At 68.4% G+C, this 57473-nt stretch carries 49 protein-coding genes and 1 pseudogene (1 of these 50 running past the window's edge); 26 read left to right on the top strand and 24 right to left on the bottom strand.

What is annotated here, in order from left to right; translation table 11 throughout:
• From otsA to G582_RS0104960, 6 genes are all read right to left on the bottom strand, one after another.
• On the bottom strand, positions 1-167 hold the beginning of the coding sequence (gene otsA / locus G582_RS0104985; RefSeq protein ID WP_028838891.1) for an alpha,alpha-trehalose-phosphate synthase (UDP-forming). The gene continues 1210 nt to the left of window position 1, outside the view; 167 of the gene's 1377 nt are visible here — the first part of the coding sequence; the start codon lies at positions 165-167; the stop codon falls past the left edge of the window.
• Positions 164-1960 (bottom strand): glycoside hydrolase family 15 protein, encoded by a 1797-nt coding sequence (locus G582_RS0104980; protein WP_028838890.1) that lies wholly within the window; start codon positions 1958-1960, stop codon positions 164-166. The genes otsA and G582_RS0104980 overlap by 4 nt, the downstream gene beginning before the upstream one ends.
• Positions 1957-2715: a trehalose-phosphatase gene (gene otsB, locus G582_RS0104975; protein WP_028838889.1), complete on the bottom strand. Its 759-nt coding sequence runs from the start codon at positions 2713-2715 to the stop codon at positions 1957-1959. Before otsB ends, G582_RS0104980 begins: the two co-directional genes overlap by 4 nt.
• Positions 2716-2842: 127 nt before the next feature.
• On the bottom strand, positions 2843-3982 hold the full coding sequence (locus G582_RS0104970; RefSeq protein WP_051246739.1) for a DUF3182 family protein: 1140 nt from the start codon (positions 3980-3982) through the stop codon (positions 2843-2845).
• A 241-nt stretch (positions 3983-4223) separates the two neighbouring features.
• Positions 4224-4985 carry a flagellar brake protein gene (locus G582_RS17150; RefSeq protein WP_051246736.1) on the bottom strand — a complete coding sequence of 254 codons (762 nt, stop codon included), beginning with the start codon at positions 4983-4985 and terminating at the stop codon, positions 4224-4226.
• A 46-nt stretch (positions 4986-5031) separates the two neighbouring features.
• Positions 5032-6357: a dicarboxylate/amino acid:cation symporter gene (locus G582_RS0104960; RefSeq protein WP_028838887.1), complete on the bottom strand. Its 1326-nt coding sequence runs from the start codon at positions 6355-6357 to the stop codon at positions 5032-5034.
• A gap of 104 nt (positions 6358-6461) precedes the next feature.
• Between G582_RS0104960 and G582_RS0104955 the strand changes: the two genes are divergently transcribed.
• On the top strand, positions 6462-8174 hold the full coding sequence (locus G582_RS0104955) for an alkaline phosphatase (protein ID WP_038052981.1): 1713 nt from the start codon (positions 6462-6464) through the stop codon (positions 8172-8174).
• A gap of 53 nt (positions 8175-8227) precedes the next feature.
• Here the strand turns inward: G582_RS0104955 and G582_RS0104950 are convergent, their stop codons facing one another.
• Positions 8228-8677, bottom strand: a complete 450-nt coding sequence (locus G582_RS0104950) for a CopD family protein (protein ID WP_038052978.1) — start codon at positions 8675-8677, stop codon at positions 8228-8230.
• A gap of 117 nt (positions 8678-8794) precedes the next feature.
• On the opposite strand from G582_RS0104950, the gene G582_RS0104945 reads away from it, so the two are divergent.
• The 4 genes from G582_RS0104945 to G582_RS0104930 all read left to right on the top strand — a co-directional run bounded on the left by G582_RS0104945 (position 8795) and on the right by G582_RS0104930 (position 12130).
• Positions 8795-9388: a class I SAM-dependent methyltransferase gene (locus G582_RS0104945; RefSeq protein ID WP_028838884.1), complete on the top strand. Its 594-nt coding sequence runs from the start codon at positions 8795-8797 to the stop codon at positions 9386-9388.
• 87 nt (positions 9389-9475) lie between these two features.
• Entirely contained in the window at positions 9476-10789 is a 1314-nt protein-coding gene (locus G582_RS17845; protein WP_211219302.1) for a polyhydroxyalkanoate depolymerase, read from the top strand.
• Positions 10790-10849: 60 nt separating this feature from the next.
• Positions 10850-11767, top strand: coding sequence for a peptidylprolyl isomerase (locus tag G582_RS17840; RefSeq protein ID WP_028838883.1), 918 nt, complete (start codon positions 10850-10852; stop codon positions 11765-11767).
• A gap of 69 nt (positions 11768-11836) precedes the next feature.
• Positions 11837-12130: a hypothetical protein gene (locus G582_RS0104930; RefSeq protein ID WP_028838882.1), complete on the top strand. Its 294-nt coding sequence runs from the start codon at positions 11837-11839 to the stop codon at positions 12128-12130.
• A 90-nt stretch (positions 12131-12220) separates the two neighbouring features.
• Here the strand turns inward: G582_RS0104930 and G582_RS0104925 are convergent, their stop codons facing one another.
• The 3 genes from G582_RS0104925 to G582_RS0104915 all read right to left on the bottom strand — a co-directional run bounded on the left by G582_RS0104925 (position 12221) and on the right by G582_RS0104915 (position 17266).
• Complete coding sequence (locus G582_RS0104925) at positions 12221-14746, bottom strand: TonB-dependent receptor (protein ID WP_051246733.1); 2526 nt, start codon at positions 14744-14746, stop codon at positions 12221-12223.
• An 81-nt stretch (positions 14747-14827) separates the two neighbouring features.
• Positions 14828-16873: a tetratricopeptide repeat-containing sulfotransferase family protein gene (locus tag G582_RS0104920; RefSeq protein WP_343122282.1), complete on the bottom strand. Its 2046-nt coding sequence runs from the start codon at positions 16871-16873 to the stop codon at positions 14828-14830.
• A 39-nt stretch (positions 16874-16912) separates the two neighbouring features.
• Entirely contained in the window at positions 16913-17266 is a 354-nt protein-coding gene (locus G582_RS0104915; RefSeq protein ID WP_028838879.1) for a GFA family protein, read from the bottom strand.
• 95 nt (positions 17267-17361) lie between these two features.
• Here G582_RS0104915 and G582_RS0104910 point away from each other — a divergent pair, with 95 nt between their 5' ends.
• The 3 genes from G582_RS0104910 to G582_RS15565 all read left to right on the top strand — a co-directional run bounded on the left by G582_RS0104910 (position 17362) and on the right by G582_RS15565 (position 21128).
• Positions 17362-19560: a M1 family metallopeptidase gene (locus G582_RS0104910; RefSeq protein ID WP_051246730.1), complete on the top strand. Its 2199-nt coding sequence runs from the start codon at positions 17362-17364 to the stop codon at positions 19558-19560.
• Positions 19561-19568: 8 nt separating this feature from the next.
• Entirely contained in the window at positions 19569-20459 is an 891-nt protein-coding gene (locus G582_RS0104905) for a hypothetical protein (protein ID WP_028838877.1), read from the top strand.
• A 165-nt stretch (positions 20460-20624) separates the two neighbouring features.
• Positions 20625-21128, top strand: a complete 504-nt coding sequence (locus G582_RS15565; RefSeq protein WP_051246727.1) for a response regulator — start codon at positions 20625-20627, stop codon at positions 21126-21128.
• Positions 21129-21201: 73 nt separating this feature from the next.
• On the opposite strand, the gene G582_RS0104895 is transcribed toward G582_RS15565, so the two are convergent.
• Entirely contained in the window at positions 21202-21909 is a 708-nt protein-coding gene (locus G582_RS0104895) for a glycine zipper 2TM domain-containing protein (protein WP_028838876.1), read from the bottom strand.
• Between the two features lie 269 nt (positions 21910-22178).
• On the opposite strand from G582_RS0104895, the gene fusA reads away from it, so the two are divergent.
• Both fusA and G582_RS17145 read left to right on the top strand, forming a co-directional pair.
• The gene (gene fusA, locus G582_RS0104885; RefSeq protein WP_028838875.1) at positions 22179-24227 is read left to right on the top strand and encodes an elongation factor G; all 2049 of its coding nucleotides are present in this window, start codon (positions 22179-22181) and stop codon (positions 24225-24227) included.
• Positions 24228-24293: 66 nt separating this feature from the next.
• On the top strand, positions 24294-24905 hold the full coding sequence (locus tag G582_RS17145; protein ID WP_051246724.1) for a hypothetical protein: 612 nt from the start codon (positions 24294-24296) through the stop codon (positions 24903-24905).
• A 68-nt stretch (positions 24906-24973) separates the two neighbouring features.
• On the opposite strand, the gene G582_RS0104875 is transcribed toward G582_RS17145, so the two are convergent.
• Both G582_RS0104875 and G582_RS0104870 read right to left on the bottom strand, forming a co-directional pair.
• Complete coding sequence (locus G582_RS0104875) at positions 24974-25438, bottom strand: SET domain-containing protein (RefSeq protein ID WP_028838874.1); 465 nt, start codon at positions 25436-25438, stop codon at positions 24974-24976.
• 111 nt (positions 25439-25549) lie between these two features.
• Entirely contained in the window at positions 25550-25801 is a 252-nt protein-coding gene (locus tag G582_RS0104870; protein ID WP_028838873.1) for a hypothetical protein, read from the bottom strand.
• A gap of 181 nt (positions 25802-25982) precedes the next feature.
• On the opposite strand from G582_RS0104870, the gene G582_RS0104865 reads away from it, so the two are divergent.
• From G582_RS0104865 to G582_RS0104830, 8 genes are all read left to right on the top strand, one after another.
• The gene (locus G582_RS0104865; RefSeq protein ID WP_028838872.1) at positions 25983-26936 is read left to right on the top strand and encodes an alpha/beta hydrolase; all 954 of its coding nucleotides are present in this window, start codon (positions 25983-25985) and stop codon (positions 26934-26936) included.
• Between the two features lie 65 nt (positions 26937-27001).
• A complete protein-coding gene (locus tag G582_RS0104860; RefSeq protein ID WP_028838871.1) occupies positions 27002-27451 on the top strand; it encodes an SUF system Fe-S cluster assembly regulator in 450 nt (149 codons plus the stop codon).
• 10 nt (positions 27452-27461) lie between these two features.
• Positions 27462-28907 carry a Fe-S cluster assembly protein SufB gene (sufB, locus tag G582_RS0104855; protein ID WP_028838870.1) on the top strand — a complete coding sequence of 482 codons (1446 nt, stop codon included), beginning with the start codon at positions 27462-27464 and terminating at the stop codon, positions 28905-28907.
• Positions 28904-29107: a hypothetical protein gene (locus G582_RS0104850; RefSeq protein WP_028838869.1), complete on the top strand. Its 204-nt coding sequence runs from the start codon at positions 28904-28906 to the stop codon at positions 29105-29107. Before sufB ends, G582_RS0104850 begins: the two co-directional genes overlap by 4 nt.
• Positions 29091-29594: a hypothetical protein gene (locus G582_RS15555; RefSeq protein WP_038052975.1), complete on the top strand. Its 504-nt coding sequence runs from the start codon at positions 29091-29093 to the stop codon at positions 29592-29594. Before G582_RS0104850 ends, G582_RS15555 begins: the two co-directional genes overlap by 17 nt.
• Positions 29578-30339, top strand: coding sequence for a Fe-S cluster assembly ATPase SufC (gene sufC, locus G582_RS0104840; RefSeq protein WP_028838868.1), 762 nt, complete (start codon positions 29578-29580; stop codon positions 30337-30339). Before G582_RS15555 ends, sufC begins: the two co-directional genes overlap by 17 nt.
• Positions 30339-31598: a Fe-S cluster assembly protein SufD gene (gene sufD, locus G582_RS0104835; RefSeq protein WP_028838867.1), complete on the top strand. Its 1260-nt coding sequence runs from the start codon at positions 30339-30341 to the stop codon at positions 31596-31598. The genes sufC and sufD overlap by 1 nt, the downstream gene beginning before the upstream one ends.
• Positions 31599-31672: 74 nt before the next feature.
• Positions 31673-32911 (top strand): cysteine desulfurase, encoded by a 1239-nt coding sequence (locus G582_RS0104830; protein WP_028838866.1) that lies wholly within the window; start codon positions 31673-31675, stop codon positions 32909-32911.
• Positions 32912-32971: 60 nt separating this feature from the next.
• Here the strand turns inward: G582_RS0104830 and G582_RS0104825 are convergent, their stop codons facing one another.
• From G582_RS0104825 to G582_RS0104800, 6 genes are all read right to left on the bottom strand, one after another.
• Entirely contained in the window at positions 32972-33400 is a 429-nt protein-coding gene (locus tag G582_RS0104825) for a hypothetical protein (RefSeq protein WP_028838865.1), read from the bottom strand.
• A 9-nt stretch (positions 33401-33409) separates the two neighbouring features.
• The gene (locus G582_RS0104820) at positions 33410-34594 is read right to left on the bottom strand and encodes a hypothetical protein (protein WP_028838864.1); all 1185 of its coding nucleotides are present in this window, start codon (positions 34592-34594) and stop codon (positions 33410-33412) included.
• A 348-nt stretch (positions 34595-34942) separates the two neighbouring features.
• Positions 34943-36589 (bottom strand): phosphoethanolamine transferase, encoded by a 1647-nt coding sequence (locus G582_RS0104815; RefSeq protein ID WP_248642683.1) that lies wholly within the window; start codon positions 36587-36589, stop codon positions 34943-34945.
• 138 nt (positions 36590-36727) lie between these two features.
• Complete coding sequence (locus G582_RS0104810) at positions 36728-38809, bottom strand: M13 family metallopeptidase (protein WP_028838862.1); 2082 nt, start codon at positions 38807-38809, stop codon at positions 36728-36730.
• A gap of 144 nt (positions 38810-38953) precedes the next feature.
• A complete protein-coding gene (locus G582_RS15550; protein WP_051246720.1) occupies positions 38954-40345 on the bottom strand; it encodes a M16 family metallopeptidase in 1392 nt (463 codons plus the stop codon).
• On the bottom strand, positions 40342-41724 hold the full coding sequence (locus G582_RS0104800) for a M16 family metallopeptidase (protein WP_051246717.1): 1383 nt from the start codon (positions 41722-41724) through the stop codon (positions 40342-40344). Before G582_RS0104800 ends, G582_RS15550 begins: the two co-directional genes overlap by 4 nt.
• 116 nt (positions 41725-41840) lie before the next feature.
• On the opposite strand from G582_RS0104800, the gene G582_RS0104795 reads away from it, so the two are divergent.
• Positions 41841-43214 carry an MBL fold metallo-hydrolase gene (locus G582_RS0104795; protein WP_028838860.1) on the top strand — a complete coding sequence of 458 codons (1374 nt, stop codon included), beginning with the start codon at positions 41841-41843 and terminating at the stop codon, positions 43212-43214.
• Positions 43215-43241: 27 nt separating this feature from the next.
• Here the strand turns inward: G582_RS0104795 and G582_RS0104790 are convergent, their stop codons facing one another.
• Together G582_RS0104790 and rimO are read right to left on the bottom strand one after the other, a co-directional pair.
• Complete coding sequence (locus tag G582_RS0104790; protein ID WP_028838859.1) at positions 43242-43661, bottom strand: low affinity iron permease family protein; 420 nt, start codon at positions 43659-43661, stop codon at positions 43242-43244.
• Between the two features lie 40 nt (positions 43662-43701).
• Entirely contained in the window at positions 43702-45045 is a 1344-nt protein-coding gene (gene rimO, locus G582_RS0104785; RefSeq protein ID WP_028838858.1) for a 30S ribosomal protein S12 methylthiotransferase RimO, read from the bottom strand.
• 117 nt (positions 45046-45162) lie between these two features.
• On the opposite strand from rimO, the gene G582_RS0104780 reads away from it, so the two are divergent.
• Complete coding sequence (locus G582_RS0104780) at positions 45163-45831, top strand: dienelactone hydrolase family protein (protein WP_028838857.1); 669 nt, start codon at positions 45163-45165, stop codon at positions 45829-45831.
• 12 nt (positions 45832-45843) lie between these two features.
• The gene (locus tag G582_RS0104775; RefSeq protein ID WP_028838856.1) at positions 45844-46272 is read left to right on the top strand and encodes an HIT family protein; all 429 of its coding nucleotides are present in this window, start codon (positions 45844-45846) and stop codon (positions 46270-46272) included.
• A gap of 40 nt (positions 46273-46312) precedes the next feature.
• On the opposite strand, the gene dcd is transcribed toward G582_RS0104775, so the two are convergent.
• Both dcd and apbC read right to left on the bottom strand, forming a co-directional pair.
• Positions 46313-46888, bottom strand: a complete 576-nt coding sequence (dcd, locus tag G582_RS0104770; RefSeq protein WP_028838855.1) for a dCTP deaminase — start codon at positions 46886-46888, stop codon at positions 46313-46315.
• Positions 46889-47002: 114 nt separating this feature from the next.
• Positions 47003-47848: an iron-sulfur cluster carrier protein ApbC gene (apbC, locus tag G582_RS0104765; protein ID WP_028838854.1), complete on the bottom strand. Its 846-nt coding sequence runs from the start codon at positions 47846-47848 to the stop codon at positions 47003-47005.
• Positions 47849-48131: 283 nt separating this feature from the next.
• Here apbC and G582_RS17140 point away from each other — a divergent pair, with 283 nt between their 5' ends.
• The 5 genes from G582_RS17140 (at position 48132) to G582_RS15540 (ending at position 57079) form a co-directional block, all read left to right on the top strand.
• Entirely contained in the window at positions 48132-49259 is a 1128-nt protein-coding gene (locus tag G582_RS17140) for a TonB-dependent receptor plug domain-containing protein (protein ID WP_169380565.1), read from the top strand.
• 21 nt (positions 49260-49280) lie between these two features.
• Complete coding sequence (locus G582_RS17135) at positions 49281-50897, top strand: TonB-dependent receptor domain-containing protein (protein ID WP_051246713.1); 1617 nt, start codon at positions 49281-49283, stop codon at positions 50895-50897.
• A 429-nt stretch (positions 50898-51326) separates the two neighbouring features.
• The gene (locus tag G582_RS0104755) at positions 51327-54173 is read left to right on the top strand and encodes a TonB-dependent receptor domain-containing protein (protein WP_083960962.1); all 2847 of its coding nucleotides are present in this window, start codon (positions 51327-51329) and stop codon (positions 54171-54173) included.
• A 6-nt stretch (positions 54174-54179) separates the two neighbouring features.
• Positions 54180-56255, top strand: coding sequence for a S9 family peptidase (locus G582_RS0104750; protein ID WP_248642682.1), 2076 nt, complete (start codon positions 54180-54182; stop codon positions 56253-56255).
• Positions 56255-57079 carry an SEL1-like repeat protein gene (locus G582_RS15540; RefSeq protein ID WP_156880271.1) on the top strand — a complete coding sequence of 275 codons (825 nt, stop codon included), beginning with the start codon at positions 56255-56257 and terminating at the stop codon, positions 57077-57079. Before G582_RS0104750 ends, G582_RS15540 begins: the two co-directional genes overlap by 1 nt.
• Before the next feature lie 118 nt (positions 57080-57197).
• Here G582_RS15540 and G582_RS18295 read toward each other — a convergent pair.
• Positions 57198-57473 (bottom strand): annotated as a pseudogene (locus G582_RS18295) (IS1595-like element ISBeb2 family transposase); the annotation flags it as partial.

Raw genomic sequence — 57473 nt, 5'->3', positions numbered from 1 at the left:
GTCTGCTCGTGCAGCGCACCGCTGCCCTCGCGCGCGGTCTTGCCGCTCCAGCCGAACCACAGCCCGCCGCGCGCCGCCAACGCCGCCTGCAGCCCCACCGCCAGCCCGCCGGGCGCGCTTTCGCCGGGCAATGCAACGCGGTTGGACACCACCACCAGCCGGCTCACAGCGCCTCCGTCCATGGCCGCGACAGCCGCATCGCCGCCATGATCAGGCCCACATGCGAGTACGCCTGCGGGAAGTTGCCCCAGGCCTCGCCGTCCTCGAAGGCCATGTCCTCCGACAGCAGGCCAAGGTGGTTGCGGCGCGCGAGTACGCGTTCGAACAGCTGCCGCGCCTCGTCGTGGCGGCCGATCGCCGCCAGCGCGTCGATGTACCAGAACATGCAGATGGTGAAGCTGGTTTCCGGCACGCCGAAGTCGTCCGCGGCGACATAGCGGAACAGCCCGTCGCCGCGCTTGAGCTCGCGTCCGATCGCTTCCACCGTGGCGACATAGCGCGGGTCGTCGGCCGGCAGCAGGCCGATGTCGGCCAGCAGCAGCAGCGAGGCGTCCAGATACGTGCTGTCGAACGAGGCACTGAACCAGCCGACGTCCTCGCGCCACGCGCGTTCCAGCACCTTGGCGCGGACGCTGTCCGCGCGCTCGCGCCAGTAGCGTGAGCGCTCGGCAAGACCGAGCTTGGCCGCCACCCGTGCCAGACGATCGCAGGCGGCCCAGCACATCGCCGCAGTGTAGGTATGCACCTCGGCGCGGCCGCGGAACTCCCACAGGCCGGCATCGGGTACGTCGTGAAGCGCGAACGCGCGCTCGCCCAGCGGCTCCAGCCGGGCGAAGGTGGCGATGTCGCCCGGATCGGCCAGGCGCTGGTCGAAGAACAGCTGGGTTGTGGCCAGCACCACGCTGCCGTACACGTCGTGCTGCTTCTGCAGCCAGGCCAGGTTGCCGCGCCGCACCGGGCCGCAGCCGCGGTACCCGTCCAGGGACGCCACTTCCTCCTCGTGCAGCGCGGTCTCGAAGGCGATCCCATACAGCGGCTGCAGGCTGCCGTCGTGGGTGGCGATGTCGAAGATGTAGCGCAGGAACCCCTCCATGCTGCGGGTCGCGCCCAGCCGGTTGAGCACGCGCACCACGAAGGCCGCGTCGCGCAGCCAGCAATAGCGGTAGTCCCAGTTGCGCGACGACCCCGGCGCCTCCGGGATCGAGGTAGTCATCGCTGCGATGATCGCGCCGCTGTCCTCGTACTGGCACAGCTTCAGGGTGATGGCGCTGCGGATCACCGCGTCCTGCCACTCCAGCGGGATGGACAGGTAGCGCACCCATTCGCGCCAGTAGTCCAAGGTGCGGTTCAACGCTTCCTCCACGTAGCCGTCGATCGAGCGCGCCAGCGGCTCGTCCGGCCCCAACACCAGGTGCAGGCGGTGGTTCAGCACGAACGGCAGCTGTTCGCGGACGAAGCGGACAGGCACGTCGGTGGTCAGGCGCAGGGTCATCTGCGGCAGCAGCCAGCGGAGGTGGTTGCTGCCCCAGGTGCTGTCCGGGATGCGCGCGCCCCAGTCCGCCAGCGGCCGCGCCCGCACCCGGATGCGCGGCGTGCCGGCCAGCGGGGTGATCCGCCGCACCAGCGATACCGGCCGGTAGAAGCGCGCGTTCTGGTGCCAGCGCGGTGCGAAGTCGATGATCTCCACCGAGCCGCCGCGACTGTCGTGCAGCACCGTGCGCAGCACCGCGGTATTGGCGATGTAGTGCTGCTCGGCACGCTCGAAGTCTTCCAGCTCGATGGCGAAGTCGCCGCCCGGATGCTGGCGTGGCGACAGCAGCGCGCAAAACGCCGGGTCGCCGTCGAACGCCGGCAGGCAGGCCCAGACCACCCGCGCCCGCGCATCGATCAGCGCGGCGAAGCTGCCGTTGCCGATCACGCCAAGGTCGAGGCTCTGCGCCGTTGGAGTGTCTTCGTTCATGCCGCCTCCTGCAGCCAGCGCCGCACGGCGGCCGGGTCGGCCAGCCGGTGTGTCGCCAGCGTCGGCCGGCGGTTGCCGACCACGATGCTGATGCCGTCTCGCCGGTTGACCAGCGCGAAGCCGTGCTCGTCGGTGAGATCGTCGCCGGCAAACACCGGCCGCCGCCCGGCGAACGGCGGCTGGGCCAGGAACGCCGCGATCGCGGCGCCCTTGTCGGCGCCGTCCGGCCGCAGCTCCAGCACGCAATCGCCCGGCTGCAGCCGGTAGCCCGGCAGCCGTGCCAGCGCCAGCGCGGCGAAAGCGCGCACGCGCGGCTCCGCTTCCGGCTCGGCGCGCCAGTGCAATGCCAGCGCGCGGCCCTTGTCTTCCACCCGCGAGCGCGGATGCGCGGCCAGCCATGCACGCGCATCGGCCACCACCGCGGCCCATGCCCCCGGCTCGACCGCAGCCGCGGGCTCCGCCTGCGGCATGGCCGCGCCGCGCAGCTCCAGCCCGTGCAGCCCGCCCGCCGGAAACCGCGCCGGCGCGAACAGCCGGTCGATGCCGGCGATGCCGCGACCGCTCACCAGCGCCAGCGCGCCGTCGAGCCGCTGCGCGATCAGCGCAAGCTGCCTCGACAGCGACGGCGGCACGCGGACCAGGTCGGGATCGTCCTCGAATTCGAGCAGGCAACCGTCCACGTCGAGGAACAGGGCCCAATGCTCGGACAGCGGCGGTGGTGCGGGCAAGGGTGCGTCGGTCTCGGCAGCGGGCATGGGGGTACCGGAAGGGAACATGCTGCGGCGCCGCCGGCGATCTCGGGCGATGGCGGACGGCACGCTGCTGCAGTTGTACCCGGCCGGGTGTTGCGGAAATGTCACGCCGCGCGGGCGCGACGGCGACTCATGCCACCAGGCCGGCGCTTTCCTCCTCGACGATGCGCGCGTACTTGCACGGCGAACGCGCGTCGCCGCGCCATGTCATTACCGCACCCGCCGGGACGCGCTCGCCGGCGAAGCTTTCCACGGTTTCGGCCACCACCCGTTGCAGCCCCGGCAGCAGGGTGAAGCGTTCGATCGCCAGCAGTTCGGCCATGCTCGCGCCGCCGAAGCGCCACGACTGTTCCAGCACCCCGTGGTGCCGCCGCCCCAACCGATCGACCCCGGCAATCACGTCGTAGTTGCAGCGGCTGGCCACCACCCCGTAGGCGTGGCGGATGACCGCGTCGTAGCGGCTGGCCGCCTGCACCGCAGCGCGCGCCTTGCCCGGGCGCAGGGTCGCTTCCAGCTCGGCGAAGCCGCCGCGCACCACCTCCAGCCGCGAGCCGCCGTACCCGGCCACGCCCTGCGGGGTGATGAGGTTGCGCTGGGTGCCGACATAGGCGATGCGATGCCCGCCCGGCAGGGTGCTGAAGCCGACGCTGAAGGTGGTCGATTCGGCGAGGTCGCGTTCCAGTACCAGCCCCTGCTGCAGCGACTGCGGCGATGCCGCATCCAGCCAGTTGCCCAGTTCCTCTTCGCTGCGGACCACGCGTTGGCCCTGCCCGCCGCGCGCCTGCGGGTGCTTCAGGCGCACCGCGCCGCCGCGCAGCAGTTCCAGCCCGGCGGCCAACGCGTCATCGCGGCAGAACACCGACCAGCCCGGCAGCGTGCAGTCCTCCAGGCCGATGATGTCGATCCAGCCCTTCGGCGCCGCTGCGTGCCGGCCCCACCGCGGATGGCTGACCAGTTTGGTGGCGACGAATTCGGCAGGCACGATCCCGCCCCAGAGCTGGCTGCCGTCGCTGACGCCCAGCGCCGACGCCTCGCGCCGCGACAGCGTCGCCGAAGGAATCCAGTAGCGTCCGCAGGGCGGCAACGGCGCTGCGGCCGCCACCCGGCGGGCGCCGAACAGCGCCGCCAGCCGGCCGGCCGCGCAATGCAGCACCGCCAGCTCGTGCGGGTCGCGCCCGTCGCCGCATTCCGTCACCGAAATCTCGACCGGCAGCGCCGACCACCGGGTTGCCGTCGTCCTCGTCACCTGCTGCCGCAGCGTTGCAGTCATCCCGATGTCCTCGTGCGTGGTCAGTGGCCTTGAAAACGCCGCCTTGCCTCGGGATTGTGGCGAGGCGTGGATGACGGGAATCCCACCAAACGCCGCCCCCAACAGCGCCGGAAGTGCAGATTTTTCCCCCTTTCGCAGAATGTTCAGGGAGCCCGGCCTCATTTCTTCACCAGACCATCGCGTCCGTCGGGCAACAAAAAACCCGCCAGCGGCGGGTTCGGGAAATGCCTGTCCTGCCGCGCTATTCCAGCCCGCGCCGGCGCGCCAGCTGGTCGCGATCCAGCTGCATCAGGTAGCGGAACAGCTTGCGCTGCGCCGCGGGAGTAAGCCCGACGAACTCGCAGCCGGCCTGCGCCGCGTCGTAGCCGATATGGCCGCGCGTCAGCACGTGGCGGATCTGCAGGTTCACTTCCACCTCGCCGATATCCGGCAGCTCGATCCGGCAGCCCTCCAGCACGTCGCCGGTCTTGAACGTGGCTTCCGCGCGGGTGGCAACGATGGCCAGCCCGCCGCCGCCGATGTCGCGGATGCTGGCCCGGACCTCATGGCCGCCGTCGGGCAGGCGCAGGTGGCAGACCAGAGTGCCGCTGGGCGGTTCGCGCCGCATGAACTCGCGCCGCTGCAGATACAGCATCCGCACCGGCAACGACAGCCGCAGCGCCGGCTTGTCCTCGAAGCTGTCCAGCCACGCCGGCCCGGCGGAAAAACGCAGCGCGGCGCGGTCGATGCTGCCTTCGATGCGCAGCAGGTGCGCGCCCATCCAGTCATCCAGCAGCTTGCGGCTGGACGGCACGTCGATCCACAGCGAGGCCTCGTCCACCCGCAGCAGCATGGTCGCCATGCTGTGGTCGCTGCCTTCCGCGCGCACCGTCAGCGCACAGCGTTCGCCCGCCAGCCGCTGCAGGTGGTGGCGGATCTCGCCGAGGTCGTGGACGTAGAACTTGTCGTAATAGCCGTCCAGGTCGGCCGCGTCCAGCTCGGAGGGGGGCGAAACTTCGCTCATCATCCAAGCTTAACGGCTCGCCGGCGGCGATGCTTGATCGCGGCGCTCACTCCGCGTCGGCCAAGTCGCCCTCGCGCACCCCGACATTGGTGGGCGCGGCCTCGTAGATGTCCCGGTCCAGCAGCCCGGTTTCCCGCGCCACCAGCACCGGCACCAGGATCTGCCCGGTCACGTTGGTCATGGTGCGCATCATGTCCAGCACGCGGTCGATGGCGTACAGGTAGCCGATGGTTTCCAGCGGCAGCCCGGCCGCGCTCAGCACCACCGTCGCCATGATCACCGCCGTGCCGGGCACGCCGGCGGTGCCGAAGCTGCCCAGCACCGAGGCCAGCGCGATGATCAGGTACTGCGACAGCGACAGCTCGATCCCGGCGTACTGCGAGATGAACACCGCCGCCAGCGCCGGGTAGATCGCGCCGCAGCCGTCCATCTTGATGGTCGCGCCCAACGGCACCGCGAACGCCGCGTAGTCCTTGTCCACGCCGAGGTTGTGGGTGGCGCTGCGCAGCGACACCGGCAGCGCGGCGAAGCTGCTCGAGGCCACGAACGCCACCTGCATGCCGGGCGCGGCGCCGCGGAAGAACTTCAGCGGGTTCAGCCCGTGCGCCAGCAACAGCCCGCCGTACACCACCACGATGTGGAAAGCGCAGGCCGCGTACAGCGCGAACACGAAGTTCAGTAGCGGGCGCAGCTGCTCGAAGCCGTAGCCGCCCACCAGCGCGGCGATCAGGCCGAAGGTGCCGAATGGCGTGAACTCCAGTACGTAGCGGGTCACCTGGATCATCACGTCGCTGGCTTCGCCCACCAGCTTGCGCACCCCCGTGACCTTGTCGCCCAGCTTGACCATCGCGAAGCCGACCAGGCCTGCGAAGAAAATCACCTGCAGCACCGTGCCACTGCGCGGCACCAGCACCTTGGTGCCGTCGGCCAGCTTGGCGGTGGCGGCGCCGCCCAGCGCCTGGAACGGGTTGGCCGGCACCAGGTTGAGCAGCATGTCCAGCGCGCCCGGCACGTCCTTGGGCTTGTAGTCGGAGGCGATCTGCAGCACGCCGACGCCGCTGCCGGGCTGGATGATCCAGCCGAACAGCAGGCCCACGCCCACCGCCAGCACGGCGGTGAAGGCGAACCAGGCGAAGGTGCGGCCGGCCAGCGCGGCGATCGACTTCTGCCCGCTCAGCGAGGCCACCGCGTTGATCACCGCGAAGAACACCAGCGGCACCGCGATCATCATGATCAGGGTGACGTAGAGGTCGCCGATCGGCCCGAACCAGGTTTCCGCGTCCTTGCCGAACGCCCAGCCGGCCAGCGCACCGAACACGAAGCCCAGCACCACGCGCTTCCAGAACTTGATGCGGAACCACCAGTCGAACATGCGCGTAACCCCGGGAAAGTCCGTGGAACGATACCGGAGCGCCGCCCCGGCGTCAGCGCCATCCGCGCAACACTGCGGACATGGTGACCATTCATAATGGCGCGATGACCAATCTGCATCTGCGCCTGCTGCCGCTTGCCTGCAGCCTGACCCTCGCCGCCTGCGCCGGCACCCCGCCTGCGATCGCGCCGCCCGCCGCCAACGTGATGGTGGAAGTGCCGGCAGTCGTCCATCCCGCCGGCGAAACCCCCGCCTGGTGGTATCGCAGCGGCGCCGCGCAGGCCGCGCAGCGCGGCGCCATGGGCGGCAACGCCCGCAACGTGATCGTCTTCCTCGGCGACGGCATGAGCCTGGCCACGGTGGCCGCGGCACGCATCCTGGAAGGCCAGCGCAACGGCGGCAGCGGCGAGGAGCACCTGCTGTCCTGGGAAGCCTTCCCGGCCACCGCGCTGGCCAAGACCTACAACACCGACGCGCAGACCCCCGATTCGGCCGGCACCATGACCGCCATCACCACCGGGGTGAAGTCGCACATGGGCGCCATCGGTGTGTATGCCGGCAACAAGAACGATTGCGCCGACAGCCTGGGCAAGCAGGCGCAGACCTGGCTGGAACTGGCCGACGCCGCCGGCATGGCCACCGGCATCGTCTCCACCTCCCGCGTCACCCACGCCACGCCCGCAGCCACCTATGCGCACGTGCCCAACCGCAACTGGGAGAACGACGCTGCGCTGCCGCCACGCGCCGTGGCCGAAGGCTGCCGTGACATCGCCCGCCAGCTGGTCGACGCCAGCCGGGACGGGCGCGGCCCGTCGATCGTGCTGGGCGGCGGCCGCAAGCAGTTCCTCACCACCACGCAGGCCGACCCGCAGCAGCCCGACAAGCGCGGCCTGCGCCGCGATGGCCGCGACCTGATCGCCGAATGGCAGCGGGCGCACCCGCAGGGCGCCTACGTCACCAGTGCCGCGCAGCTGGCCGCCGCGGCAGGCGCGGGCAGCGTGCTGGGCCTGTTCAACCACGACCACATGCAGTACGACCGCGACCGCATCGCCAACGGTTCCGCGGAACCCAGCCTGGCCGAGATGACCCGCGTGGCCATCGACCATCTGTCGCGGAAGGGCGAGGGCTATGTATTGATGGTGGAAGCCGCGCGTATCGACATGGCCCACCACGAGGGCAATGCATTCCGCGCGCTCGACGACACCATCGCGCTCTCCGACGCGGTGCGCGCGGCGATGCAGGCGACCTCCGCCGACGACACCCTGATCCTGGTGACGGCCGACCACGCGCACACCCTCGGCTTCGTCGGCTATCCCGCCCGCGGCAACCCGATCCTGGGCAAGGTGCGCGGCAGCAGCAGCTTCGACGGCGAGCCGGGCAAGCTGGCGCTGGATCTCGATGGCCAGCCTTACACCACCCTCGTCTACGCCAACGGCCCCGGCAACACCGGCGCCAGCGACGCCCAGCCTGCCGGCCCCAAGCGCTACCCGCACTGGCCGAAGCAGCAACTCGCGCCCGCCAGCGGCCGCCCGGACCTGGCCGACGTGGACACCACCGACCCGGATTACCTGCAGGAAGCGCTGGTGCCACTGGGCGCCGAAAGCCATGGCGGCGACGATGTCGGCGTCTGGGCACGCGGCCCGGGCAGCCAGGCCGTGCGCGGCACGCTGGAGCAGAACGCGCTGTACCACATCCTCGTGCAGGCCACCCCGCGCCTGCGCGCGGCGCTGTGCGCGAAGCAGCTGTGCGACGGCAACGGCGTGCCGGTGGAACTGCCGCGGATCGAAACCTTCCGCCAGCCGCCGCCCAGTCCCTGACCGGGATCCGGCTTCACGGCGCACCGACAGCACTCGCGAAGCCGGAGTGCGGATCAGAACGGCTTGGCCAGCACCAGCCAGACGATCGCCACCAGCGCCGGCAGCGGCAGTTCGTTGAACCAGCGCAGTGCCCTGCCCGACGGCAGCGGCCGGCCGCGCTCGACACCCTTCAACCAGCGCCCGCTGACGATGTAGAACGCGAACAGCACCACCACCAGGCCCAGCTTGGCATGCAGCCACGCCGTGCCCGCGCCGACCATGGTCGGGAACGCCGGCAGCACCCGGTAGCCCAGCCACAGCACCAGCCCCAGCACGAAGGCGATGCCGAACATCACGTGGCCGAAGCGATACAGCCGCCGCCCCATCAACAGCAGCCGCGCGCGCACCTCCTGCGACTCGCCCGCCTCGGCGATGTTGACCAGGATCCGCGGCAGGTAGAACACCGCCGCCATCCAGGCGATCACGAACACCAGGTGGAAGGTCTTGGTCAACAGGTAGGCCATGCGGTCGCTCCGGAATGTTTCAATTCGCCATGCCCGCGCGGGCGCTGGCCGATGCGCCTTCGCCGCTGCCGCTGGCGCGACCCTCGACGATGACAACCGGCGGATGATACGCACACGATGACCAAGACCTACGACCGCGCCTACTTCGACCGCTGGTACCGCCACGGCGGCATCGGCCACGCCGCGCGGCTGGCGCGCAAGGTGGCGCTGGCGGTGGCGACCGCCGAATACCACCTGGAGCGGCCGATCCGCAGCGTGCTGGACATCGGCTGCGGCGAGGGCGCGTGGCGCGCGCCGCTGCTGAAGCTGCGTCCGAACGTGCAGTATCTGGGCTTCGACAGCAGCGACTATGCCATCGCCCGCTATGGCCGCCGCCGTGGCCTGCACCACGCACGCTTCGCCGATTTCGAGCATCTTCGCCCCTGCCCGCCCGCCGACCTGCTGGTCTGCAGCGACGTGCTGCATTACCTGGACACCCGCGAACTCGACCGCGGCCTGCCCGCGCTGGCCGAGCTGTGCGGCGGCGTGGCCTTCATCGAGGCGTTCGCCCGCGGCGACGGCGCCGAGGGCGACGAACACGGCTTCAAGCAGCGCAGCGCAGCATTCTACCGCGAGCGCCTGCGCACGCTGGGGCTGCGCCCGCTGGGCTCGCACTGCTGGCTGTCGCCGGCACTGGTGCCGCACGCGACCGCGCTGGAACTGCCGGACTGATCGGCAGAACCGGGATAGCGATCACAGCCCCGTCATGCCCATGGGTTATGCTGCAGTGCCGCAATCCGGGGCGACCCAAGACTCACCATGCTGCTGTACCAACTGCACGAATTCTGGCGGGCGGGCCTTGCGCCCTATACCTATTGGGCCGACGCCGGCGCGAAGATGTATTCCGCGCAGGACAGCTGGCTGTCGGCGCTGCCCGGTGCGCCGCGCACGTCGGCCGCGTTCGAGCTGATGTACCGGCTGGGCAAGGATTACGAGAAGCCCGAATTCGGCATCCACCAGATCGAGGTGGAAGGCCTGTCGATCCCGGTGGTCGAACGGGTGGCGCTGGAGAAGCCGTTCTGCCGGCTGCTGCGCTTCAAGCGCTACCACGACCAGGCCGACGGCCTGGCGCGGATGAAGGATGACCCCACCGTGCTGGTGGTCGCGCCGCTGTCCGGCCACCACGCCACGTTGCTGCGCGACACCGTTCGCACCCTGCTGGCCGACCACAAGGTCTACATCACCGACTGGACCGACGCGCGCATGGTGCCGGCGGCCGAGGGTGCGTTCACCCTCGACGACTACATCGCCTACGTGCAGGAATTCATCCGCCACATCGGCGTCGAGCGCCTGCACGTGATCAGCGTCTGCCAGCCCACCGTGCCGGTGCTGGCGGCGATCTCGCTGATGGCGGCGCGCGGCGAGGCTCTGCCGAAGTCGATGACGATGATGGGCGGGCCGATCGACACCCGCCAGTCGCCCACCTCGGTCAACAACCTCGCCACCCGCCAGCCGCTGTGGTGGTTCGAGAACAACGTCATCCACACCGTGCCGGCCAATTACCCCGGCGCCGGCCGCCGCGTGTATCCGGGCTTCCTGCAGCACCTCGGCTTCGTGGCGATGAACCCGGAACGGCACTCGACCTCGCACTGGGACTTCTACCAGGACCTGGTCAAGGGCGACCTCAGCTCCGCGCAGTCGCACCGCAAGTTCTATGACGAGTACAACGCGGTGCTCGACATGCCCGCCGAGTACTACCTCGACACCATCCGCACCGTGTTCCAGCAGCACCTGCTGCCGCGCGGCCTGTGGGACGTGGCCGGCGAGCGGGTCGACCCCTCGAAGATCCAGGGCTGCGCCCTGCTCACCATCGAGGGTGAGCTGGACGACATTTCCGGGCAGGGCCAGACCCGCGCCGCGCACGAGCTGTGCACCGGCATCGCCGACGCCGACCGCAAGCACCTGACCGTGGCCGGGGCCGGCCATTACGGCATCTTCAGCGGCCGCCGCTGGCGCACCCAGGTGTATCCGCAGGTGCGCGCCTTCATCGCCGCGCATGCCGGCAAGCCGGCTGCGCCTGCAGCATCGACTGTGAAGACAGCGCCCGCGAAAAAGGCCGCGCCGCGCCGCTGACCGGCGCACCGGCGGCAGCGCGCGGCGGCTATGCTTGCCGCTTTCACCGAGGATGCCGCCATGCGCCACGCCCTGCTCGCCTTCGCCGTTGCCGCCTTCGTCGCCGCACCCGCCATCGCCGCGGACGGCGCCCAGCCGCCCAAGCGCAAGTCGGCGCAGGAGATCATCGACGCCGCCCCGGCCAGCGCCTGGCGCAGCCTCGACCCGGCCAACACCCTGTACATGGAGCTGCCGTCCGGGCGGGTGGTGATCGAGCTGGCGCCGGGCTTCGCGCCCGAGCACGTGGCGAACATCCGGACGATGGCCAAAGGCGGCTTCTGGGACGGGCTGACCATCTACCGTTCGCAGGACAATTTCGTGGTGCAATTCGGCGATCCGGACGGCGAGGAAGCCGGCAAGGCCAAGCCCTACCCGGCCGGCACCAAGACCCATCTGCCGGCGGAATTCACCCGCAGCGACAAGGGCGTGCGCTTCGACCGCCTGCCCGACGTGGACGGCTGGGCGCCGCAGGTCGGCTTCGCCGACGGCATGCCGGCCGCGCGCGACCCGAAGACCGGCAAGCTGTGGATGGCGCACTGCTACGGCGTGCTCGGCGCCGGCCGCAACAGCGCGCCCGACAGCAGCATCGGCGCCGAGCTCTATGTCGTCATCGGCCAGGCCCCGCGAGCGCTGGACCACCAGCTGACGGTGGTGGGCCGGGTGGTCAAGGGCATGGAGCTGCTCAGCGTCATCCCGCGCGGGCCGGCGCCGATGGGGTTCTACGAGAAGCCGGAACAGCGCGCGCCGATCCTGTCGATCAAGCTGGCCAGCGAGGTGCCCGAGGTGCAGCGCACCCCTTTGCAACTGCTGCGCACCGACAGCAAGGCGTTCATCGATGCCACCGAGGCGCGCCGCAACCGGGTGGACGACTTCTATACCCAGCCGGCCGGCCACATCGACCTGTGCAACGTCAGCCTGCCGGTGCGGCCGGCGCCGTGAGCGGCGCCATCACCCGGCGTTCGCCTGCCTCCGCCTAGCCTGCGCTTTCCTTCCCTGGAAACCGCCACCATGCCCATGATGCGCATCCGCCTGACCGGCAGCGAGGACGATGTCCGCGCGATCAGCAACCTGTTGCAGAGCCTGGACGGCATCGAACACGTCGAGGAAGTCGACGACCTGATGCCGCACATGGACGATGCCGACTCCAGCTCGGCGGGGCTGAGCGACGTCGAGGGGCCGGATACCCATGAACTCGAAATCGACGCGCCCAACGCGGCGGCCGCGCAGAAGGTGCGGCAGACGGTGGAGGCGCTGGCGTTCGACCTCGACGTAGTGGCGGAATTCGAACAGGACGAAGGCTGAGGCCACCCGCAGCGCCACCGGCCTGTGCATCACGAACGGAAAAGGCGGCCGAGGCCGCCTTCTCCGTTGCATCGTCCGGTCGGCGCCGGATCAGAACTCCTTGCTGACCCGCACCCCGAACGTGCGCGGCTGCGCAATCACCGTGTAGGGCTCCGCGCCGCAGGTCAGCGCGGCGCACTGGGCGAACCGGCTCATCTGCGCGCGCTCGTCGAAGGCGTTCTTCAGGAACAGGTCGACCGACCAGCTGTCCTTGCGCCAGCCCGTCGACAGGTCGACCAGCGTGTAGCCATCGAGGTAGCCCAGCAACGCGGTTTCGGCACCGCGCATGTCCACCCGCCGTTTGCCCGCGTGCGACAGCGAAGCCTGCCAGTACGCCTCGCCCGAGCCCAACTCGAAGCTGTAGCGGGCACTCAGCGCACCCTTGAAGCGCGGCGTCACCGGCAGCGAGGTGCCGGCCGCGGCCTGCGGGCCGTCCACCGCATCGCCATTCGGGTCCAGCGTGCCGGCAGGGCAGACGGTTTCCGGCTTGCCGTCCGGCTTCAGCCAGCCGCAGAAGTTCTCGGTCAGCTTGGCGTCGTACCAGGCGAAACTGCCGGTGAACTGCAGGTTGTAGGTCGCCGCCCAGCTCAGATCCAGTTCCACGCCATCGATCCGCGCCTGATTGGCGTTGCGGATTTCGGTCAGCCCGTTCTGGCCCAGGTAGGAGAACTGGAAGTCCTTCCAGTTCTCGCGGAACACCGCGCCATTGAAGATCAGCGTGCCGTCCGCCCACGAGGTCTTCCAGCCGGCCTCGTAGTTGGTCAGGAAGTCGGAGACGTACGGCGGCAGCGTGCCGCGACGGTTGATGCCGCCGGGCCGGTAGCCCTGCGACCAGGTCGCGTACACCAGCTTCTTGTCGTCGATCTTCCAGGTAGCGTTGAGGCGGTAGGTGGCGTCGTTCTCCTTGAGCTGCTTGTCCACCACCTTGCACGGGGCGCCGTCGTACGGCTCCCAGTTCGAGGGCGCGCCGTACTGCGCCAGGCAGCCGGCCTCGCCGTAGCGGTCGGCCGGATCCAGGCTGCTGCCGGAGGAATAGCCGTTGGCGAAGCCGAAGTAGCCCTTCAACCCGTTTTCGGAGCGGAACCAGCGGCCGCCCGCAGTCAGTTCCAGCTTGTCGGTGGCATCGAAGCTGACTTGGCCGAACACCGCCTGGTCGCGGTCGCGGCGATCCTGCTGGGTCAACCAGATGGTTTCCGGCCAACCGCTCACCGACAGATCACTCGCCAGGCCGTCGATGCGGTAGCGCTGCTCGATGTCGTGGCTCTGCTGCTGCCAGAACAGGCCCGCCACCACTCGCACCCGGTTGTCCTGCGGCGAGGCGATGCGCAGCTCGTGGCTGGTGCGCTTGTAGCCGTCCTTGGCGTCGATGTGCTGTGCGGGATTGATCAGCTCGCCGTTGTCATCGTAGAAGTACGCGCCATAGCCGGCCAGCGCGTCGTACCAGTAGCCGTAGTCGCTGTAGTCGGACGCGGAATCGACGTCGCGCTTGAGGTGCGAGAACACGTAGGTCAGGTCGAAGTTGCCGATCTTGCCTTCCACCGTCATTGCCGCCTGGTACCAGCGGTCGTCGGAGAACTCGGGGTAGAAGTGCTTGACCGCCATCTCGCCGCTGGAAGCGTCGTAACCGGCGGCGGCGCTGCCCACCATCGGGTCGATGCCGGCGCTGCCGTAGGCCTTCTGCTTCTGCGCGATGACATGCGGGGTGATGGTCCAGCGGTCGTTGATGTCGAAGCGCAGCGCCGCGCGCATGCCGACGGTATCGGCGGTGTTGTAGTTCTTCTCCGCCAGGTCGGCGTTGTCGTCGACGATGCCCGAGGTGGGATAGGTGCGGGTGCCGTACAGGTTGTCGACATAGCCGGCGTCGTGCTTCTGCCAGCCCACCAGGCGCACCGCCGCGGTGTTCTCCTTGATCGGCAGGTTGACGAAGCCTTCCAGCACGTGGCCGATGCCGCCGCCGTCGATGGCGTTGACCTCCGCTGCCACGCCGGCCGAGAACCCGGATGGATCGGGCTTGCGGGTGATGATGCGCACCGTGCCGGACTGCGAGCTGGCGCCGTACAACGTGCCCTGCGGACCGGCCAGGGCCTCGACCCGGTCGATGTCGTACATGTGGATGTCGAGCGCACCCTGGATGGTGGTGATCGGCTGCTCGTCCAGGTACATGCCCACGCTGGGCTGGGAACCGGAATGGTTGCCGTCGCCGCCGCTGGCCACGCCGCGCATGTACACCTGCACGAAGCCCGGCCCGGAGAACACGCCACCGCCGGCGGTGCCGTAGCTCAGGCTGGGGATCATCTTGGCGTAGTCGGCGAACGAGGCGACGTTCTGCTGCTCGAGCTGCTGGTTGCCCAGCACCTGCAGGCTGATCGGCACCTTCTGCAGGTTCTCCTCGCGCTTCTGCGCGGTCACCGTGACGGTATCGAGGGTGCGCGCCTCGCGGTCCTTCTGCGGCGGTGCGGCCTCCTGCGCCCATGCCGGCGCGGCGAACGCCAGCGCCACCGCGGCGGCCAGCGGGATCCTGCGGAAACTGCGGTATGTATCGCCGTTACGCCGGCGATTGCGTTTGCTTGCTTGCATCGTGGACTCCCCTCCAGTTGTGGCACTCATCGTTGTTGTGCGGTTTCGCAGCCCCCCTGCCGCTCGACCGATTACGCACCTTCAGCGCCAGGCCGGCAACTCCGCGGCCGGCGGCACCGCCGGATAGCGGGTCAATACCGGCCCCAGCGCCTGTTCCAGCGGCCCCAGCCACGGCGCGAAATGCCGCCACTGGTCCAGCCCCTCGCGGTAGATCGGCCGGCGCACCTGTTCGGAGCTGGCGGTGCGCACCGCCCGCTCGTTCTCGAAGAAGCGCAGGCAGCGCTGGTCGAATTCCAGCCCGCAGTAGTCCAGCAGCGCGCGCACCTGCGTTTCGGTGTCGGCCACCATGTCCTCGTAGATCACGCGATGGACGCGGCCCGGCAGCACCGCGTCGAAGTGCGCCATCAGCGCCACGTAGTCGGCGTAGTAATGGCCCATGTCGGCCAGTCCATAGCTGAAGGCCTGGCCGCGTGCGAAATGCTGCTTGAAGTTGGAAAAGCAGCAGGCCAGCGGATGCCGGCGCGCGTCGATGATCTTCGCGTTCGGCAGGATCGCGTGGATCAGGCCGACGTGGGCGAAGTTGTTCGGCATCTTGTCGATGAACAGCGGCCGGCCCTCGCGCCGGTGCGGCTGCGCCCGGCGCAGGTAGTCCCGGCCCAGCGCTTCCAGTTCCGCCCGATCCAGGCCGGCCAGCACGTCGTGGTAGGACGTGGTTTCCGGTCTGCCGTCGCGCTGGCGCAATTCGCGGGTGATCGCGATCAGCGCAGGCAGCTCCATCGTCCCTTCCACCTGCGGGTGGCTGGAGAGGATCTGCTCGATCAGGGTGGAGCCGGCGCGCGGCATGCCGACCACGAAGATCGGATCGGGGGCGGCGCAGCCCGCGTCTTCGCGTTCGGCGAAGAAGGCGCGGTTATAGGTGCGGATCGCGCGGCGGGTGCGCTCGCGCCCCAGCTCGGCGTCATAGGGCAGCTGGCTGCGCCGCAGCGCGTTGCCGCGGGCGTAATGGGCAAACGCGTCGGCGTGGTCGCCGGCATCTTCCAGCGCCTTGCCGAGGGCGAACTCGAAGTGCAGGCGGGCGTCGTCGTCGAGATCGTCGCGGCGCAGCTGGGCGCGCATCGCCTCGATGTCGGCGGCATCGAAGCGCACCGTCTTGAGGTTGGCCAGGCTCCACCACGCGGCGCCGAAGCCGGGGTTCAGCGCGATCGCGCGGCGGTAGGCGACCACCGCGTCGGTGGTGCGGTTGGCGGTCTTGAGCGCGTGGCCGTAGCCCAGCCAGACCTGCCACTGCCCCGGCGCGCGCGCCAGCACGGCTTCGTAGGTGGCGATGGCACCGTCGAAATCGCCCAGCTTGCCCAGCACGACCGCGCGCATGTTGCGCAGCGGCTGGTTGCCGGGATCGCGCTCCAGCAGGCGGTCGATCTCGGCCAACGCCTCGGCGTGGCGGTTGCCGCGGTTGAGCACGGCGGCGTAGTTCTGGCGCGCGGCGTCGAAGCCGGGCGCGCGCTCCAGCGCATGTTCCAGCAGCAGCGCGGCTTCCTCGTTGCGGCCCAGCCGCACCGCCAGCTCGGCCAGCATGCGCAGCGCCGCCACGTCGCCGGGCTGGCGCGCCAGCCGCGCACGCAGGCGGGTTTCGGCCTCGGGCAGGTCGCCGCGGGCCAGTGCATCGGCGGCCACCATCAGCGCCGGATCGTGCGCGCTGTGGCGCACATGCTGGAGGTAGGCGGCATCGGCGCCGTCGTCGTCCCCGGCGGCGAAACGCAGGTCGGCCAGCGCCAGCCAAGCACCGGGCAGGACCGGCTGCAGCGCCACCGCTCGTTCGGCGCAGGTCAGCGCGTCCACCCGGCGGCCGGCGCCGGTGCGCGCCCGCGCCAGTTCCAGCCAGGTCATGGCCGAGCGCGGCTGCGCGCGTGCCAGCCGGTCAAGCCGCTGCTGCGCGGCGTCGAAGTCGCCGCGTGCGGTATCGGCCATGCCCAGCAGCAGTTCGGCAGCGGGATGCCCGGGCGCCACCGTCAGCACCTCGCGGGCCTGCTCCGCGGCCAACGCGGGGTCGGCGACCAGCAGCTGCAGGGCGTTCGCCAGCGCGCGCTCGACGTCGGCGGTCGGTGCCGGGGCGGTCATGGTCTGCATGCACGTCCCCGTCCCATGTCCGTCGCCCGTCCCTGCACGTCAGCGGCTTGCGCCGTCGTAGGCGGTGACCTTCAGCGACGACAGGTCGAGGTCCGGCAGGCAGCGCAGGTTGACCGCCGCCATCGCCTCGCCGCTGCGCGGATCGATGCCCTCGCTGAAGGGCGCCACCCCGCAGGTCGGGCAGAAGTGATGGTGGATGGCATGGGTGTTGAAGGTGTAAGTCGCCATGTCGGCTTCCGGCGTGCGCAGCACCAGCGCCTCGCGCGGAAAGAACGCCAGCAGGCCGCCGCGGCGCCGGCACAGCGAGCAGTTGCAGTCGATGGCCGCCTCGATCGGGCCTTCAACGGTGAACGCGATCGCGCCGCAATGGCAGCTGCCCTGGTGGATTGTCATGCCCTCTCCCGTCGGCCGTGACTACCGGCATGTTGCCACGTCCCGCCGCTTCGCACATCGTGGCGGCAACCTTGCCCGCATTCACCGGAGAACCCATGCACAGCCAACGGGTCGCAGTCGCCCTGTCCACCTTGCTCGCGCTGTCATCGGTTCCATTGCTGGCCAAGACTCCCGTCGCTGCCGCGCCCGGCGCGTCAGCCACCAGCTGCCCCGCCATCCCGCTGGCCGCCGCCGACGCAGGTGCGGTGCGCGCACCCAGCGGCGCGGACGCCTGGGGCGGGCCGCGCAAGGCCGACGCCGCCACCCTGTCGGATCGCGTGGCCTCGTATTCCATCGACGCCGAACTGGACCCGGTCAAGCACACCCTGCGCGGCAAGCAGCAGCTGAGCTGGCGCAACCGCAGTGCGCAGCCGGTATGCAGCGTCTATGTGCACCTGTACCTCAACGGCTTCGACGGCCCCGGCAGCACCTTCATGACCGAGCAGCGGGCCAGCAGCAGCGGCTTCCGCAGCAACGTCGCCACCAAGGACGGCGAGTACGGCTACATCCGTCTCGACAAGGTGGTGCAGAACGGCGCGCCGGCGAAATGGAGCTTCGTGCAGCCGGACGGCGGCCCGAAGACCGACCGCAGCGTGGTCCGCATCGACCTGCCGCAGCCGGTGGCGGCGGGGGCAACCACCACGCTGGACATCGACTTCTTCGACCAGCTGCCGCGGGTGGTGGCACGCACCGGCTACTACGGCAGCTTCCACCTGGTGGCGCAATGGTTCCCGAAGATCGGCGTGCTGGAACTGCCGGGCGAGCGCGGCGCCACCGCGCCGCGCTGGAACGCGCACGAGTTCCACCTGCACAGCGAGTTCTTCGCCGATTTCGGCAGCTACGACGTGCGCCTCACCGTGCCGAAGGACTACACCATCGGCGCCACCGGCCAGCAGGTCGGCACACCGGCGACCAAGGACGGCAAGACCACCCACCGCTACGTCCAGCACGACGTCCACGACTTCGCCTGGACCGCCGACAAGCGCTACGCCAAGCCGCTGGTGAAGACCTGGCAGGGCCCGCGCGGACCGGTCGAAGTCAAGGTGCTGTACACCCCCGACTACGCCTCCAACGCGGAGCCCGTGCTGCAGGCCACCATCGACTCGCTGGACTATTTCTCGAAGACGCTCGGCCCGTACCCGTACAAGACCGCCACCGCGGTGGTGCCGCCCTACGGCGCCGACGAAGCCGGCGGCATGGAATATCCGACCTTCTTCACCGCCGACAGCACCAAGATGGTGGAACCCGGCAGCATCGGCCGCTGGATGCTGGACTTCGTCACCGTGCACGAGTTCGGCCACGGCTATTTCTACGGGATCCTCGCCTCCAACGAGTTCGAGGAACCGATGCTCGACGAAGGCATGAACGAGTACTGGGACCAGCGGATGATGACCGCGCGCAGGCAGGGCCTGGCGCTGGAGCGTCCGTGGACGCGTTGGCTGGGCATCGGCACCCGCCTGGCGCCGTTCGACATGGAACGGCTGGGCGCCAGCCTGTCCGACCCGGCTGACCCGCTGGGCCGCAACTCGTGGGCGCGCCTGTCCAGCGGCAGCTACGGCACCGTGTATTCGCGCACTGCCACCGCCATGCGCCAGATCGAGATGCTGGTTGGCACGCCGGCGATGGAACGGGCGATGAAGCTCTATTACGAGCGCTGGAAGTTCCGCCACCCCTCGCTGGCCGACCTGCGCGAGGCGCTGGCCGAGGGCACCGGCAAGCCGGCCATCGTCAACGGCGCGTTCGACGCCTACTTCTACGGCACCGGCCGCACCGACGACCGCATCGAAAGCCTGTCCAGCCGCGAAGTGCTGCCGCTGCCGGGCTACCACGAGTACAAGGGCAAGCCGGTACTTGTCGATGGCAAGGCCATCGACAAGGCCATCGAGAAGCGCCGCAAGGCCTGGAAGGACAAGCACCCGGAAGCAAAGGACGGCGAAGGCGCCTTCCCCTACCGCACCGTGGTGGTGGTGCGTCGCGACGCGATCAAGCCGCCGCAGACCCTGCGCATCAACTTCGCCGACGGCAGCCACCGCGACTTCGCAGTCACCTCGCAGGACAGCTGGCAGCGCTTCGTGGTGACCACGCGCGCCAAGGCGACCTCGGCCCAGCTGGATCCGCAGGGACTGCTGCGGATGGACGCCAGCCGCCTCAACGACAGCCGCACGCTGGAGTCGCAGCCAGCCGCGGCACGCCGCTGGTTCGGCGATTTCACCGCCCTGCTGCAATCCTTCTTCGCCCTGCTGGCCACCATCTGAGGCGCGCCATGAACATCACCAATCGTCCGCTGCGTGCCCGCTCCGCCCTGCCCCGCGCCCTTGCCGGCGCCCTGCAGTGGCGCCTCCTGCTGCTCTGGGTAGTGGCCGCCCTGTGCTCCTCGCTGCTCGCCACCCTGCCCGCATGGAGCTGGCTGGGCGGCCTGCTCGACCACTCGCTGCAGGCCCCCGCCATCGCCGCGGGCACCGCGCCGACGCTGCTGGTCGAAAGCCTGATGGCGGAAGGCGCGCCGCTGGCGGTGCTGTCCGAAGGCATCTGGAACAGCGCAATCCTGATGCTGCTGCTGTCGCCGCTGCTGGCAGGCGCCACCGTCGTCGCCGCACGCAGCCCCACCCCATTGCGCTTCGGCGAGCTGCTGCGCGGCGGCATCGGCGAATACGGCCCGATGCTGCGCCTGCTGCTGTGGTCGGTGATCCCGCTCGGCGCCGCCGCGGCGATCCTGGCAGCCGGCGTGGGCCTCAACGGCAAATTGCACGAAGAGGCCATCGTCGCCGCCGACGGCGAACAGGGCCGCAACATCGCGCTGGCGGTCGGCGCCCTGCTGTTGCTGCTGGCGCACGCTGGCATCGAGGCCGGGCGCGGCTGGCTGGCCGCCGATGCGCGGCTGCGCTCGGCGTTCAAGGCGTGGTGGCGCGGGGTGAAGCTGCTGTGCCGGCGCCCGCTGGCGGTGCTTTCCGCCTACCTGCTGCCGACGGTGTGCAGCCTGCTGCTGGCGCTGCTCGCGGTGGCGCTGCGCCAGCGTGTGGACGCCAGCGGCCTGGGCGGTTTCGTGCTGGCGCTGCTGCTGGGCTGCGCCATCGCCGGCGCGCTGGCCTGGGGCAAGGTGGCGCGGCTGTTCGCCCTGCGCGCGCTGGCGGAGGACGCCCACGCCCGCCGTTGACCCGGCGGGTTCACGGTAAGATGCCGCCCGGGGACAATCTGGGGAAGCCGCGGCGTGGGATTTTTCGACCTGTTCAAGCGTGTCCGCCCACAGCAGGGCGGATCGGCTGCGGCGCCGACGCCCGCGGCAAGGCCTGCTTCACCGGCCACGGAAGCTGCGTCGCAGTTGCAGGCGGATGCGGACAATGCCGAAGCCGCGCACGGTGGCGTCCTCGAGCGTCGCGAGCGCGAGCGCCGCAACGCCCGCCCGGGCCTCCGCATCCTGGTGGTCGACGATTCGCCGACCATCGTCGCCCTGCTCAAGCGGATGCTGCTGCAGAACCATTTCGAAGTGCTGGTGGCCTACGACGGTGAGAGCGCGCTGGAGATCGCCCGTCGCGAACACCCCGACCTGATCTTCCTCGACATCGTACTGCCCGGCATCGATGGTTTCAGCGCGCTGCGCAAGCTGCGCCGGGATGAAGCCACCCACGACGTGCCGATCATCATGATCAGCGGCAACGCCCAGGCCACCGAGCAGTTCTACGTGCAGCGCATCGGCGCCGACGACTTCATGAAAAAACCCTTTTCGCGCGCGGAAGTGTTCAGCCGCATCGAGCACCTGCTGGACGAACAGGGCGTGCCGCGCCACGCCAACCGCCGCACCGAGATCGCTGCGGCCACGCGCTGAAGGCGCACCCCAGCGCCGGCAAAAACGAAGAAGGGGCCGCAGGGCCCCTTCTCCATTCGCGCGATCAAGGCGCTTACTGCGGCTCCACCCCGACCAGCACGCGGACACGCTCGCCCGGGTGATAGTCCATGCGCCGGGTGTAGCGGCGGCCGTTGTACTCGTAGGTCACGTCGTATCCGCCGGCACCGCCATCGCGATAGCCCGAACCCGGATAGCCACTGCGTACCGGCTCGGGATCGCAGACCCGCACCGTGCCGACCTGGCGGCGACCGCGCTGGTTCTGGTCGTAAATCTCGCGCCCGGCCATGCCACCCAGCATCGAACCCACCGCCGCCGCGGCGTAGCTGCCGCTGCCGCCGCCGACCTTGCTGCCCAGCACCGCGCCGGCAATGCCACCGACCACGGTGGCGACGTTGCGCCCGGTCTCGCCGCCATAGCCATAGCGTCCATCGTTGCGGCCGTCATAGCCGCCGTAGCGACGGTCGTAGCCATCGTTGCGATAGCCATCGTAGCGGCCGTCGTTGCGATAGCCGTCGTCGCCATAGCCATAGCCGCCGGCAGTGGTGGTTTCGTAGCAGCGACGGTCGCTGCCGTAGCCCTGGCGATAGCCACTGCCGCCCAGCACCGGGTCGACCCGGATCACCCGCGCGTAGTCGTAATAACGGTCGCCTTCGGCCTGGACCGAACCGTCGTAACGGCCGTAGCCCGCCGACTGGGCGAACGCGACGTTGCCGCCGGCAGCAAGGCCAAGGGCGAGCAGGCTGGCGAGAACACGCTTCATGGCAGTTTCCGGTCGCCGGGAAAGGGAAAGGGCCGGCGCGGTTTGCAGATTGCGCAGACATGCTTGACGCGAAGCTGAACCGGGCGTGCGTGAGCAAATCCGTTTAGCGCGGCGACAGCCGTCCGATGCTGCAGCGCAAGACGACAATCGCCGCCGCTGCGCTAAGGTGAATGCCCGCCATGACCGCCCGCCGAGCGCCCAACGCTCCGGCGCGAAACGCGGACAGCCATGACGCCACGTCCATTCGCACGCGAAGGAGGAACGGGCTCATGTCCTATTCGACCCAGCAAATCCGCAACGTGGCCCTGGCGGGCCACCCCGGCGCCGGCAAAACCACCCTGTTCGAAGCCCTGCTGCATGCCGGTGGCGCACTCCAGACGGCAGGCACGGTGGAACGCGGCAATACCGTGTCCGACTTCGATCCGCTCGAACGCGAACGCGGCCATTCGATCGATGCCGGCATCGCCAGCGTGGATCGCGGCGGCCTGCACCTGAACCTGCTCGACACCCCCGGCTATCCCGATTTCCGCGGCCCCGCGCTGGGCGCGCTGGCGGCGGCGGAAACCGTGGCGATCGTGGTCGATGCGGACACCGGCGTCGGCCACGGCACGCGCCGGATGATGGAGTACGCGAAACAGCGCGGGCTGTGCCGCGCCGTCGTGATCAACAAGATCGACCATGCCGGCCACGATCTGGCCGCGCTGCTGGACCTGCTGCGGGTGGAATTCGGCGCCGAGCTGCTGCCATTGAACCTGCCGGCGGACGACGGCGCGCGGGTGGTCGATTGCTTCCGCAGCCAGCAGGGCGAAAGCGATCTTGGCGCGGTGGCGGACTGGCACCAGAAGATCATCGACCAGGTGGTGGAGATCAACGAAACGGTGATGGACCATTACCTCGACGTCGGCGAGGGCGGCCTGTCCGGCGCGGAGCTGCACGACGCCTTCGAGCAGTGCCTGCGCGAAGGCCACCTGGTGCCGGTGTGCTTCGTCTCCGCGCGCAGCGGCGTGGGCGTGCCGGAATGGCTGGACATCGCCGAGACACTGTTCCCGCACCCCGGCGAAGCCAATCCACCACCGTTCGTGAAGGGCCATGGCAACGACGTGCGACCGGTGGAGGCGCGTCCCGACCCGGACGCGCACGTCATCGCCGACGTGTTCAAGATCGTCAACGACCCCTTCGTCGGCAAGCTCGGCATTTTCCGCGTCTACCAGGGCACCGTGCGCAAGGACATGCAGCTGTTCGTCGACGACGGCCGCAAGCCGTTCAAGGTGGCGCATCTGTTCCGGCTGCGGGGCAAGGACCATATCGAGATCAGCCAGGCGGTTCCCGGCGACATCGCCGCGGTGGCGAAGATCGACGAACTGCATTTCGATGCGGTGCTGCACGATTCGCACGACGAGGACCACATCCACCTCGCGCCGATGGCATTCCCGAAGCCGATGTTCGGGCTGGCGGTGGAGCCGGCCAGCAAGGGCCAGGAGCAGAAGCTGGCGACCGCGCTGCACAAGCTGGCCGAAGAGGATCCGGCGTTCGCGGTCGAACACAACGGGGAAACCAACGAAACGGTGATTCGCGGCCTGTCCGACCTGCACCTGCGGGTGATGCTGCAGCGACTCAAGGAACGCTTCGGGGTGGAAGTGAACACCCATCCGCCGCGCATCGCCTATCGCGAAACCATCGCCAGCAAGGCGGACGGCCACCACCGGCACAAGAAGCAGACCGGCGGCGCCGGCCAGTTCGGTGAGGTGTTCCTGCGTATCGAGCCGCTGCCGCGCGGCGCCGGCTTCGAGTTCGTCGACGAGGTGAAGGGTGGCACCATCCCCGGCCAGTTCCTGCCCGCGGTGGAAAAAGGCGTGCGCCAGGTGCTGGCCGGCGGCGCGGTGGCCGGCTTCCCGATCCAGGACGTGCGGGTGGTGGTCTACGACGGCAAGCATCATCCGGTGGACAGCAAGGAGGTCGCCTTCATCGCCGCCGGCAAACGTGCCTTCCTCGATGCCATCGGCAAGGCGCAGCCGCAGGTGCTGGAGCCGATCGTGGAGCTGGAAGTCAGCGCGCCCGAGCAGCACATGGGCGATGTCAGCGGCGGTCTTGCGTCCAAGCGCGCCCGCATCAGCGGCACCGATACCCTGCGCGGCGGCGACATCCTGATCCGCGCGCAGGTGCCGCTGTCGGAACTGGAGGGCTATGCCGCGGAGCTGAAATCCGCCACCGCCGGGCGCGGCCGCTACGCGCTGGACTTCAGCCACTACGAACCGGTGCCGGCGCCGATGCAGAAGAAGCTGGCGGAGGCGTACAAGCCCCACCACGACGAGGACTGAGCGCTCCGTCGCAGCTGGTTTCACGGATGCGCGCTATCGTGTGCGCATCCGCTTCCGGACCACGCCATGCACCGTTTCCGCCTCCCGTCCGCCGTGCTGCTGGCCGCGCTGCTGGTCGCCTGCGGCGACCGCAAACCCGCCGGCGAAGACGCCACCCTCGCCGAAGAGAGCCTGCCGAAGCCGGAGGCGAACGGCGGCTCTGCGACCGGCATGCCCGCGCCCGGCGCATCGACCCCCGACCCCGGCCGCGTCGAAGACGCCCAGCCCGCCCGGGCGACGCCAACCGACGGCATCGCGCCATCGACCACCGACGCATCCACCGCCCAGACCGAGCCGGGCGTCGAAGCCGCGGTCGCGGTGTTGCGCGACTACTACGCCGCCATCAACGCCCGCGACTTCGCACGCGCGCATGCGCTGTGGCGGCAGAATCCGCAGACGGCGGCACAGTTCGCCGACGGCTTCGCCGGCACCACCGGGGTGAGCGTCGAGATCGGCGCGCCGGGGCCCATCGACGCGGGCGCCGGCCAGCGCTTCATCGAAATTCCGGTGAAGCTGGCCGCCGGCCAGAGCGACGGCCGCATCGACCACTACACCGGCCGCTATGTCCTGCACCGCAGCGTGGTCGAGGGCGGCGATCCGGGCTGGCGGATCGAACGCGCGACCCTGGCAAAGCAATAGGGCGGCGACCGCCTCACGGCTTGCACCAGGGGCTGGCCCCGCGCAGGAAAGCGATACGCCGCAAGCGCTCAGCGCTTGGGCTTGAGCATGGTGCCGGTGCAGTCCATCGAGCCGCAGCGGCAGGCCCAGATCTTCTTCAGCCGCGGGGTGTGGCGCTCGGCCAGGGTGATGCCGTAATCGTAGGTCAGCTCTTCGCCGGGCTTGATGGCGCGTACCGCCTCGATGAACACGCGCGACCTCTTCGGCTCGGCCTCGTCCTCCACCATCACCGCCTCGCAGTTCGGCGCGCAGCTGTGGTTGATCCAGCGCGCGTCGTTGCCCTCGAAGTTGGCATCGATCACCCAATCCTCGTTGAGGGTGAACAGGAAAGTGTGGCCACTCTCGATGTCGCCGCTGTCGCCGGCGTCCACCTCTTCGTGGCTGCGGCGGCGGCCCTTGTATTCGATCAGGCGCTCGCCCTTTTCGATCGGCAGGGCGGCGAATACGCCGTTGCCGTGGATGGCGGACTTGCGGGTGGCGATCTTCTTCGGCATCGGTGCGGCGCGGCTTGGGGAAGGGCCATTGTGCCCAGCCGCGCCGTTCCCGTCACCGCGTGTCCGACCGATCGACGCGTGCACTCGCCATCGATCCGCGGCGGCTGCCAGTCAGCGCAACAGCCAGCCGGCGGCGCCGCTCCAGTACAGCGCCATGCCGATGCCGAACATCGTCCACAACAGCTTCCTGGCGCTGCGCTCCACCCGCCAGAGCAGGAACACGGCGCCGCCCACCAGCAGCCAGCGCAACAACCGCGAACGCTCCGGACCGGGGGCGGCGCTGGCCGCGCGCTCCACCAGTTCTCCCACGCTGGCCTGCAGCTGGTCGGCGAATGCCGTGCGGGATCGGGTCTGGGTCTGCATGGGGCTCTCCTGCGTCCGGATTGGACGCCGCCCATTTTCCGCAGCCGTGTTGCCGGCGGCAGGGGGCGTCGTCAGCCATCGCGGCTGACAGCTGTCATCCGTGGAACCTGCGCGCCCCCGCGTCAACCGCCGGCGGCTTCGATGCGTTGCCGCTGTGTCCCCCAACGCAGGAACGCCCGCCATGTCCCAGCGCCTTCCCCTCTTCGTCGGCCTGCTCGCGCTTTGCATGCTCGCCACCCCCAGTGCCCCGCTGCCGGCACAGCAGCGGCTGCGCGAACGCATCCAGCAGCGGCTGCAGCCACAGTCCGAAAACACCGGGCGTGGCGAACGCGCGTCGCTGCCACCGGGCGTGCGCGTCGAACGCGAGATCGCCTACGGCCCGGATCCGAGGCAGCGCTACGACGTCTACCTGCCGGGCCACGCGCGGCCGGGCGCGCCAATCCTGTTCATGGTCCACGGCGGCGGCTGGCGCCGCGGCGACAAGGGCATGCGCTACGTCGTCGGCAACAAGGCGGCGTACTGGCTGCAGCGCGGCTTCGTGTTCGTGTCCGCGAACTACCGGATGGAACCCGATGCCGATCCGCTGGTGCAGGCCGGCGACGTGGCGGCCGCGCTGGCCTCGGTGCAGCGGCGCGCCCGCCAGTGGCATGCCGATCCGGCGAAGACGATCCTGATGGGCCATTCCGCCGGTGCGCATCTGGTGGCGCTGCTGGGCAGCGATCCCACCGGCCTGCTGCGGCAAGCCAGCGCGGATCGCCCGCTGGGCGTGGTGGCCCTGGACAGCGGCGCGCTGGATGTCCCCGCATTGATGAGCCAGCCGCGGCTGCCGCAGCTTTACCGCGATGCGTTCGGCAGCGATCCGGCTTACTGGCGCTCGGTCTCGCCGCAACAGCAGCTTGAACGCGACGCGCTGCCGATGCTGCTGGTCTGCTCCAGCGACCGCCGCTTCCCGACTTCTCCCTGCGCCGAGGCCCGCGGCTTCGCCGCTCGCGCCGCCGCCCTGTCGGTGCCGATGCGGGTGCTGCCGGAAGCGCTGGAACATGGCGAAATCAACGACCAGCTGGGCCAGCCATCGGCCTATACCGACGCCGTTTCGGCATGGATCCAGCGCGCCTTGATGCAGGTCAGGCGCTGAAACTTGGCGGCGGGGGCGCCAAAACGTACAATTTCAGTCCAGATTCCCCCGCCTGCCCAACCGCCATGCTTCGCGTCACCCGGCTGACCGATTACGCCACTGTTGTCATGACCGTGCTTGCCGCACGGCCGGATGCGGTGCTGAGCGCACCGGAGCTGGCCGAACGCGCCGGGCTGGAAGCGCCCACGGTGGCCAAGGTACTCAAGCCGCTGGCCGCCGCCGGGCTGGTGGCAGGCTTCCGCGGCGCCAACGGCGGCTACCGGCTGGCGCGCCCGGCCGAAGCGATCAGCCTGTTCGAAATCGTGGAAGCGATGGAAGGCCCGCTGGGGATGACCGAATGCAGCGTGCCCAGCGGCCAGTGCGGCATCGAGCACAGCTGCGGCGTGCGCGCCAACTGGCGCCGCATCAACGACGTGGTGGCCGAAGCGCTGGGCAACGTCTCGCTGGCGCAGATGCTGGAACCACCGCAACGACCCGCGCGCGGGCGCATCGCCGCCCGCCTGGCGCAGGCCTGAGGAACACCCCATGAACGAACCGCAGAACGCGCAGATCCACGCCCAGCTGGGGCGCAAGTACGACGCCGGCTTCATTACCGACATCGAAACCGATTCGCTGCCGCCGGGCCTGTCGGAGGACATCATCCGCGCGCTTTCGGCCAAGAAGCACGAGCCGGAGTGGATGACCCAGTGGCGGCTGGAGGCCTACCGCCACTTCCTGACCATGCGCCAGCCCGACTGGGCGAAGCTCAACATCGGCCCGATCGACCTGCAGGCGCTGAGCTATTACAGCGCGCCCAAGGGTCCGAAGTACAAGTCGCTGGACGAAGTGCCGAAGGAACTGCTGGACACCTACGACAAGCTGGGCGTGCCGCTGCACGAGCGCGCCAAGCTGGCCGGCGTGGCGGTGGACGCGGTGTTCGACTCGGTCAGCGTGGGCACCACCTTCAAGAAGGAACTGGCCGCGGTCGGGGTGATCTTCACCTCGATGAGCGACGCCATCCTCAACCACGCGGAGCTGGTGAAGAAGTACCTCGGCACGGTGGTGCCGGTGGGCGACAACTACTTCGCCGCGCTCAATTCGGCGGTGTTCTCCGACGGCAGCTTCGTCTACATCCCCAAGGGCGTGCGCTGCCCGATGGAGCTCTCCACCTACTTCCGCATCAACGCCGGCCACACCGGCCAGTTCGAGCGCACCCTGATCATCTGCGAGGACAAGGGCCACGTGTCCTACCTCGAGGGCTGCACCGCGCCGATGCGCGACGAGAACCAGCTGCACGCCGCGGTGGTGGAACTGGTGGCGCTGGACGATGCCGAGATCAAGTATTCGACGGTGCAGAACTGGTACCCCGGCGACGAGAACGGCGTTGGCGGCATCTACAACTTCGTCACCAAGCGCGCCGAATGCCGCGGCGCGCGCAGCAAGGTGACCTGGACGCAGGTGGAAACCGGCAGCGCCATCACCTGGAAGTACCCCAGCTGCATCCTCACCGGCGACGACTCCACCGGCGAGTTCCACAGCGTGGCGCTCACCCACCACTACCAGCAGGCCGACACCGGCACCAAGATGGTGCACATCGGCAAGCGCACCAAGTCGAAGATCGTCAGCAAGGGCATCAGCGCGGGACGCGGCCAGAACACCTACCGCGGACTGGTGAAGGTCGCCGCCGGCGCCGACGGCGCGCGCAACCACACCCAGTGCGACAGCCTGCTGATCGGCAAGACCTGCGGCGCGCACACCTTCCCCTACATCGAGGTGAAGAACCCCAGCGCCACCGTCGAACACGAAGCCACCACCTCGAAGATCAGCGACGACCAGCTGTTCTACTGCCGCAGCCGCGGCATCGGCCAGGAGGACGCGGTGTCGATGATCGTCGACGGCTTCTGCAAGCAGGTGTTCCGGGAACTGCCGATGGAATTCGCGGTGGAAGCCAAGAAGCTGCTGGACGTGACGCTGGAAGGGGCTGTGGGATGAACGCCCAGCCCGAGCGCAGCCTGCGCTTCCTGGATGCCGACGAGCGGCAGGCCACCGCGTCGCGCCATTGGCATGCGCGCAGCCACGCCGAACGCCTGCAGGCCGCTCTTGCACTGCATCGCGAAGGCAACGCCCTGTTCAAGGGCGGCAACCCCGCCTTCGTCTTCCAGTGGGAACTGCACCATGTCCGCGCCCGCTGAGAGCCCGCTGGACAGGGACTGGCGGGACTTCCTGTCCGCCCTCGAAACCCACGGCGTGGAATACATGCTGGTGGGCGGGATCGCACTGGGCGTGCATGGGCATGTTCGCTACACCAAGGATCTGGATGTCTGGTTCCGTGGCACCGAAGCCAACGCGGAAAAACTCATCGCCGCCCTACGCAGCTTCGGCTTCCCGGATCTGGCCGCCGCCCCCGCTGCTTTCTGCAAACCGCGCGCGATGCTGGTGCTGGGCAAGGAACCCAACGCGATCGAACTCATCAATTTCGCCGACGGCGTCGATTTCGACGCCTGCTACCCCCGCCGGATCATCGTCCCGCTAGGTGGCATCCATGTCGCCGTGATCGGACTGGACGATCTGCGCGCAAACAAGCAAGCCGTTGGCCGTCTGCAAGACCTGGCCGATCTGGAATACCTGCAAGGAGCCGGCGACTCCGGCCGTGGAGACACACATGCTCAAGATCAATGACCTCCATGCCAGCGTTGCCGGCAAGGAAATCCTCAAGGGCCTTTCGCTGGAAGTGAAGGCGGGTGAAGTGCACGCCATCATGGGCCCAAACGGCGCCGGCAAGTCCACGCTGGGCAACATCCTGGCCGGCCGCGACGGCTACGAGGTCACCGCCGGCACGATCGAGTTCGACGGCAAGCCGCTGCTGGAGCTGGCGCCGGAAGAGCGCGCCGCCGCCGGCGTGTTCCTGGCCTTCCAGTACCCGGTGGAAATCCCCGGCGTGAACAACACCTACTTCCTGCGCGCGGCGTTCAACGCCCAGCGCAAGGCGCGCGGGCAGGAGGAACTGGACTCGATGCAGTTCCTCAAGAAGGTGCGCGAGAAACTCGCGGTGCTGCACCTCAAGGACGAGTTGCTGCATCGCGGCGTCAACGAGGGTTTTTCCGGCGGCGAGAAGAAGCGCAACGAGATCTTCCAGATGGCGCTGCTGGAGCCGAAGCTGGCGATCCTCGACGAGACCGACTCCGGCCTCGACATCGACGCGCTGAAGGCGGTGGCCGACGGCGTCAACGCGCAGCGATCGAGCGAGCGAGCCTTCCTCGTCATCACCCACTACCAGCGCCTGCTCGACTACATCAAGCCCGACGTGGTGCACGTGCTGGCCAATGGCCGCATCGTCGAAAGCGGCGGCCCGGAGCTGGCCCTGCAGCTGGAAGCCCACGGCTACGACTGGATCAGGAACCGGCTGGCGCCGGAGGCCGCCTGATGGGCGCCCTGCTCGATTCGCTAGCCGCAGGCTTCGCGGGTGACCCCGGCTGCCGTGCGCTGCTGGACGAAGTACTGCACGACGGCCTGCCGCAGCGCGCGGAAAGCTGGAAGTACACCTCGCTGCGCCAGCTGGAACGCCGCAGCTTCGCGCAGGCCGCGGCGGTGGCCGTCGATGCCGCGCTGCTGGCGGCCATCCCCGCGCCGCGCATCGTGTTCGTCAACGGCCACTTCGACGCCGCGCTGAGCGACCTCTCCACCCTGCCCGCCGGCATCGATGTGCGCCCGCTGTCGCAGCTGCTGCAGGGCGACGATCCGCGCGCGGTGAACTTCCTGGCGCGCCGCTACCAGCGCCCGGACGAGCCCTTCGCCCGCCTCAACGCCGCGCTGGCGCGCGAAGGCGCGGCGATCCGCGTGGAGGCCGGGGTGCAGCTGGAATCGCCCCTGCACATCGCGCATGTGGGCGCGCCGCAGGAGGGTGGCGATGCGGCCTGGCACCTGCGCCATTTCGTCGAACTGCGCCGAGGCGCTTCGCTGCAGCTGGTGGAACACGAGCTGGCCGCCGGCGAACACGCCCATCTCGGCAACGCGCTGCTGCACGCGCACGTGGCCGACGGCGCACGCCTGTCGCATGTGCGGGTGCAGGACGCCGCGCCGCGCGCCACCCTGTTCGCACGCACCGACGCCGTGCTGGCACGGGAGGCCGGCTATGCGCGCACCGACCTGGAGCTGGGCGCGGCGCTGTCGCGACACGAGCTCAACGTGCGGCTGGAAGGCGATGGCGCATCGCTGCAGGCCGATGGCGTGCTGCTGGCCGACGGCCGCCGTCACGTCGATACCCGCCTCGGCATCGAACACCTTGCCCGCGACAGCCGCTGCAACCTGACCTGGCGCGGCCTGGCCGGCCAGCGCGGGCGCGCGGTCTTCCACGGCGGCATCACCATCCATCCCGGCGCCGACGGCACCGAGGCCGACCTGTCCAACAAGAACCTGCTGCTGTCCAACGAGGCGGAGATCGACACCCAGCCAGTGCTGGTGATCCACGCCGACGAGGTCAAGGCCGCGCACGGCGCCACGGTCGGCCAGCTCGATGCCACCGCGCTGTTCTACCTGCGTTCGCGCGGCCTGCCCGAGCCGCAGGCGCGCGCGCTGCTGACCGGCGCGTTCTGCCGCGAGGTGCTGAACACGATCAGCGACGACACCACGCGGGCACTGGCCGACGCCGCATTGGGACGCGCGCTGGCGAAGCTGGGCGCGTGAACGTGAACGGCGAAAAGCAACCCCTCCCCAACCCTCCCCTGCAAGCTGGGGAGGGGGCTGTGTCTGACGCTCCCCTGCACGCAGGGGAGGGAGACAGGCCCATCGACTGGGCGGCGGTGCGCGGCGACTTCCCGCTGCTGCAGCGGCAGGTGCACGGCAAGCCGCTGGTCTATTTCGATGCCGCCAACACCGGGCAGAAGCCCGAGGCGGTGATCGCCGCCACCGACGACTTCTACCGCCGCCACAACGCCAACGTCAGCCGCGCGGTGCACGCACTCGGCAGTGAGGCCACCGAGGCCTATGAAGGCGCACGCAACAAGCTGGCGCGCTTTCTCAACGTGCGCACCGACGAGCTGATCCTGTGCAGCGGCACCACTTTCGCCATCAACCTGGTGGCGTATTCCTGGGGCCTGCCGCGGCTCAAGGCCGGCGATGCCATCCTCGTCACCCGCATGGAGCATCACGCCAACATCGTGCCGTGGCAGCTCATCGCCCAGCGCACCGGCGCCACCATCAAGGTGGCGGAGCTGCAGCCGGACGGCAGCCTGGATCTTGATGCGCTGCATGCGGCGATGACGCCGGACGTGAAGCTGCTGGCGCTGGCCCACGTCAGCAACGTGCTCGGCACCATCAATCCGGTGACCGGGATCTGCCGTGAAGCGCGCAAGCGCGGCATCGTCACCGTCATCGACGGCTCGCAGGCCGCACCGCACATGCCGGTGGACATCGCCGCCATCGGCTGCGACTTCTACGCCGTCACCGGCCACAAGATGAGCGGCCCCACCGGCACCGGCGCGCTGTGGGCGCGGCGCGAGCACATCAGTGCAATGCCACCGTTCCTGGGCGGCGGCGAGATGATCAAGGAGGTGCGCTTCGACGGCACCGTGTTCAATGAAGGCCCGCACAAATTCGAGGCGGGTACGCCGAACATCGCCGGCCATGTCGGGCTCGGCGCAGCCTGCGACTATCTGGCCGGCATCGGCATGGCCAATATCGCCGCGCGCGAACAGGCCCTGCTGGCGCATGCCACCGAAGAAATGCTGAAGATCGACGGCCTGCGCCTGTATGGCACCGCGCCGCACAAGGCTGCAGTCATCAGCTTCGCGATCGCGGGCACGCATTCGCACGACCTTGCCACCCTGCTTGATCTCGAGGGCGTGGCGGTGCGCAGCGGCCAGCACTGCGCGCACCCGCTGCTGCAGTGGCTGGGCGTGGGCACCACCTGCCGCGCTTCGCTTGCGTTCTACAACACGCACGAGGAAATCGATGCGTTCGTCGCGGCGCTGCGCAAGGTGAAGCGCCTGCTGGCATGAAAAAACCCGCGTCGCATGGCGCGACGCGGGCTTCGGCATGCCCGGTGGATCCCGTCGGGATCAGGGCTTGAACACGACCTTGACGCTGCCGTCCACGGCGGCATCGCTGATGTAGCCCACCGCCGCCGGATTGTCGCCCAGCGCTGCCTTGACCGCCGCATCGCCCGACACCTTGCGCGGCGGCTGCGCCTTGCCGGTGAAGGTGAGCTGCGACCAGTACGCCTTCATCTGCGCGGCGGACTTGTCGGCCACCTTGTCGTAGAACTCGTTGCGCACGGCCGCGCCTTCCGCTTGGTCGATCGGCTTGGCCACCCGTCCGTTGGGCAGGGCGTCGGTCTTGGCCATGAAGATCTGCGCCACCTGCGCCTTGCTCAGCGAGGACACATCGCTTTTCGACGACATCACCACCACCACGCCGGCCTGCGCCACCGAGGTGACCGACAACAGGACGGCCAGCAGGGCCATGCGCCGCTTGAAAGGAAGATTCATGGGTTCACCTCAGAAGACGAAGTCGACGGAGGCCGACAGCAGGCTGTAACCGCGGCCCGGCTGGAAACCCGGCTGGATGTTGTCCAGGCTGCCGAACGAACCGGAATGGTTCTGGACGCGGCTGGCCTGGAACTTGACGGCGACGTTGTCGCGCACGTCCCAACGCAGCGCCGCCGAGTAGCTGTGGCGGTTGGCGTTGTTGCTGGCGACGGCGCCGTTGAGCAGGCCGAACGGGTCGAGCGCGCCCGGCATTTCCTGCCCGCGCACGTCCACGTGCGCCACCGTCAGCGACGGCGTCAGGCTGCCATGGCGATAGCCCACGCTGGCGTAGCCCGAGGTGGTCTTGCCGCTGATCGACGGCGCGTAGTCGGCGCGGATGACCTCGCTGCGCAGGAACCAGTCGCCCGGATCGTAGCTGTAGCCGATGCCGCTGAAGCTGCCGTCCACGTCGCGCGGGTCGAGCCGCGTGGCCATCGCCGCCAGCGCCGGGATCGGCAGGTTGCGATAGGTGTCGAACAGCGCGTCGATGTCATCGGTGATGTACTGCACGCGCCCGAGGATGTGGCTGGCGCGGAAGCTGGACGCGCCCTTGTCCACCGTCACGGCCACGCCGCGCATGGCGTTGACTTTGGCCTTCTCGGAATCGATGCGGCCGTAGAAGCCCTGGATGCCGATGACCGCGTCGCCGGCGCTGATGTTGTACTGCCCTTCGATGCCATCCATCGGCAGCAGGTAGTTGTAGACCTCCTGCGGCGGGCGCGCCCACGGCATCGCATAGCCGACGCGCTGGTACTCGGACAGCATGTACAGCGGCGCCGAAATGCGTCCGAGGCGGGCGCTGAAAGCGGACGAGAAGCGGTACTTGACGTGCGCCAGGGTGATCTCCGGGCGGTACGACTTGGTCACCGCGTACTCGCTGACGGCCTGCACCACGCCGGTGAAGTTGTCAGTGAAGTTGGCGTTGAACTGCACGCCGACCCGCGAGTCCAGCCTGCCGGAAGTGGCATCGCTGGCACCGACGCCGCGGTCGGTCTGGAAGTCCGAGGTCACGTCGGCCTTGTCTTCGCTGGAATGGGCGACGCCCAGCGTGCCGAAGCCGCTCAGCTTGAAGCGGTCGTCGCCATCCTGCGCCTGTACGCCCTGCGCGAGCGCAAGGCCGATCGCCAGTGCGATCCATTGTTTTTTGAGTTGCATGGGCATGCCCTTGTTCTGGCTGTGGGGGAGGTTCGGTCACATCGACCCGGCCGCATCCGTTATCCAGACGCAGCCGTATGGCCTCGCCCCGGATAACGGCGCCCGACCTGCGGAGTTGAGCGCCATCCGCCTGAACAGCGATGGCGATCACGGTTGCGGCCGGCCCCCAACCCGGCTCTGGCCGGCACGTGCGAGCCTTGGCGACAGCAGGCCCCGGCACTGTTCCAACGGTTCACCGCTGCGGCCGGATCGAACGCCGCGACGGCAGCATCAGGCGGATGGCCGCGTGGCCAGATCCGCCCTTTGCCGCATGTCAGCGGCAAGCCGGCGTGTTGCTTGAAGCGCGCCTCAGCGCGCCCGGCAATCGGCCAGCAGGTCGCGCTGGCGGCGGTACACCGACGTCTGCACGTCGAACACCCCCAGCACGGTCGAGAACAGGTGGTCGTGGCTGGCCGGACGCTTCGCCGCCTCGCGCAGGCAGGCCGCGTCAAGCCGCTCGCCGGCGACAAAACCGGGCGACATCCACAGCGTCATCGGCACATGCAGCTGCGGCTTGGGCGCGATCGAGTAAGGCGCGCCGTGCAGGAACAGCCCGTATTCGCCCAGCGATTCGCCGTGGTCGGACAGGTACAGCATCGCCGCGTCGTGGCCCTGCTGTTGCGCCAGCAGGTCGATCAGCTGGCCAAGCACCGCATCCGAATAGAGGATCGCGTTGTCGTAGGCATTGATGATTTCCTGCTGGGTGCAGCGCCCCAGCTCTGCGGTGCGGCAGACCGGCGTCCAGCGTTCGAACTTCGGCGGATAGCGTTCGAAGTAGTTCGGGCCGTGGTTGCCCAGCATGTGCAGCACGATCAGTGCATCGCCCGGGACGGCATCGATCCGGGCCTGCAGGCCGGACAGCAGGATCTCGTCGAAACAGCGCCCGTCCGCGCACAGCGTGGCGACATCGGCAGGGCCCATGGTCTCCGAGCGCTGGCGGACGCAGATCCCCTTGCAACCCGACTGGTTGTCGCGCCAGAGCACGCCCACGCCGGCGCGGGCGGCGACGTCGAGCAGCGATTCGTGGCCGCGGATGGCATCGCGGTCGTAGCGTTCGCGTCCGAATGGCGAAAACATGCAGGGCAGCGACACCTCGGTGCTGGTGCCGCAGGCGGTGACGTCGGGGAAATTGATCACGCCGCGCGCGGCCAGCTCCGGGGTGGTCTGGCGGGCGTAGCCGTTCAGGCCCCAGTGGTCGCCGCGCACGGTCTCGCCCACCACCAGCACCAGCAGCCGTGGCCTGCGTGCCAGCGCCGCGGGCGGCCGGTGCGCATCGGCGCCGACCACCTGCACCGGCCCCCTCGCCTTCGAGGGCTTCAACACCCGCACCAGCGAAACGATGTAGTTCCCCGGGGTGATCTTGTAGCGCAGTGCCGGATCGCTACGCATCAGCGAGAACACGCCCTGCGAGGACACCCCCAGCGCGCCCGCGGCCAGCAGCGCCATCGCCAGCACGAAGCCCGCCCGGCGCAGCAGCGCGCGGCGCCAGCTGCCCTGCACCGGCCGCCGGGTCAGCAGCACCAGCACCGCGGGCAGCACGCCCAGCAGCAGCGCGTGCAGCAGCATCCGCACCGACACCAGCTCGCGGCTTTCGGCCATGTCGGTGTACAGGACATTGCGGATCATGTCCGGATCCAGCACCACCGCGTAGCGGGTCATGTACCAGTGGGCGAACGCGCTCACCACCAGCAGCAGGGCCAACAGCGGCCGCGCCAGCCTACCCCAGCACAGCAGCCCGAACAGCAGCGCCTGCAGCGCGAACACCGCCACGCCCAGCGACAGCAGCACCCGCAGGGAACCGCTACCGGCCTGCACGGCCTGCCACAGCGGACCGTTGAGGACCAGCACGAACCAGGCGCTGGCCAGCACGGCCAGCGCTTCCGTGGACACGCGCGGTCGCCACCAGGGGCCATCGCCGCCGGTGCGCAGGCGCATGTTCCGCAGCAAATCCGTCACGCCGTTCTCCGCCCGCAGTGGGTTCAATGGTATTGGCGCGCGACACTACCACCCGCGCAGCGTCCCGCCCAGCCGGCGGTCCCGCCGGATGCATCCGCATTCCGGCGGGATGTATCGGCTATGGCGCGCCGCCAGGCGCTACCAGATCACCACCTGCTGGCCGTCCGCGCGCACCATCGCATCGCCGGCCTTGCAGCCGAACGCACTGGCGAAGGCCGGCAGGTTGGACGGCGCACCGATGGCGCGGAAGTTGGCCGGCGCATGCGGATCGGTGGTCAGCCGCACCTTCAGCTCTTCCGGGGTGAAGTTGCGGCGCCACACCGTGCCCCAGTTCAGGAAGAAGCGCTGGTCGCGGCTGAGGCCGTCGGCCTTCGGGTCGTCCTTGCCTTCGGTGGCCTTGCGCATGGCGTCGTAGGCGGTGGCCAGGCCGCCCAGGTCGGCGATGTTCTCGCCCAGGGTCAGCTTGCCGTTGACGTGCTGGCCGGGGCCGGCCTCGTAGCCGTTGAACTGCGCGATCAACTTGTCGGTGCGGCCGGAGAAGCCCTTGGCATCCGCCGGGCTCCACCAGTTCTCGAACTTGCCGGTGGCGCCGAAGCGGCTGCCCTGGTCGTCGTAGCCGTGGGTCATCTCGTGGCCGATCACCGCGCCGATGCCGCCGTAGTTCAGGGCGTCGTCGGCAGCTGCGTCGAAGAACGGCGGCTGCAGGATGGCGGCCGGGAACACGATCTCGTTCTGCAGCGGGTTGTAATAGGCGTTGACCGTCTGCGGGCTCATGCCCCACTCGGTCCGGTCCACCGGCTTGCCGATCTTGCCCAGCATCCACTGGTAGTTGAACGCGTTGGCGGCCAGCACGTTGCCGATGTAGCTGTCGCGGCCGGTGGCCAGCCCGCTCCAGTCGCGCCACTTGTCCGGGTAGCCGATCTTGGGCGTGAAGCTGGCCCACTTTTCCATCGCCTTGGCCTTGGTGGCATCGCTCATCCACGCCAACCCGCCGATGCGCACCTTGAGCGCCTCCGACAGGTTCTTCACCAGTTCCTGCATGCGTGCCTTGGCTTCCGGCGAGAACGCGACCTTGACGTAGATCTGCCCCAGCGCCTCGCCCGCGCTGTCATTGAGCGTGTCCAGGACGCGCTTGCCGCGCTCCTTGATCTCCTGCTGGCCGCGCATGGCCTTGCCGTAGAAATTGAAGTGTTCGTTGGCGAACGCATCGGACAGGTACGGCGAGGCACCATCCACGGTATGGAAGCGCAGGTAGTTCTGCCACTGCGCAGCCGGCACCTCGGCCAGCATCCGGCTGACTTCCTGGTGGAAGGCCGGGATGGCCAGCGAGAACATCTTCGGCGCCGCGATGCCCTGCGCTTCGAAGAACTTCGTCCACGGGAAGTTGGGGGTCAGCTTGTCGGCGTCGGCCGGGCTGACCGGGTTGTAGTACAGCGAGACGTCGCGCGACATCTCCTCGCTGGACTTGGACACCTTGGCCAGCCGGGTCTCGAAGGCCACCACGTCCTTGGCCTGGGCGGCGGCATCGGCCGCCTCGACGCCGGAAAGCTCCAGCACCTTGGCGACGTGGGCCTGGTAGGCAGCCAGCTTGTCGGCCTTGTCCTTGTCGAAGTAATAGCCGCGGTCCGGCAGGCCCAAGCCGCCCTGCGCGGCGTAGGCGATGTTCATCGACGGGTCGTTGAAGTCCGCTTCCGGGGCGAAGCCGAACAGCAGGTTCTCGCCCTTGGCCGCGCTGCTGCGCAGGTAGTCGGCGATCTTGTCCTGGCTGTCGAGCGCTGCAATCGCGTCCAGCCGCGACTGCAGCGGCGCAATGCCCTGCGCGTTGATCTTCGCCGCATCCATGCCGGTGGCCCAGAAATCGCCGACGATCTTGTCGATGCCGCTGGCGTTGGCCCTGGCCGCGGCCTGCTCGGCCAGCTGCCGCTGCACCGCCTGCGAACGCTCATCGAGCATTTCGAACGCGCCCCAGCTGGTGCGGTCGCTTGGAATCGCGTTGGCGGCCAGCCACTTGCCGTTGACGTAGCCGCCGAAGTCGGCGCAGGCGTTCTTCGCCGGATCAAGATCGCCGGGCAGGAAGCGGTTGACCGGCGGCAGCTTGGATTCGTCCAGCGTGTAGGCGGCCGGATCGGCCTTGGCGTCGCCCGCGCCGGCGCTGGCGGCCGGTTCGGCCGGCTTCTGGCAGGCGCCCAGCGCCGCGGCGATGGCGAGGGAGAGCAGCAGGGACTTCGGGGTGTTCACGGCAGGCGGCTCCGGCGAGGCAGGAAAGAAAAAAAGACGCGGCACCTGGCCGCGTCTTCGGACTGTATCGGCTGCCCGGCGCGCGGGAGGGTGCCGGAGGTCATGGCCGCCGGCACCGCCCCGCGTTCAGGGTGAGAAGCGCGGATCGGTCAGCTTCATCTCGGTGACCGGGCCGTAACCCTGCATCACCGTGCGGATCTTCGCCGCATCGCCGATCGCCACGATCACCAGGTCCGGGCTTGCCGGGAACACCGCGCGGGCGGCGGCCACCTGCTCCGGGGTGGCGGACGCGACCTGGCCGAGGTAGCCGTCGATGTAGTCGCGGCCGTCGCCGTACAGGGCCAGCCAGGCGATCGCACTCGCCAGCTGCGGCGCGGTTTCCATGCTCGGGGCGAATTGCCCGGCGATGTAGTTTCGCGCCGACTGCAGGGTGGCGGCGTCCAGCCCGTCCTTGTGCAGGCGGTCGAGGGTGGCGATGGCCAGGTCGATCGCGGCCTTGGTCGAGTCGGTCTTGGTGAAGCTGGTGATCTGCGCGGCACCCGGCTGGCGCGGGCGCGGCAGCAGTGCGCTGGCGCCGTAGGTCAGCCCGGACTTCACCCGCAACTCGGTGTTGAGCATGGAGGTGAAGCGCCCGCCGAACGCGGTCTGCACCAGATCCTGCGCGGCGCGGGCGGGGTCGCTGCGCTGGCTGCCGACGTTGCCCAGCGAGAAATAGGTCTGAGTGGCGCCCGGCTTGTCCACCAGCAGCACGCGGCGGCCGCTTTCCTTCGCCTTCGCCGCCACCTGCGGCAGCGCCCCTTCGGCCTTGGTCCAGCCGCCGAACGCCTGCTTCACCTGCGCGATGACGGCGGCGGGATCGAAGTCGCCGGCGATGGAGACGATCAGCCGGTCGCCGCCCATCTGCTGGCGGCGGAACGCCTGCAGGTCGTCGAGGGTGATGGTGGCCAGGCTGGTTTCGTCGCCACCGGCGGGACGGCCGTAGGGATGGCCGCGGAACAGCCAGCCGCTGGCGTACAGGCCGATCAGCTGACGCGGGTCGGAATCCTTGGCCGTCGCGATCCCGTCGATGGCGCGCTTGCGCAGCTTGTCGAACTCGGCCGGCGCCATCGCCGGACGCAGCAGCGCATCGGCCAGCAGCGACAGCATGAGCCCGGTGTCCTTCGACAGGAACTGCGCGTTGGCGGTGAGCGCCTCGCTGGAACTGCCGAAGCCGAGGTTGCCGCCGGCGCCATCCACCGCCTGCGCGAAGGCCAGCGCATCGCGGCTGCCCGCGCCCTTGGACAGCATCTCCGCGAGCAGGTCGGCGGTGCCCTCCTTGCCGGCCGGATCGGCCAGCGCGCCGCCGCGCACCAGCACGGTGGCGGCCACCATCGGCACGTCCTTGCGCGGGGTGAGCAGCAACGTGGCGCCGTTGTCCAGCTGCACGATCTGGTAATCGGGAAGCTTGATTTCACCGGCGCCGGCGCAGCCGAACGCGAATGCGGCCAGCGCCGCGAACACGAAACGCAGGCCGCTCATCGGGCGCCCTCCTTGTTGGCCGCAGGCGCGGCGACGGGTTGCAGCAGGCCGGTGGTGCGGTTCTGCCTGCGCAGGATCTTCGCGGCCAGCGCCTGCACTTGCGCGGCGGTCACGGCTTCAAACGCGGCGGGTTCGTTGAAGGCCTTGCGGTAGTCGCCCTCGAACACCTCGGCGGTGCCCAGCGCGCGCGCCTTGCCGTTGATGGTGGCCATGCCGCGCCAGAACGCGGACAGCTGCAGGTTGCGGGCCTTTTCCAGCTCGGCGGCGGTCACCCCGCCGCGGGCGATCTTCGCCAGTTCGTCGTCCAGCAGCGCCTCGGCCTTCGCCAGGTCGCCGCCCGGCGGCAGCATCGCGTACACCCACAGCAGGCCGGGGTCGAAGCCGGCTTCGGCGAACGCACCGGCGTTCACCGCCGCCTGTTCGCGCTCGATCAGCCGCTGGTGCAGGCGCGAGGAGTCGCCGCGCGCAAGGATCGTGGTCAGCAGCTCCAGCGCCGGATAGTCCTTGCTGCCGGCGCCGATGCCGCTGTGGAAGGCATAGGCCAGGATCGGCGACTGCGCATCGCTGCGCTCCACCACGATGCGGCGCTCGCCCAGCTGCTCCGGCTCGACGGTGGTGACCGGGGCCGGCTCCGGCTGCCGCGGCAGTGCGGCCAGGTACTTGTCGGCCAGTGCGAACACCTGCGCCGGTTCGACATCGCCCGCCACCACCAGCACCGCGTTGTTCGGCGCGTAATACGTCTTGAAGAACTGCTTGAGGTCTTCGGTCTTCCAGCGCTCGATGTCGCTGGGCCAGCCGATGGTGGGGATCTGGTACGGATGCGCGACGTAGGCGGTGGCCTGCATCTGCTCCATCAGCGTGCCCATGCTGTCGTTGTCGACGCTGGAGCGGCGCTCGCTGTAGACCACGCCGCGCTCGCTCTCCACCACCTTCGGGTCGAACGACAGGTTGGCCATACGGTCGCCTTCGAGGTCGAAGATCGCCTCCAGCGCGCTGGACGGGAACCAGTCCGTATAGATGGTCAGGTCGTTGCTGGTGCTGGCGTTGTTGCTACCGCCGGCGGCCTCCATGGTGCGGTCGAACTCGCCCGGGGCGCGCTTGGTCGTGCCGTTGAACATCATGTGTTCGAAGAAGTGCGCCAGCCCGGTGATGCCGGCGTGCTCGTTGCGGCTGCCGGCCTTGTAGAAGGTGTAGAAGTTGGCGTTGGGGATGTCGTGGTCCGGCCAGACGATGATCTTCAGGCCGTTGGCCAGGGTCTTGCTGGAGATGGTCTCGCTGCCGGGAACGGCGGTCGTCGGCGCGGCGACCGATGTGGCGGCGTGGGCGGCACAGGCCGCGGTGCCCAGCGCTAACGCACAGGCGATGGAGAGCAGGCGCATGGTGGTTTTCCGTTTTGCAAGTCGCATACCTTGCCGCAATCGCGCGCGCTCGGCCATCTGCCGGAAGTGGGGGTTGCTGGGTTAACCTGCGGCAACGCAACCAATCGGGCAAACGCATGCGCGTGCATTTCCACGGAGCGGCCGGTGAAGTCACCGGCTCGATGCATCTGGTCGAAGCCGCGGGCAAGCGCATTCTTCTGGACTGCGGCCTGGTCCAGGGCAGCCCGGAAGCCGACGCCCGCAACTTCGCGCCGTTCCCGTTCGACCCCGCCGACATCGATGCGCTGATCCTGAGCCATGGCCATATCGATCACGTCGGTCGCGTGCCGCGGCTGACCCTGTCCGGCTTCAACGGACCGATCTACGCGCAGGCCGCCACCGTCGACCTGCTGCCGATCATGCTGATGGACTCGGCCTCGCTGCAGGAAAACGATGCCGAGCGCAGCAACCGCAAGCGCAAGCCGGGCCAGCCCAAGGCGCTGCCGCTGTACACCCGCGAGGACGTGCGCGGCGCGCTGTCGCAGCTGCGCCCCCTCCCCTATGCGGCGCGCACCGAGCTGTTCCCCGGCATCGAGGTCGCCTTCCGCGACGCCGGCCACATCCTCGGATCCAGCATCGTCGAGTTGTGGGCCGACGGCAGGAAGCTGGTGTTCTCCGGCGATCTTGGCATGCGCAACGCACCGATCCTGCGCGATCCCGTGCAGATCGCCGAAGCCGACCTGCTGCTGCTGGAATCCACCTACGGCAACCGCAACCACCGCGAGCGCGACGAAACCGTGCGCGAACTTGGCGAGATTTTCGACGCCGCCTGGCGCGAGGGTGGCAATGTGCTGATCCCGGCGTTCGCGGTGGGCCGCACGCAGGAACTGCTGTACTGGTTCGCCCGCCACTGGAACGACTGGGACATGTCGCGCTGGCGGATCTTCCTGGACAGCCCGATGGCCTCGAAGGTGGTGCAGGTGTACGACCGCCACCACGCCCTGTTCGACGCCGAGGCGCGCGAGGTCTGGCGCGGCACGCCCAACCCGTTCCGGCTGCCCAACCTGCGGGTCACCGAGACCGCCGAGGAGTCGATGGCGATCAACCGCATCCACGGCGGCGCGATCATCATTGCAGGCAACGGCATGGCCAGCGGCGGCCGCATCCTCCACCACATGCGCCAGTGCCTGCCCAAGCGGCAGACGCGGATGGTGTTCGTCGGCTTCCAGGCCGAAGGCACCATCGGCCGGCGGCTGGTGGACGGCGCGCGCTGGGTGCGCATCCACGGCCACGACGTGCGCGTGAATGCGCATCGGCATACCGTCGGCGGGCTGTCCGCGCACGCCGACCAGCACGGCCTGCTGGACTGGTACGCCGGCTTCACCACGCCGCCGCCGGTGGCGCTGGTGCACGGCGAGGATCTTGCGCGCGAGGCGCTGGCCGGCGAGATCCACGAAGCCCACGGCGTGCAGGCGGTGCTGGCGCGGCCGGGGATGCAGCTGGAGGTCTGAACCGCGACGCCCGCCGGCAGCGACGCTTCAATCGGAGTCGTTGACTTCCGGGGTGCCGCGGTCGGTTTCCTCGCCGCCGAGCTTCCGCGCACTTCGGGCCAGCGCGACATAGCGGGCGCGGAATACATCGAGTTCGCGCTCTTCCAGCTCTTCCAGGTCCAGCAGCGCATTGTGCGCGCCACGGGTGGCGCGGATGAGCTCGTCCAGCTTGAGCTGGATCGCCTCGGTGTCGCGGTTCTGCGCGTTCTGGATCAGGAACACCATCAGGAAGGTGACGATGGTGGTGCCTGTGTTGATCACCAATTGCCAGGTGTCGCTGAAGCCGAACAGCGGCCCGGTGAGGATCCAGACCAGCACCACCAGCAGGGCCAGCGTGAAGACCGGCGGCCGGCCGGCGGCGCGCGAGGCCCACTTGGCCACGCGGCTGAACAGATGCGACGGCGACATCGGGAGCTCCTTGGCAGGGACGCCGGGAGTATGCCGCGGCTCAGTCGTTGTACTCGACTTCCCCGTACAGGTCGTGCTCGTCGCTGCCCATGATCCGCACCATCGCGAATTCGCCGGGCACCAGGCCGGCTTCACGGCCGTCCTGGATCTGCACCAAGCCGTCGATCTCCGGCGCATCGGCCATCGACCGGGCGATGGCCAGATCGCCGTCGATCGCGTCCACGATCACCTGCTGCACGCTGCCGACCTTGGCCGCAAGCCGCGCCTCGGAAATCACCGCCTGCCGCTCCATGAAGCGGGCCAGCCGCTCCTGCTTCACCTCTTCGGGCACCGGATCCGGGAGGTCGTTGGCCTTGGCGCCGGTCACCGGCGAATAGGCGAACGCGCCGACGCGGTCCAGCTGCGCCTCGTCGAGGAAATCCAGCAGCTCCTCGAACTCCGCCTCGGTCTCACCGGGGAAACCGACGATGAAGGTGGAACGAAGGGTGAGGTCCGGGCAGATCGCGCGCCAGCGCTGGATCCGCTCCAGCGTCTTGTCCACCGCGCCGGGCCGCTTCATCAGCCTGAGGATGCGCGGGCTGGCGTGCTGGAACGGGATGTCCAGGTACGGCAGCACCTTGCCGTCGGCCATCAGCGGGATCACGTCATCCACGTGCGGGTACGGATACACGTAGTGCAGGCGCGTCCACACGCCCAGCGTGGACAGGCCTTCGCACAGCGCCTTCATCCGCGTCTCGTAGACGTTGTTGCCCCACAGCCGCGGCGCGTACTTCAGGTCGACGCCGTAGGCGCTGGTGTCCTGCGACACCACCAGCAGTTCCTTGACCCCGCCGCGCACCAGCTTCTCGGCTTCGCGCAGCACTTCGTCCACCGGGCGCGACACCAGGTCGCCGCGCATCGACGGGATGATGCAGAAGCTGCAGCGGTGGTTGCAGCCTTCGGAAATCTTCAGGTAGGCATAGTGTTTCGGGGTGAGCTTGAGCCCGTAGTCCGGCAGCAGGTCAACGAACGGGTTGTGCGTGGGCGGCACCGCCGCATGCACCGCGTCCATCACGCTCACGTAGTCCTGCGGGCCGCTGATCGACAGCACGCCCGGATGCGCCTGGCGGATGACCTCGGCGCGCTTGCCCAGGCAGCCGGTGACGATGACCTTGCCGTTTTCCGCCATCGCCTCGCCGATGGCGTCCAGCGACTCGGCCACCGCGGAATCGATGAAGCCGCAGGTGTTGACCACCACCACGTCGGCGTCGTCGTAGGCCTGCACCAGGTCGTAGCCCTCCCCCCGCAGCTGGGTGAGGATGCGCTCGGAGTCCACCAGCGCCTTGGGGCAGCCGAGGCTGACGAAGCCGACTTTGGGATTGGCGGAGGCGGGGGTCTGGGACATGGACATCGTGGACGCTGGCCGGCGGGGATCCGCCGCGGGCCGCGTAGTATACCGGCGGGGGGCTGGCGGCCCGGCCCCACAGGCGTACTATCGCGGCAAGCGGACGGAGCCAACCCCATGAGCGAGTGGATGTCCCTGGAAACCCCGAGCGGCCGCATCCGCGCCTGGCTCGCGAAACCGCACGTACCGCCGCGCGGCGCGCTCGTGGTGGTGCAGGAAATCTTCGGCGTCAACCAGCACATCCGCGCGGTCTGCACCACCTTCGCCGAGCATGGCTACGTGGCGATGGCACCGGCGCTGTTCGACCATTTCGAACACGACGTGCAGCTGGATTACGACCCGGACGGCGTGCAGCGCGGCCGCGCGCTGGTGGAGCGGCTGGGCTTCCCGCGTGCGCTCGAGGACATCCACGCGGCCGCCGCGCAGCTGCAGGAATACGGCAAGGTCGGCGTGGTGGGCTATTGCTGGGGCGGCACCGCCGCCTATCTGGCCAACACCCGCCTGTCGCTGCCGGCGGTCAGCTACTACGGCGCGCGCACGGTGCCGTTCCTCGACGAACAGCTGGACGCGCCGATGATGTTCCACTTCGGCGAGCACGACCCCAGCATCCCGCAGGCCGACGTCGAGCTGCACCGCCAGCGCCATCCCGAGGCGGAGATCCATGTCTATCCCGCCGGGCACGGCTTCAACTGCGACCAGCGCGGTGATTTCCACCGTCCCAGCGCCGAACTCGCGCTGGATCGCACGCTGGGCCTGTTCCACCGGGCGCTGCGCCCGGCCTACTGAGCCGAGGACGCCATGAGCCCCTCCCAGCCGCCGTCGCGCTACGAACTGCACCCGCAGCTGGCCGACGACACCGCCCCGGTCTGTGACCTGTCGGTCTGCGAGGTCCGGCTGATGGACGATGCCAACCACCCGTGGCTGGTGCTGGTGCCGAAGCTGGCCGGCGCGGTGGAGATCATCGACCTGACCCCGGCGCAGCGCACCCAGCTCAGCGCCGACATCGACGCCGCGGCGCGCGCGCTGAAGGCGCTGTTCAAGCCGCACAAGCTCAACGTGGCCGCGCTCGGCAACCAGGTGCCGCAGCTGCACGTCCACGTCATCGCCCGCTACACCGACGACATCGCCTGGCCGCGCCCGGTCTGGGGCGCGGCCAACGCGCGGCCGTACGCGCCGGAACAACTCATCGAACGGGTCAGCGCGCTGCGCGCGGCGCTGGCGCGGTAGCCGCCATCGCCCGGGAAAGTCCCGGGGCACTGCGCATCGCTCAGGTGCGCGGCAGGGTGACCCCGGTCTGCCCCTGGTACTTGCCGCCGCGGTCCTTGTAGCTGGTCTCGCAGACGTCGTCGGCATCCGACTGGAAGAACAGCATCTGCGCCACGCCTTCGCCGGCGTAGATGCGCGCAGGCAACGGCGTGGTATTGCTGAACTCCAGGGTGACGTGGCCCTCCCACTCCGGCTCCAGCGGGGTCACGTTGACGATGATCCCGCAGCGCGCATAGGTGCTCTTGCCCAGGCACACCACCAGGGTGTCGCGCGGGATGCGGAAGTACTCGACGGTGCGCGCCAGCGCGAAGGAATTGGGCGGGATGATGCACTCGTCGCCGACGATATCGACGAAGCTCTTCGGGTCGAAGTGCTTGGGATCGACAATCGTCGAGTTGATGTTGGTGAACACCTTGAACTCGCGCGAGCAGCGCACGTCGTAGCCGTAGCTGGAGGTGCCGTAGCTGACGATGCGCTGGCCATCGGCGGCCTGCTTCACTTGGCCCGGCTCGTACGGCTCGATCATGCCGTGCTGCTCGGCCAGGCGGCGGATCCAGCGGTCGCTCTTGATGCTCATGCGGTTCGGTCCCGGTGCGGAACCTGCGAGTTTAAGCCAAGCGGAGGGGATTCATGCCGGCCTGCGACCCGCGATGCGTTCGCGGACCCACCGCTCGGCCGCTCGAAAACCCGCCTACCCCAGCAACGAGGCCATGATCCCGGTGCGTACCTTCGGCCGCTTGTCCAACTCGGCCAGCAGCGCCCGCGCGGCCGCGCGGTAGGCCTGCGCGGCCGGGGAATCCGGCTGCGCCGCCACGATCGGGGTGCCTGCATCGCCCTGTTCGCGGATGCCGATCTCCAGCGGCAGTGCACCCAGCTGCACCACCCCGTACTGTTCGGCCATCTTCCTGCCGCCGCCTTCGCCGAAGATGCGCTCCGCGTGGCCGCAATTGCCGCAGACGTGCACCGCCATGTTCTCGATCAGGCCCAGCACCGGAATGTTCACTTTCTCGAACATCTTCAGCGCCTTGCGCGCGTCCAGGGTGGCGATGTCCTGCGGCGTGGTGACGATGACCGCGCCGGCCACCGGGATCTTCTGCGCCATGGTCAGCTGGATGTCGCCGGTGCCCGGCGGCAGGTCCACCACCAGCACGTCCAGATCGCCCCAACGTGTGTCGTTGAGCAACTGCGAGAGCGCCTGGGTGGCCATCGGCCCGCGCCAGATCATCGGCGTGTCCTGGTCCACCAGCAGCCCGATCGACATCGCCTCCACGCCGTGCGCCAGCATCGGCGTGATGGTCTTGCCGTCCGGACTGTCGGGACGGCCGGACAGACCCAGCATCATCGGCACGCTGGGGCCGTACACGTCGGCGTCGAGGATGCCGACCTTCAATCCCTCCGCGGCCAGCGCCAGAGCCAGGTTCACGGCAGTGGTGGACTTGCCCACCCCCCCCTTGCCGGAGCCGACGGCGATGATGTTGCGGGCATTGGCGAGCGGTTTCAGCTCGCCCTGGACGGCGTGGGAGGGGAGGCGGGGCATGGCAGGGCGGCGCGTGGGGAATGCGCGGATTCTAGCGAAGCGGTTCCCGCCCGCCCTTGATTCCTGTCATCCGGGCGACGGATCCGGCCGGCCGCCGTGCGCCACCGCGCGGCTCATTCACAACCGGCAAAGAGTAGTCAATACCAAACGGCCCCGTATGTTCAGGGGTCGGATGTTAACCGGGTGTTAGGTTCCTCCGCCTCCGGGTCCGGAGATGCATGCGCCCGCATCCGCCGCGCGTGCCCACAACAAGATCGAAGAAGAAGACCAAAGGAAGTCCCCCATGTTCGTATCCCACCGCCGCCCGCTGGCGCTGGCGCTTGCCGCCGCATTGCTGCCCGCCACCGCCTTCGCCCAGTCGCAGGCGCCCGCCGACGCCACCGCTCCGCAAGCCAAGGAGCTGGACAAGGTCGTCGTCACCGGTTCGCTGATCCCGCAGACCCAGGTCGAGACGTTCGTCCCGGTCACCATCATTTCCGCCGAGGACATCAAGGCCCGCGGCTTCAACAACGTTGCCGAAGTACTGCAGAAGAGCAGCTTCGCCACCGGCGGGGTGCAGAACAGCCAGACCTCCGGCGGCTTCACCCAGGGCGCTGACACGCTGAGCCTGTTCGGCCTGTCCGCCAGCTACGTGAAGTACCTGATCGACGGCCGCCCGATGGCCAACTACCCGGCGCTGTACAACGGCTCCGACGTGTTCAACAACATCAGCGGCATCCCGGTCGACCTGGTGGAGCGCATCGAAATCCTCCCGGGCGGCCAGTCCTCGCTGTACGGCTCGGACGCCATCGCCGGCGTGGTCAACATCATCCTCAAGAAGAACATCGACGGCAGCGTGCTGAGCGGCCGCATCGGCGGCTATGAGAAGGGCGGCGGCCAGAGCGGCCGGGTCAGCTTCGCCACCAGCGTCAACGGTGCCGGCGGCCGCTGGAACATCCTGCTGGGCGTGCAGGCCGAGAAGGCCGACCCGGTGTGGGCCTCGCAGCGCGATCTGACCCAGCAGTTCAACGTCGACGCCCGCAACGGCGACGCCCCGGTCGCCAGCCGCGACTGGACGATCCTCGACGTGGAGAACGACTACAGCTACGTGTTCCTCGACCCGGCCAACTGCGCCAACCTGGGCAGCGCCTTCGGCGGCACCGAGGGCAAGCAGAGCCGCGCCGGCAAGGGCGATTACTGCGGTTCGCAGTGGACCCCGGGCTACCGCACCCTGAAGAACAGCAAGGAATCTGCGCAGGTCTACGCGCACTCCACCTTCGAGCTCAACGACCTGGCCCAGGCCTATGCCGACGTGCTGCTGAGCCACGAGAAGGTGGAATACAACAGCGGCTCCAACTACCTGTGGTGGGGCACCGAAGTGGGCTTCGGCGCCTACTACGACCCGAACCAGGGCAAGCTGCTGAACCTGTAGCGTGCATTCGCGCCGGAAGAAGTGGGCAACTGGAACGACCACAACGACCGCAACCACAGCAACTCCTACTCGGTCACCTTCGGCGTGAACGGCACCCTGAGCGAAGACTCGAACTGGGACTACGACATCAGCCTGACCCGCACCGAGTACAAGCTGACCGAAACCTCGCAGGCGCTGCTGGCCGGCAAGGTGAACGCGTACTTCATGGATCGCGTGCTGGGCCCGCAGCAGGGCTGGGATCCGAACTACGACGCCTACCCGGTGTTCACCCCGGACTACGCCGCGTTCTATACGCTGATGTCGCCGGAAGACTTCGCCGGCATCTCCACCTACGTGCGTTCGCACAGCCGCACCTACGACAACATGCTGCGCGCGCAGTTCACCAACGGCGCCCTGTTCTCGCTGCCGGGCGGCGACGCCGGCATGGCGGTGGCCGTGGAGACGGGCACCCAGGGCTGGAGCTACACGCCCGACGCGCGGCTCACCAATGGCGACATCTGGGGCCTGACCGGCGTCAGCGGCAAGGGTCAGCGCTCGCGCTACGCGCTGACCGGCGAGCTGTGCCTGCCGGTGTGGGAGCAGCTGACCGTGTCCGCCTCGGCGCGCTACGACGGCTTCCGCATGGGCGGCACCGAGATCTCCAAGCCGACCTACGCGCTGGGCCTGGAATACCGTCCGTTCGAATCGCTGCTGCTGCGCGGCAAGTACGGCACCGCGTTCAAGGCGCCCACCCTGGCCGACCAGTTCCAGGGCGTCAGCGGCTTCTACAGCCAGGCGGTGGACTACTACAACTGCGCCCTGCTCGGCTTCGACGCCGGCGACGTGGCCGACTGCCCGAGCCAGTACTCGGAAATGCAGTATTTCGGCGAGCAGTCCGGCAACCCGGCGCTGAAGCCGATCAACGCCACCGTGTGGAGCTACGGCGTGGTGTGGGCGCCGACGCCGAAGTTCTCGGTCAGCGCCGACTTCCACCACTGGGACATCCGCAACGAAGTCGCGTTGCAGGACGTCGATCAGCTGCTGCGCGATGAAGCCAACTGCCTGCTCGGCAAGCTGCCGGCGGATTCCGGCACCTGCGTCGCGGCCAGCACCCAGATCGTCCGCGACGTCAGCGGCAACGTGGAGTCGATCCGCCTGGACAAGGTCAACGTCGCCAAGGAAACTCTGGACGCGGTGACCGTGGACACCAACTACAGCCTGGAGCTGGGCAGCTTCGGCCAGCTCAACCTGGCCGGTTCGTGGACGCGCAACCTCAAGCACGAAATCCAGACCCACCCCACCGACCCGGTGCGCGACGCGCTGAGCGATCCGTACTGGAGCACCGACGCCAAGTACAAGGCCAGCGCCTCGGCCAGCTGGAGCAAGGACCGCTGGGCGACCACGCTGTACGCCAACTACCTCGGCCCGACCCCGAACTACCGCGCCACGCTGGACCCGGCCGGCTACGCGTTCGCCGGTGCCGGCCGCCTGGGTTCGTACACCACGGTCAACGCCAGCGTGAACTTCGACGCCACCGACGCGCTCAAGCTTTCGTTCCTGGTCAACAACCTGGGCAACCGCACCCTGAGACCGCTCGCCCTGCAGCTTTGCCAGAACCTGCTCCTGCTTGGCCGGTGTCAGCCGTCCCGCTTCTGCTAGCCAACGCTTGAGTTCAGGTGCGCGCATCCCGGTCTCCCGCCGCCCGAAACCTTCGAGCAGTGACGAAACCATGCAGGTAGGCAGCCTCACAGGTTGAGACGATCAACGACCAACGCGAGCAGCGCCTTTTTTGGGGCCGACCTGGGCTCTTGCGCCACGCGCGTAGGCGGCTGGCGCTGGCGATCAAGCAGGCAGACCAAAGCCTTCGCGCCCGATCAAATTCCTTTACCGCGGCAGCTTATTTCCAGCACTGGCAGGCTGTTCCGGGCCCCAGGAAGTTGCGGCGCGTTAACAAAGGGCATGCTACGCCTGCTACTCACAGGTTAATTCTTTGTTACTCTCTGCCTTCGGTTCAAACGCAAGACCGAGCCCTGACCGGCCACCACGTCGTGTCACGCAAGCCCGTTAACAAACAAACAAGGGGATCCCATGACTGTTCGTAACATTCATCGCAACCGGTTGACGCTCGCGCTGGCAGCGGCGCTCCTGCTGCCGTCGCTGGCCATGGCACAGGAGGCCCAGGAGGCCGACCAGCAGCCCGAAAAAGCGCAAGCTGCAAGTCAAGCCGCAACGCTGGAGAAGGTGTCGGTGGTGGGCTCCCGCATCAAGAAGGTGGACATCGAAGGCCCGGCGCCCATCACGGTGATCTCGCGCGCCGACATCGACCGCGAGGGCTTCCAGACCGTGGGCGACATGCTGCAGTCGCTCACCCAGCAGGCCCAGTCCAACTTCACCGGTGACCTGGCAGTGACCGGCTTCACGCCGAACGCCCAGGTGATCAACCTGCGTGGCATGGGCCCGGGCTATACGCTCACCCTGATTGACGGCCGCCGTCCGCCGCAGTACCCGCAGCCGTACAACCGTGACAACAACGTGGTGAACGTCAAGGCCATCCCGTCCGCCATCGTCGAGCGCATCGAAGTGCTGACCGGTGGTGCTTCCGCGATCTACGGCTCCGATGCCGTGGCCGGCGTGGTCAACATCGTCACCCGCAAGCACTTTGACGGCAACCAGCTGCGCCTGACCACGGGCACCACCGCGGAGGGAGGCGGCGACAGCGTGAGCTTGGAATACGTGGGCGGCAAGTCCGGCGACCGCTGGGACCTGCAGTACTCGGCCCAGTTCACCAGCAACGAGCCCATCTTCGCCTCACAGCGCGAAACGTTTGCCGATATCCGCAACAACCCCTACGGCATCACCGCCAACCCGGCACTGTCGCTGGTGGCCATCAGCGGCGCCGGCTTTGCCGGTCCGAGAGGTTCCAACCTGCTTTACAGCGAGGCGGCGTGCAACGCGTTCGGCTACACCACGGTCACCACAGCAAACCGCGGCAAGTACTGCGGCTCCTACGACCAGGTGGCCAGCCGGTCGCTTTACAACAAGAACCAAGTATGGGCGGGGTACCTGTCAGGCACGTTCAACCTGACCGACGACATCCAGCTGTTCGGCTCGGCCACCTACTACACCACTGACGCCAAGTCCTCCGGCGGCACCGAGTTCTGGAGCACCTCGGGTGACAAGTTCACCCAGCGCAACGGCGTGCAGTCAGCGTATTACTACGACGCCAACCTGGGCGACCTGGTGCTGCTGCAGCGCGTATTTAACCCGTCCGAGTTGGGCGGCGCCGAGGCCGCGTCCACGGTGTACGACGAGGCGTCCTACGGCATCACGGTCGGCGCGCTGGGCACCATCGCAGACCGGTTCGATTGGGAGGTCAGCTACAACTACGGCGAGTACACCTACGTGGCGGATCGCCCGCGTCTACTCGCCAAGGCCGTGCATGATTACTTTCTGGGCCCGCAGCAGGGCACGCTCAGCGGCTACCCGATCTATTCGCTGAACCAGGACCGCTGGAACACGCCGATCACGCCGGACATCTACCGCTCGTTCTCCACCCGCGTGAAGAACACCGCCGAGACCTCGTCCAGTACCCTGAACTTCAACATCAGCGGCGACCTGTTCACCCTGCCGGCAGGCCCCGTGGGCTTCGCCGCGGTGCTGGAAGGCACCCGCCAGACGACGGATCTGGAAAGCGACCCGCGCACCAACCAGCTGCGTCCGCTTGACGACCAGACCATCTACAACCTGACCAGCTCGGGGGAAACCCACGGCACGCGCGACCGCTATGCCATGGGCGTGGAATTCCACGTGCCGATCTTCAGCAACCTGTCGATGAACCTGGCCGGCCGCTACGACAAGTACGACGACATCACCGCCGTCGACGAGGCCAAAACCGTCAACCTGGGCATCGAGTATCGTCCGTTCTCGAACCTGTTGTTGCGTGGCTCCTACGCCACCAGCTTCCGCGCACCCGACATGCAGCTGGTGTACGCCGAAGGCGCGGCCTCATACTCGGGCGTGTTCGACGAATACGCGTGCCGTTCCGGTAACTACCTGGGCCAAACCACCGGCCCGCGCACGGTCACGCAGTGCGGCGCCACCGGCGACCCAACCTCCTACACCACCCAATCGGTGATCGCGGGCAACCCGCTGCTGAAGGAAGAGGAAGGCAAGTCGTGGGGTTACGGCCTGGTGTGGGACGTCCTCGACAACCTGTCGGTTACCGTGGACTACTACCGCGTGAAGCTGGAAGACAAGGCCACCGCCCTGACGTCGGGCTACCTGACCCAGAACGAAGCCAACTGCCGGTTGGGCGTGAAGCGAGACGGCAGCGCGTTCGAGTTCGCCAGCGATTCTTCGTTCTGCCAGAACATCTACGGCCTGATCACCCGTAATGACGCACCGGGCACCACGCTGGACGGGCAGATCCAGCGCCTCAACACCGCCTACATCAACTCGGCGCTGGTGGACGTGAGTGGTATCGACACCGCGGTGCGCTACAGCCTGCTGACCGACCGTTTTGGCCGGTTCAACTTCGATCTTGGCCACTCTATCCGGCTGACCGACAAGGAGCAGCAGTTCCAGGACGACCCGATCACGGATTATCGCGACTATGCGGTGATCGACCCGCGCTCGCGCGTCCGTGGCTCGGTGTCGTGGAGCAAGGACAACTGGAGCGCATCGGTGTTCGGCTCCCGCCTGGGTAGCGTCTACAACTGGGCAGAAACCAAGCGCATGAAGCCCTACGCCACCTACAACCTGCAAGTGGGCCGCAAGTTCGGTGCCAACACGAAGGTGGACTTCACCGTCGTAAACGTGACCGACAACCAGTACCGTCCGGACCCGACGTACACCTCGTATCCGTACTTCTACAGCTACTTCGGCGCCGACCCGATGGGTCGCCGCTTCTTCCTTTCGATCAACCACAAGTTCTGATAGCTGTTGACGCAGTTGAAAGGCTTATTCGGAACCCGGCGCAAGCCGGGTTCCGTCTTTGAAAAGGTCAATCAAGGATTCGACACGATGAAGATTGCAACACCCTCGCTGCTTTCCATGACGCTACTGCTGTGCACCACCGGCCAGGCAGCAACTCTGCCCCCGGTGAAGGATTTCGTGGGCCGCGCGGCTTACGGCAACGCACGTATCTCGCCGAATGGCGACTACCTGGCTCTGACCGTGGACATGGGTGAGCAGGACGTGCTCACTATCCTGCGTACGTCCGACCTGAAGATACTCAAGGTCAACCAGCTGCCCGACAAGAAGAGCATTGGCGGCTTCTACTGGACCGCGCCGGACCGGCTGCTTTTCACAGCGGTGAAGAAGTTGGGCGGCTATGCCCAGCCGTTCTCGCTGGGCGAGTGGTACGCGGTCAACGCCGATGGCAGTCAAGCCATTCCCGTCATCTTCCGGGGCACGCGCGACAACACCCAGCGCAGCAAGGCGGTGGGATCGGAGAGTTTCAGCCTGCTGGACACGCTGAAGGACGACGATCGCAACGTGTTGATGACGATGTATTCGCCGCTGTCCTCCGAGGGCCCCACTTCGGAAGTGGTCCGGGTGGACACCATCACTGGCCGTCGCACCTCGCTTGGACGGGCGCCTAAACCCAACTGCTCGCTGGCACTTGATGCCACCAAGGAACCGCGCTTTGCCGTGTGCTCGTCCAGCAAGAACGAGAAAGGCGAGTTTGAAGAGCGCTCGGAGCTCTATCGCCGAGACGGGCAGACTTGGACGCTGCTGAATGCATCCAAATCCGACGGCAAGCATCTGTCCGTCATTAGCGCCACCGACGACGGCACCATTTACGCCGAGCTTGACGACGGCAAAAAGCCCGCCTCGATCGGCAAGATGGACCCGACAAACGGAAGTTTCTCCGAGTTGTTCGCCGACCCGGTGGCCGACATCTCGGGCATGATCTGGTCCACCGACAACAAAACGCTGCTGGGCGTGGTCACCGAGGCGGGCGCGCCCAAGGTGCACCTGCTCAATGAGCAGCACCCTGACGCACAGCTTTATGGGTCGTTGGCAGACGCGTTCCCGGGTCAGAAGGTCGATTTTTCCAGCTACACCACCGATGGCCGCAAGATCCTGGTGTCGGTGTACAGCGACGCCAACCCAGGTGAGCTGTACCTGTTCGACCGCGACACCGGCAAGGCCCGGTTCCTGATGGCAAGGCAAAAGCAGCTCGACCCGGCCAAGATGGCGCAGGTCATGCCCTTCTCGTTCACCGCACGGGACGGCCGGCAGATCCACGCCTATCTGACCATTCCCCATGGCAGCGACGGCAAGAATCTTCCGCTGATCGTCAACCCGCACGGCGGGCCCATCGGGCCACGCGACAACTGGAGCTTCAACCCCGAAGCGCAGCTGTTCGCCAGCCGTGGCTATGCCACGCTGCAGATCAACTACCGCGGCTCCAGCGGCTATGGCAAGGCGTTCAGCGATGCCGGCCACCAGCAATGGGCGCAGGGCATCCAGAACGACATCCTGGATGCCACCCACTGGGTGGTGGACCACGGCCATGCGAACCGGGACCGCATCTGCATCTACGGCGGCAGCTTTGGCGGGTATTCCGCGCTGATGGCGCCCATCCGCGAGCCCGGCCTGTTCCAGTGCGCCTTTGGTTACGTGGGCGTGTACGACATGGACATGATGTTCAAGAAGGGCGACATCCCGCAGCGCGATTCCGGCCTGCGCTACTTGCGCAGGACCTTGGGCACCGACGCCAACGTCCTGACGCAGACCTCGCCAGCTAGCCGTGCCGATGAGGTCAAGATTCCGGTGTATCTGGCAGCCGGCGCCCGCGACGAACGCGCCGTGCCGGAACAAACCGAGGCCATGAACAAGGCGCTGATCGCCGCCGGCAATACACCCGAAGGGATGATCATTGCACCCGGCGAAATGCACGGTTTTTATGGAGAGGATGCGCGCATCAACCTGTACACCGAAATGCTGGGATTCTTCGCGCGCCACATCGGTGGACAGACCAGCGTCGGCACGCCCGGCAAGGTGGATTGATGGGCATCCCCGTCGCCATGTCCTGCCGAACGCTGCTGGCCGCCCTGGCCTTGGCGGGAGCCATGCTCCCGGCCAATGCACAGATCGCCCCATCCAAGGATCCCACCGCCGACGCCTTGATGATGAGTGCGGGTTTCCTGTCCGGGCACCCCGACCTGCGCTATCGCCTGCTGGGCCTGGATGAGCTCAAGCAGGGGAACTACGAAAGCGCACTGAAGTTCTTCAAGCGTGCCAGCTTCTACGGCGACAAGCCGTCGCAGGGCATGGTGGCGGAGCTGCTGTGGGACTCCAAGGGCGTGCCCCGGGACCGCCCTTCCGCGTACGCATGGATCGACCTTGCTGCAGAACGCGGCTATCTGGGCTTCCTGAGCATCCGGGAGCGCTACTGGGCCGCGCTTGACGATGCCGAAAGGAAGCAGGCACTTGAACTGGGCGGGGATATTTACGCCCAGTACGGGGACGCCGCCGCGCAGCCCCGTCTGGACGCCGTGCTCCGCCGGGAACGTCGCCAGGTCACGGGCAGCAGGACGGGCTTTGCCGGCAATCTGAAAATCTACATCCCGGGGCCGGCGGGCTTCGAGCAGATCGACGGCAGCAAGTTCTACGACCTCCAGTTCTGGGACCCGCAGCTCTACCGCCAGTGGCAAAACAGCATCTGGATGCAGCCGCGCATGGGCAAGGTCACGGTGGGCGAGGCGGAAAAGGTAAGCGGTACTCCCACGGCATCACGGGTTCCGGCCACGGCGCCGGTCAGCGACGCGAAGGAGCCTGAAACCCCGCAGAAGGACGAAAGCGGCCTGGGCACCAAAAACCCCAGGCCCTAGGCGTTCAACGTCGGGCCCCGCCCTGACGGTTTGAAACCCGGCTCCGCATGCGAAGGTCAAGGCCGCGCGTGCGGGGCCTTTTTTTTGGCGCTGTTCGCGTTGATTGTGGACATGGAGGTCATGTCATCGCCAACCTGAGCAATGACGCGGGTCCTGCGCCGACTTGGGCATTCCGCTCCAGTGCCCGGAACCACCCCAGGTAGTTCGGCAGATAGGACGTCGCCACGCCCCGGAATCGGGCCATCCAGCCCTTCAGTCGGCTGTGGTGCGCATTGACATTCTGGACATGCCACGCACCTCGCTTGCGCTCGCCGCGCAAGGTGTTCAGGGCGTGGTGCTCAATTCCCAGATCCCTTGCCGCACTTGCCAACATGGCGCTGCCGTCGGTGCACAG

The sequence above is a fragment of the Thermomonas fusca DSM 15424 genome (assembly GCF_000423885.1).
Lineage (GTDB): Bacteria > Pseudomonadota > Gammaproteobacteria > Xanthomonadales > Xanthomonadaceae > Thermomonas > Thermomonas fusca.
This window is presented reverse-complemented; position numbering and strand designations above follow the sequence as displayed.

Excerpts from the sequence above, each read along its gene's own strand:
- G582_RS0104980 (WP_028838890.1), bottom strand. The coding sequence starts at position 1,960 with ATGAACGAAGACACTCCAACGGCGCAGAGCCTCGACCTTGGCGTGATC.
- otsB (WP_028838889.1), bottom strand. The coding sequence starts at position 2,715 with ATGCCCGCTGCCGAGACCGACGCACCCTTGCCCGCACCACCGCCGCTG.
- G582_RS0104970 (WP_051246739.1), bottom strand. The coding sequence starts at position 3,982 with ATGACTGCAACGCTGCGGCAGCAGGTGACGAGGACGACGGCAACCCGG.
- G582_RS17150 (WP_051246736.1), bottom strand. The coding sequence starts at position 4,985 with ATGAGCGAAGTTTCGCCCCCCTCCGAGCTGGACGCGGCCGACCTGGAC.
- G582_RS0104960 (WP_028838887.1), bottom strand. The coding sequence starts at position 6,357 with ATGTTCGACTGGTGGTTCCGCATCAAGTTCTGGAAGCGCGTGGTGCTG.
- G582_RS0104955 (WP_038052981.1), top strand. The coding sequence starts at position 6,462 with ATGACCAATCTGCATCTGCGCCTGCTGCCGCTTGCCTGCAGCCTGACC.
- G582_RS0104950 (WP_038052978.1), bottom strand. The coding sequence starts at position 8,677 with ATGGCCTACCTGTTGACCAAGACCTTCCACCTGGTGTTCGTGATCGCC.
- G582_RS0104945 (WP_028838884.1), top strand. The coding sequence starts at position 8,795 with ATGACCAAGACCTACGACCGCGCCTACTTCGACCGCTGGTACCGCCAC.
- G582_RS17845 (WP_211219302.1), top strand. The coding sequence starts at position 9,476 with ATGCTGCTGTACCAACTGCACGAATTCTGGCGGGCGGGCCTTGCGCCC.
- G582_RS17840 (WP_028838883.1), top strand. The coding sequence starts at position 10,850 with ATGCGCCACGCCCTGCTCGCCTTCGCCGTTGCCGCCTTCGTCGCCGCA.
- G582_RS0104930 (WP_028838882.1), top strand. The coding sequence starts at position 11,837 with ATGCCCATGATGCGCATCCGCCTGACCGGCAGCGAGGACGATGTCCGC.
- G582_RS0104925 (WP_051246733.1), bottom strand. The coding sequence starts at position 14,746 with ATGCAAGCAAGCAAACGCAATCGCCGGCGTAACGGCGATACATACCGC.
- G582_RS0104920 (WP_343122282.1), bottom strand. The coding sequence starts at position 16,873 with ATGCAGACCATGACCGCCCCGGCACCGACCGCCGACGTCGAGCGCGCG.
- G582_RS0104915 (WP_028838879.1), bottom strand. The coding sequence starts at position 17,266 with ATGACAATCCACCAGGGCAGCTGCCATTGCGGCGCGATCGCGTTCACC.
- G582_RS0104910 (WP_051246730.1), top strand. The coding sequence starts at position 17,362 with ATGCACAGCCAACGGGTCGCAGTCGCCCTGTCCACCTTGCTCGCGCTG.
- G582_RS0104905 (WP_028838877.1), top strand. The coding sequence starts at position 19,569 with ATGAACATCACCAATCGTCCGCTGCGTGCCCGCTCCGCCCTGCCCCGC.
- G582_RS0104895 (WP_028838876.1), bottom strand. The coding sequence starts at position 21,909 with ATGAAGCGTGTTCTCGCCAGCCTGCTCGCCCTTGGCCTTGCTGCCGGC.
- fusA (WP_028838875.1), top strand. The coding sequence starts at position 22,179 with ATGTCCTATTCGACCCAGCAAATCCGCAACGTGGCCCTGGCGGGCCAC.
- G582_RS17145 (WP_051246724.1), top strand. The coding sequence starts at position 24,294 with ATGCACCGTTTCCGCCTCCCGTCCGCCGTGCTGCTGGCCGCGCTGCTG.
- G582_RS0104875 (WP_028838874.1), bottom strand. The coding sequence starts at position 25,438 with ATGCCGAAGAAGATCGCCACCCGCAAGTCCGCCATCCACGGCAACGGC.
- G582_RS0104870 (WP_028838873.1), bottom strand. The coding sequence starts at position 25,801 with ATGCAGACCCAGACCCGATCCCGCACGGCATTCGCCGACCAGCTGCAG.
- G582_RS0104865 (WP_028838872.1), top strand. The coding sequence starts at position 25,983 with ATGTCCCAGCGCCTTCCCCTCTTCGTCGGCCTGCTCGCGCTTTGCATG.
- G582_RS0104860 (WP_028838871.1), top strand. The coding sequence starts at position 27,002 with ATGCTTCGCGTCACCCGGCTGACCGATTACGCCACTGTTGTCATGACC.
- sufB (WP_028838870.1), top strand. The coding sequence starts at position 27,462 with ATGAACGAACCGCAGAACGCGCAGATCCACGCCCAGCTGGGGCGCAAG.
- G582_RS0104850 (WP_028838869.1), top strand. The coding sequence starts at position 28,904 with ATGAACGCCCAGCCCGAGCGCAGCCTGCGCTTCCTGGATGCCGACGAG.
- G582_RS15555 (WP_038052975.1), top strand. The coding sequence starts at position 29,091 with ATGTCCGCGCCCGCTGAGAGCCCGCTGGACAGGGACTGGCGGGACTTC.
- sufC (WP_028838868.1), top strand. The coding sequence starts at position 29,578 with ATGCTCAAGATCAATGACCTCCATGCCAGCGTTGCCGGCAAGGAAATC.
- sufD (WP_028838867.1), top strand. The coding sequence starts at position 30,339 with ATGGGCGCCCTGCTCGATTCGCTAGCCGCAGGCTTCGCGGGTGACCCC.
- G582_RS0104825 (WP_028838865.1), bottom strand. The coding sequence starts at position 33,400 with ATGAATCTTCCTTTCAAGCGGCGCATGGCCCTGCTGGCCGTCCTGTTG.
- G582_RS0104820 (WP_028838864.1), bottom strand. The coding sequence starts at position 34,594 with ATGCAACTCAAAAAACAATGGATCGCACTGGCGATCGGCCTTGCGCTC.
- G582_RS15550 (WP_051246720.1), bottom strand. The coding sequence starts at position 40,345 with ATGAGCGGCCTGCGTTTCGTGTTCGCGGCGCTGGCCGCATTCGCGTTC.
- G582_RS0104800 (WP_051246717.1), bottom strand. The coding sequence starts at position 41,724 with ATGCGCCTGCTCTCCATCGCCTGTGCGTTAGCGCTGGGCACCGCGGCC.
- G582_RS0104795 (WP_028838860.1), top strand. The coding sequence starts at position 41,841 with ATGCGCGTGCATTTCCACGGAGCGGCCGGTGAAGTCACCGGCTCGATG.
- G582_RS0104790 (WP_028838859.1), bottom strand. The coding sequence starts at position 43,661 with ATGTCGCCGTCGCATCTGTTCAGCCGCGTGGCCAAGTGGGCCTCGCGC.
- rimO (WP_028838858.1), bottom strand. The coding sequence starts at position 45,045 with ATGTCCCAGACCCCCGCCTCCGCCAATCCCAAAGTCGGCTTCGTCAGC.
- G582_RS0104780 (WP_028838857.1), top strand. The coding sequence starts at position 45,163 with ATGAGCGAGTGGATGTCCCTGGAAACCCCGAGCGGCCGCATCCGCGCC.
- G582_RS0104775 (WP_028838856.1), top strand. The coding sequence starts at position 45,844 with ATGAGCCCCTCCCAGCCGCCGTCGCGCTACGAACTGCACCCGCAGCTG.
- dcd (WP_028838855.1), bottom strand. The coding sequence starts at position 46,888 with ATGAGCATCAAGAGCGACCGCTGGATCCGCCGCCTGGCCGAGCAGCAC.
- apbC (WP_028838854.1), bottom strand. The coding sequence starts at position 47,848 with ATGCCCCGCCTCCCCTCCCACGCCGTCCAGGGCGAGCTGAAACCGCTC.
- G582_RS17140 (WP_169380565.1), top strand. The coding sequence starts at position 48,132 with ATGTTCGTATCCCACCGCCGCCCGCTGGCGCTGGCGCTTGCCGCCGCA.
- G582_RS0104755 (WP_083960962.1), top strand. The coding sequence starts at position 51,327 with ATGACTGTTCGTAACATTCATCGCAACCGGTTGACGCTCGCGCTGGCA.
- G582_RS15540 (WP_156880271.1), top strand. The coding sequence starts at position 56,255 with ATGGGCATCCCCGTCGCCATGTCCTGCCGAACGCTGCTGGCCGCCCTG.